Here is a 56,483-nt window from a genome sequence, read left to right on the forward strand (position 1 = left end):
CTTGCAGTTCTCGCCAGCGCTCTACTATCCGTCCACCCTCCAGCTGCTCGGGCTGGCCTTTGTCGGGGAGAAACATCCGGAGTGTCTGTGAAGTCCTCTCTCGTTGCAATTTCCGCCGCGGTCGTGGTGGCTGGTGTCATCACCGGCCTGAAAGACCGTGCGGCGCTTCAGCAGCGTTTCGGGATGGGCGAAGAGGAGAAGGCTCCGAACCTGATGCTGATGGAGCGGATCAAGGGGCCGGATGCGCCGTCCGATCCGAAGATCGACGTCCAGGCAATCACCGATCGTCTGCAGGCCGCAGCACCCGTCCTCACGGCGCAGGCGCAGGCGCCAGCCCCCGTTATCGCAACACCGCAGCCTCAGCCGCCCGCCAGCGCAGCGATGACGCCGGTTGAGACCGCCCAGCAAACGCCGCCGCAGCCCGTGCAGCAGCCGCAGACATCCGCACCGCAATCGCAGGCGCAGCCGAAGGTCGATGAGAGCGCGCTGCGCTATTTCGCCAGCCGCGGCGACAAGGTGCGTCTGCAGGCCGAAATCTCGCGTCTCCAGGCGCTCTATCCGAACTGGGTGCCACCTGCCGATCCGCTCGCCGTTCCGCAAAGCGGCGACAGGCAGCTCGAAACCATGTGGCAGCTCTATTCCGAAGGCCGCTACGCGGAGCTTCGCAAGGCGATCGCCGACCGGCAGACGGCCGAGGCAGCCTGGCAGCCGCCCGCAGACCTGCTCGACCGCCTCGACGTTGCCGAAGCGCGGGCCCGGCTGGTCAATGCCTCCGATCTCAAGCAATACGCAACCGTCATCGATATCGGCTCGGCGACCCCGAGCCTGCTGACCTGCAGCGATATCGACGTTCTCTGGCGCGTTGCCGAAGCCTTCGTCAGCAGCGACCGCCAGCAGCGCGGCGTCGATGCCTATAGCTACATCCTGAAGAACTGCACCAATGCGCAGGAGCGCCTGGCGACGATCCAGAAGGCCGCGTCCGTTCTGCCTTACCAGCCGATGCAGTCGCTGCTTGCTCTCGAGCAGCCTGCCGTCAGCGGCGCCCGCGAATTCGATGCCATCCGTGATGATCTGGCCCGCCGTTTCCTCGCCGAAGGCAATGCCGACGACAAGCTGATGGTGGCGCCCGATTATATCTCCCGGGTCGAGCGGCTTGCCGAAGCGCAGGGCCAGCCGACCGATGCGCTGTTGCTCGGCTGGTATCAGCTGCGCCGCCAGAATGCCGAGGACGCCGAGAAGTGGTTCCGCGCCGCCCGCACCAAGGAAGACAGCGCATCCGCGTCCGAAGGTCTGGCGCTGGCCCTCATCGACAGAAAGGCGCCGCAGGAAGCCGAAGACGTCATGTATAAATGGCGCACGGACTCCAAGGACGCCATGGACACCTATCTGGCCGCGACCGCGAACGTCATGGCGCTTCAGCCGCCCGCCAATCTCAGCGAGGATGTGCTGGGCCGCATGGCCGCCGAAATCATCGCCCAGAAATATGTCCCGACCGCCCAGCAGTTCGGCTGGTATGCGCGCTCGCTGAACCAGCCACAGACAGCTGCCCGCTGGTTCGAGACGGCGCTGCGCTGGAAGCCGGATGACGAGCCGTCTGCCTACGGTCTGGCGATCACCCGCGAGCAGCTGAACGACCGCAAAGGCGTTGCCGAAGTGCAGCGTCTCTGGGCCGGTCATTCCCAGCGTATCGCAACGCTCGACGATACCTCGTCGCTGACGCCGAACACATCGCAGCCGCTTCCGGGGCCCGGCGAGGCACCGCAGACCGGCGCTCCTGCCGCGGTCGCACCCGTTCAGCAACAAGCCGTACAGCCGGTGCAGCCCGTGCAGGCGCAGCCGCAACAATACCAGCAGTATCAGCCGGTCCAGCAATACCAGCAGCCCGTTCAACAGCAGCAGGCTGCACTCCGTCCGCGCCCGCGCGCCCCGGTCGCCGATTATGCCGAGCCGCCGCTGCAGACGCGCAATGTCGAACGTGGCGGTCGCCAGCCGCGCGGCTGCTCCACGACCGTTGACGCCGATATGCTGAACCCGGGCGATGCTTTGAACCGTGGCTGGTGCCTGATGGACCTGAACCGCCCGATGGAGGCGATCGGCGCCTTCGAGACAGCGCTGAAGAGCCCGGTTCGCCAGAACCGCGAAGATGCCGCCTACGGCCAGAGCCTTGCCTATCTTCGTGCCGGCCTTTCCAACAACGCCGCCGTTGCCGCGACCCGCGCACCGCAGAACCGCCAGCGCGCCGCCGAGCTCCAGGTTGCCATCCTGGCTGACCGGGCGCTTTCGGCCTATGGCGCCAAGCGCTACCGCGAGACGCTGATCTTCCTCGACCAGCGCGCCCAGCTGAAGCAGGAAACCATCGACCTGATGGTGCTGCGCGGCTACTGCTACCTGAACCTCAAGATGTATGGCGACGCCACGCGCGTCTTCGAGGCGGCTGCTGCGACCGGCAGCAAGGATGCCAACCGCGGTCTGGCCGATGTCCGCAACGCAACGCACCCCGATACCGTTTACTGACCTTGGCAATCGCGCCTGCCGCGGATAGACAGGTTCCGCAAGAGGGACTCGCGCGATGAGAACATCCAAGGTCATCCATGTCGTTACCTGCCATGCCGAAGGCGAGGTGGGGGATGTGATCGTCGGTGGCGTCGCGCCGCCGCCGGGCGAGACTGTCTGGGACCAGTCCCGCTTCATCGCCAGCGACGAGACGCTGCGCAACTTCGTGCTCAACGAGCCGCGCGGCGGCGTCTTCCGCCATGTGAATTTGCTGGTGCCGCCGAAGAACCCGAAGGCGCAGATGGGCTGGATCATCATGGAGCCGGCAGACACGCCGCCGATGTCCGGCTCGAATTCCATCTGCGTCGCGACCGTGCTGCTCGATACCGGCATCATCCCGATGCAGGAGCCGGAAACGAAAATGATCCTCGAGCCGCCGGCCGGTCTCATCGAGGTTACGGCCACGTGCAGGAACGGCAAGGCCGAGCGCATCAGCGTCAAGAACGTCGCCTCCTTCGCCGACAAGCTCGATGCCAAGCTCGAGGTCGAGGGGCTCGGCACGCTTACCGTCGATACCGCCTATGGCGGCGACAGCTTCGTCATCGTCAATGCCCACGCGCTGGGCTTCTCGATCGCCCCGCACGAGGCCCGTGATCTCGCCGAGCTCGGCATGAAGATCACCAAGGCTGCCAACGAACAGCTCGGTTTCGTCCATCCCGTCAACAGCGGCTGGGACCACATCTCCTTCTGCCAGTTTGCCGCCCCCGTTGTCGTCGAGGACGGCATCTTGAGCGGCGCCAACGCGGTCGCCATCCGCCCCGGCAAGATCGACCGCTCGCCGACCGGCACCGGCTGCTCGGCCCGCATGGCGGTTCTTCATGCCAAGGGTCAGATGAAGGTCGGAGACAAATTTACCGGCCGCTCGATCATCGGCTCCGAGTTCCATTGCTCGATCGATTCCCAAGCCGATATCGGCGGCAAGCCCGGCATCGTGCCGATCATATCCGGCCGCGCCTGGGTGACCGGAACGCAGCAGCTGATGCTCGATCCGTCCGATCCCTATCCCGCAGGATACCGCCTGTCCGATACCTGGCCAATGGAAAAGCAAAGCGGCTAACCGCGCCAAGGCCCGCCACTCATTTAGCAGACAAGGAATACGCAGTGCCCAATTCCAATATCTTCGGCAAAGACTATGACGCCTTCCTGTTCGACATGGACGGCACGCTGGTGAATTCGATCGCCGTCGTGGAGCGCGTATGGGGCGACTGGGCAAAGCGCCACGGCCTGGAGCCTGAGGTCTTCATGAAGACGGTGCATGGCGTGCGCGCCTCCGATACGGTCCGCAACCTCGGCCTGCCGGGCGTCGATCCGATCCACGAGGCCAAGCTGCTGCTGGATGCCGAGATGGAAGATGTCGAAGGCATCATCGAAATCCCCGGCGCCATCGATTTCGTGAAAAGCCTTCCCGAGGACCGCTGGGCGATCGTGACCTCCGCCCCTGCCGAGCTCGCCTTCAAGCGCCTGAAGGCGGCCGGCATTCCGCTGCCGAAGGTGATGGTCACAGGCGAAGAAGTCTCGGCCGGCAAGCCGAGCCCCGAATGCTATATCCTCGGCGCCAAGCGCCTCGGCGTCGATCCGGCCCGCTGCCTGGTGTTCGAAGATGCCGTCGCAGGAATACTCGCAGGCGAGGCGGCCGGCGCCGATGTCGTGGTCATCACCACTACCCACGCAACGCCATTCGAAACACCGCACGCCGAGACAGATAGCTACGTGGATTACCGCGCCGAAGCCAAGCCCGGCGCACTCGTCCTCTCGACGGCAAAATAAGGCCGCGGCTTTTTGCAGGTGGAGCTCCTTTTTCCACTTGCATTCAAGCCGTCGAAAAACTAAACGATGCAAGCCGTTTAGGCAGGTCGGGGCGTAGCGCAGCCCGGTAGCGCACTTGACTGGGGGTCAAGGGGTCGCAGGTTCAAGTCCTGTCGCCCCGACCATTTAAGCCCTTGAAAACCCTAGTCAAAATACGGACGAGCCCTTGAGGGGCTTGTCTGTTTTGGGGAACGGTACGTGTCCAAATTGGCACTACGTGACGCAAGGTCCGGAAAAGTCCCGAACAAAAGTTACCTCGCTTGTATGCTTTATTGTCAGCGCGGCCCGGCTGATTCCTGTTCTGATCAGGTTTTCTATTACGTAAGCAACTTCTTGCGCGAAACGCCGGCATCAAGCCGTCCCTGACTGCGGCAGTAGTTGGCCCTTGGTCCAACTATACTTCGCCTGACCACGGATCGAATATGGCCGCCTCGGCGAGGTCCCGCTCTCCAGCCTCAGCGGCACTCGCCACAATCCGGCATCGAGCGCAGTGCCGCGCATCGTCGCTGAACGGGTCTCGACCGACAAGGGGATGTCCGAAATGCCGCGGATCTACGAACTTCGCCTCGCAACGGCGGTTGCGCTCCTGCTGACCTTCAGCGGATTTCCGTTCGTCCCCGGAGAACTGCAGAGCGCATGGGCGCAGCAGACCGCGGCCGCCGACGCGCCGGCAGACACGGACGATGCCGCGGATCCGTTGACGGATGACGAGCTCGCGGTGCTGGTCGCGCGTATCGCGCTCTATCCCGACGATCTCGTTGCCTTGGTGACGTCCGCCTCGCTCTATCCGCTGCAGATCGTCGAGGCGCAGCGCTATCTCGATGATGCCAAGAAGAATCCGAAGCTGAAACCCAAGGATACCTGGGATGGTAGCGTGATCTCGCTTTTGAACTACCCCGATATCGTCAAGATGATGAGCGACGATCTCGACTGGACGCAATCGCTTGGCGAGGCCCTGGCCAACCAGCAGAAAGATGTCCTCATCGCCATCCAGCAATTGCGCGACAAGGCGGTGGCCGATGGCATCATCAAGACCGACGACAAGATCAAGGTGGTCCAGGAAAACGACAACGTCGTCATCCAGTCGGCAAGCCCCGAGAAGATCTACGTCCCGCAATATGCGCCAGAGATGCTGTACGAGCCGGATTACGCGCCGCAGCCGATCAGCTACTACCCCGACTACTATCCGAACTACACCTATCCGACCGCGCCCTTCTTCGCCGCCGCCGTAACCGGCGCGATCTGGGCGGCAGCGGTCGATTGGGACGACTGGGGTGTATGGGGCGGCCGCTGGCGCGGCGATGTCGATATCGACTGTGACCACTGCTTCAACAACATCAACGGCAAGGTCAATTTCAACGATATCGACTGGAAGAACGTCGATCGCAGCAAGATCAAGTTCGACCGCGATCAGTTCAACAAGATCGACCGCAACTCCATCAAGAACAGCATCAAGGCGAGCGACCGCAACAGCATCAAGGCCAAGGCAAATGCCATCGGAAACAGCCGCAATATGGCAATCCGCAACAAGGCCGGCAATGTCAGCGTCAAGGATATCCGCAACAGCAAGATCGATGCGGACCGGATCAATCGCGACAAGATCAACCGCGACATGGCGTCGAAGATCGGCAACAAGCCGGGTCAGGGCATTGCCGGGCGCACGCCGTCGGCCAGGCCTGCGGGCAATCTGGCGGGCAAGGCCAGTTTCGACCGCCCGGCAGGAAAGCCGAGGCCCGCGGCGCGCCTCGACAACCGCCCGAAGAAGCCATCCGCTCTCGGTCATGTCGATAATGGCAGACGGGCACAGATGCAGTCCGAACGGGGCCGGCTGGCCATGGGCGGTGGGAGCAGGCCCAGCTTGGGAGGCGGCAACCGCGGCGGCGGGCACGCGATCGGCGCCGGTGGCGGCCGGGGAGGTGGCCATGCGATCGGACGCGGTGGCGGCGGCGGGCATCGCTCCGTTCCCCATCGCGGTGGCGGACGCCGCCGGTAACCCTTCGAGCAAAGGAAGACAGTCATGATCACGACAGTCCGCACCATGATCCTGAGCTCGGTCTTTACCGTCGCTCTTGCCGGCTTTGCGGCATTTCCGGCGGCCATCAATGCCGCCGAGCCAACCGAAGGAACGGTCATCGCAGGCTTTGCATCGCAGACCGATCCGCCGGCATTCGACACGCCTGAAGCCGCCGTCGATGCCTTCAAGGCAGCGCTCGCCGCCGACGATTTCGACAAGTTGGCGAGCCTGCTCGGCCTCGATGCCGCCAAGGCCAAGGCGGGCGAGGGCGTCATGGACACATATGCCGAGATCCGTGACGGCGTGAAGAAGCAGCTTACGGTGCGCGACGTCGACGGCGCCAAAATCCTGGATATCGGCGACAAGCTCTGGCCGCTGCCGTTCCCGATCGTCAAGGGCGAAGACGGCAAATGGTCCTTCGATACCTATGCCGGCTTCGAGGAGATCATCAACCGCCGCGTCGGCGAAAACGAGCTGCAGGCGATCGCGACCATGCGCGCCTATGTCGATGCGCAGAAGGAATATGCCGCCGAAGACCATGATGGCGACGGCGTTCTCGAATATGCGCAGCGGCTGATCAGCAGCGATGGCAAGACGGATGGCCTCTACTGGTCTCCCGATCTCGGTGCGGGGGAAAGTCCTGCGGGCGCCGCCTTCGAGACCGATGCGGCTCTCAGGAAAGCGAAGGCTGGGGCGGGATATTTCGGTTACCACTACCGCATCCTGGCGGCGCAGGGGCCGAACATTGCCGGCGGCAAGTTCGACTACATCATCAACGGCAACATGATCGCCGGTTTCGGGCTGATCGCCTGGCCGATCCGCTACGACGAGACGGGTGTCCATACCTTCATGGTGAATGCCAATGGCACGGTCTACCAGGCCGACCTGGGCAAGAACACCGACGCGATCGCCGCAGGGATCAGGACCTTCAATCCAGACGACAACTGGGAAGTGACCGACGACTAGAGCCGCTCGCGCGGACGAGGGGATTTGCATGGACGATACGCATGCGGGCGCTCCCCGGTCGAAGGAGTTTCTCGCGTCCCATGGCGGACCTTTCTACGAGCTGCAGCGCCGGCTGAAGCTTTTGCACGACCATGCGCTGATGTCCGGCCGCCGCGCGGTGCTTTTCATCGGGATAGCCTGGGGCGGGCCGCTTCTTCTTGGGCTGCCGCAAAGCCTTTCCATCGACACGTCAGGCGGTCTGACCTACCTCACGGATGTCAGTGTCTGGGCGCGGTTTGTCATCGCCATCGGAGCCTTCGTACTGGCCGAGCAGCAGGTCGAGCAGCGGTTGCAGGAGGAACTCCGCCATGTGGTTTCCGCACCGGTCATCGCGCCATCGTCTTTCGCTGGTGCTGCCGATGCGGTCAATGACGCGCTGCGGCGACGGAATTCGAACGTTGCAGAGATCGTCTGCCTGCTGATCGCTATCATCGCCGCCTGCGTCGTGCTCCGGCATCAATATGTTACAGACAAGCCGTCATGGGCGGTGATGACCGAACCGGCGGGTAACGTGGTGACGCTTGCGGGATGGTGGTCGATCGCCGTCAGCATTCCATTGTTCTGGTTCCTTGTGACCCGCGGGCTGTGGCGGCATCTTGTCTGGTCTCTGCTGTTGCGCCGCCTGTCGTGGCTCGAGCTGCGGCTGGTCGCCACACATCCGGATGGCAAGGGCGGGATAGGCTTTCTGGCAGATTACCCAAGCGCCTACGTGACATCCGTTTTCGGCGTCAGTTGCGCCGTTGCCGCGACGCTGGCGCAGAACCTGCTGCAGGAGACGGCGACGCTGACGAATATCTCCATTCTGATGGTGGTCTGGCTGGTCATCATCCTCGGCCTGTTCGCCTTTCCGCTATCGGCCTTCTCCAGACCGCTGCTTGAACTCAAGAAGGTGTCGATGGCTCGCCTCAGTGCCCAGGCGACTCAGTATCACCGGATGGCCGAGCGTAAGCTCACCGGCAGCAATGCCGTTGCAGCGACCGGATCCGAACCGGAAGATGTCACCGATCCGACCAAGCAATACGAGCTGACGCGCAAGCTTTCGCCAATGCTTTTGAGCCATGCCGCACTTCTGCCTGTCTCCGCGGCGGCGCTGCTGCCTTTTGCAATTCTCGCTTCGACACGCGTGCCGTTCAAGGAAGTCCTCTCGCTCGTCAAGAAGCTTCTGCTGCTTTGACACGCCACGATCGCTCAGGGATTCGAGGTCAAGATGTTCAACTTCTTCATAGGTTGCCTGTTTGCGGCGAGCGTTCTGGTGGCAGCACCCCTGGCATATTCGCAGGCGAATTCCGGTGCGCGTGCGCCATCGATCCTTCCGAAGGCCAGCACGGATGATCTCGACGGGATGACCAAGCGGCGGCTGGTCAGGATTCTGGTGCCCTTCAGCAAGACCATCTATTTCCTCGACAAGGGGCGTCAGTTCGGCACCGCGGTCGAATTCGGCACCGCACTGGAAGAGGAACTGAACAAGGGCAAGACGAAGGAGATCGATCGCATCCGTGTTGCCTTCATCCCCACCAGCCGCGACCGCCTGATGCCTGCGTTGATCGAAGGGCAGGGCGATATCGTCATGGCCAATCTCACCATCACGCCGAAGCGGTTGGAACAGGTGGATTTCAGTGCGCCGATCTACACGAAGGCCAGCGAGGTTCTGGTGTCTGGGCCTTCCGCACCTGCCGTCGGGAGCGTCGATGATCTTGCCGGAAAGGAGATCGCCGTTCGCCAGACCAGCAGCTACTACGAGCATCTGATCGCCATGAATGACAGGTTACGCCAGGAGGGCAAACAGGAGATCGTCATCAAGCCGATCGACGAGAACCTTGAGGACGAGGACCTGATGGAGATGGTGAATGCCGGACTGCTGCCATGGACGATCGTCGATCAGTACAAGGCGGACATCTGGTCAAAGGTTTTCACGGACGTGACTGTTCATCCCGATATCGCGGTGTCGACGGACGGCCAGACCGCATGGGCGCTTCGCAAGAACAGTCCGCAGCTCAAAGCCGTGCTCGACAGGTTTGCCGAGACTCACAAGGTGGGCACGGCTTTCGGCAACATGCTGCGGACGCGCTACTTCAAGGACGACAAGATGCTGAAGAGGGCCTATTCCCCTGCCGACATCGAGCGGTTTCAGACGCTTGTCGAAGTCTTCAGGAAATACGGTGGCGAATACTCGTTCGACTATCTGATGCTGGTCGCCCAAGGCTATCAGGAATCGCAGCTTGACCAGTCCAGGCGCAGCCCGCGCGGCGCGGTCGGCATCATGCAGCTTCTTCCTGCAACCGCCGCTGCAAAGGAAGTCGGCATCAAGGACATTGCCAAGAGCGAGGACCGCAATGTCGAAGCGGGCGCAAAGTATCTGCGCCACCTTGTCGAGGTCTATATCAACGATCCCGGGATCACCGCCAAGGATCGCCAGCTCATGGCCTTTGCCGCCTATAATGCCGGACCGGGAAACCTCCGCAAGTTCCGGAAGAAGGCGTCAGAGCTGGGGCTGGATCCAAACGTCTGGTTTGGCAATGTTGAGAACGGCGCAGCCGCTATCGTCGGCCGGGAGACCGTCCAGTACGTCAGCAACATCTATAAATACTACGTCGCGTATAACCTTCTCGAGGAGCACTTGAGCCTCAATCGGGCGGCTGCGGAGGCGAGTAAAAAACCCTAAGGATTTAGGGGTGGGTCATCTTATAAAAATATATTTAAAAACAATGTATTATGTGCCTGAGCGTGGTTTTTTGGTGCCTAGTCTATTGGCCTTTGGTCCAACTAGCCGCCTACGCCTTTTTGATGAGAGACTCCCGGTAGTCAGATCGAAACCCGCTCGTGTTGCGAGCATGCGGCCTTGGCGTCGGTTGGCACCTGTTCGTGCGATTGGGTTCGAGCATTCAGAGTACCGCCTTCTCAACCTTGCAGGTGTGGAATGGGCCTACGATTTTTGCTCTCGCTTTCGGCGGCTCTCTTCATGTCCGGATGCGCTGTCACCCCGGAGCCGCTCGACCAGAATGCACTTGCCCGCATTGCGGACACCAACATGGCTCGGGTGGTTTCGGCACAGGAGCCAGTAAGCCGTCCAATCGACGTTTACGAAGCGATTGCCCGTGCGCTGAAATACAATCTCGATCAGCGGGTCGAATTGATGCAGGAGGCGGTCAACCTGCGGGAACTTACCCTTGCCGGTTATCAGGGCCTTCCGAATCTGGTTGTCAATTCAGGCTACACCGGCCGCAGCAACGTGCTGGCAAGTTCAAGTTTCTCCGTTCTGAGCGGTCAGCAGTCCCTCGAGCCATCGACGAGTTCAGACAAGAACATCCTCGATTCCGATATCACGCTGAGCTGGAACGTTCTCGACTTCGGCCTTTCCTATGTTCGCGCGAAGCAGGCTGCGGAAAAGGTTCTGATGCAGCGGGAGGCACGCCGCAAGGCGCTGAACCGGATCGTAGAGGATGTCCGGACAGCCTATTGGCGGGCTGTCGCCAGCGAGAAGCTGCTTTCACGCCTTACTTCACTTCAAAGCAAGACCCGAAAGGCGATCGCAGACTCGCGCGCGCTTGCATCCGAACGACAGACGTCGCCCGTCGTTGCCATCACCTATGAAGTGGAGCTCCTCGAGATCCGCCGCGAGGCGCAGCAGATCGAAGGCGAGCTTCGCATCGCGCGCAGCCAGCTTGCGGCTTTGATGAACGTGCCGCCGGACTCGAAATTCCGCCTCTCCGGAGAGCGGTCCGGGGCGGGCCGGCCGCCGCTGGACGTGGACTCGAGAAAGCTTATCCGGATCGCGATGATGAACCGACCGGAAGTGCGCGACGTCGCCTACCGTCTGCGCAGCAACGAGCAGGAGCGCGATGCCGCGCTGCTGGAGGTCCTGCCGGGGATAGACGTGTTCGTCGGGCCGAATGTCAGCACCAACTCGTTTCTCTATAATGACAACTGGCTTGGATGGGGCGCTCAGGCGAGCTGGAACCTGCTCAAGGTGTTCCAATACCCGCAAAGGAAGAAGCTGATCGATGCCCAGTCGGCCCTGCTCGATCAACGCTCGCTCGCCTTGACCATGGCGATCATGACCCAGGTTCACGTGAGCCGCGCCCGCTACGTACACGCCCGCCAGGAACTATCGACGGCAGGCGAGTTGAAGAGCGCACGGCATCGTCTGCTCGAACAGATCAGCGCCTCCACGACGACCGAGCAGACGAGCGAGCAGACCCTCATTCGCGAAGAGATGAATACGATCGTCGCCGACGTCCGCTACGATCTCGCCTACGCCAACCTCCAGAACGCCTATGCCAACATCTATGCGTCGATCGGCCTGGACGCCTTTCCGCCCGTCGATGTCGACAGGGCGAGCGTCTCCCAGATCAGCGCGGCGCTGCGCCAGACATGGGTCGGCCGTGGCGATCTTGGCGCCGTCATAGCCCGGGCCGATGTGGTCGCACCCATGCCCGGCGCATCAGGGCCGGCCGTTGCTGCAACGGTGCCGCCACCCGCGCGCGCGACGACGGTCTCCGCGCGCTTACCAGGGAATTGAGGCGGTGTTCCGCGCTCTTCGCCTCGTTCCATGGACGTGCCTCACGCTTCTGCCCGCCGTCGGGGTGGGGTTCGCTCAGGATTCAAAGGAGCCAGTTCGCGGTCTGGTGCGGGCGATCGACGACGCGCTGATCTCCACGGAGCTCAATGCCAGAATTCTGGAGAACACCCGGCGCGAGGGGGAGGGTTTCAGGAAAGGCGACGTGCTCATGAGGTTCGATTGCGGCAAGTATGAAACAGAGCTCAAGGCGGCCCGCGCCGAGGAGCAGTTTAATAAGATCGCCCTCGACAACAGCGTCGAACTCGACAAGCGCAAGGCTGTCGGCCGTTTTGACGTGGAGCAGAACCGCGCCAAGTACGAGAAGGCCGAAGCCGAGGCCGAAACACTCGCGGTCCAGGTCGAGGAGTGCATGATCGTGGCGCCCTTCGGTGGACGGATTGCCGAGATGCGTGCAAAGGCATTCGAGACGTCCAAGCCCGGCGAGCCCCTCATGCGGCTCGTCAACACGGACCACCTGGAAATCGAGTTGATCGTTCCCTCCGTGTGGCTCCGTTGGATCAAGCCGGGTCTCGGATTCCACGTTACCGTCGACGAGACCGAAACGACATACGGCGCGACTGTGGAACGTCTTGCTCCGACGGTGGATTCGGTCAGTCAGACCGTCAAGATCATGGCGACGTTCTCCGAGAACGCCCATGACGTCCTTCCTGGCATGAGCCTCGGCGCGGATCTGGCCGCCCGTGCCGGACCGGAAAAGGCGACGCCATGAGGATCAAGACGACATCAGGGACGGTTGTTCATGTCGGCAGGGATACTGTTGCCTCGACGCTTTCGCCTGCCGCTGTCGCACAGCCGGCGCAAGATGATGCCATTGTCGCGCTGCGTCACCTGCTGCGGGTCGAAGGCGAAATCCGGGGCTGCCGCAGTATCGACGAGCTCTCCGTCCTGCTGGTCAACGAGTTGCGTCGAATGACTGGCGGCCGCGCCGCCTACTTCCTGGATCTCCGTTCCGGAAGGCCGCGCGTGACGAAGGCATCGGGCACCGGCGAGATCGATCGCAACGCGCCGGCCATTCGCTGGCTTGAGAAGGAAGTGCGAGGGCATCCACCAACACTTGGCTGGGAACAGGTGTCACCCCTGACCATGAAGACAGGCGTGGAAGCAGAGGACGACGAAGGCCACACGTTTCCATTTCCTCAAGGATATTGGCTGCCGCTGAGCTTCAGGGACGCGAAACCGGATTGCGGTGTCCTTGTCGTCGGGGAAACGCCGTTTGCGGACGGTGCCATGGCCATCGGCGCGCGGATCGCAGACACGGCCGCACATGCTGCGGTCGTTCTCGATCAAACGCCGCCGCGACGCCGCATGCGTCTGCGCTACAGAATCTTGCTCTATTCGCTTTCGATTGCTGTGATCGCTGCGATGTTCTATCCGGTGCCGATGACGGCGCTTGCACCGATGGAGGTGGTGGCGCGCGAACCCTTCGTCATTGCCGCGCCGATCGACGGCGTGATCGACACGATCGTCATTGCTCCGAATTCCAATGTGAACGCAGGCGACGTGGTCGTCCGTTACGTGGACACGGTTCCGCGCAACCAGTTGCAGGTCGCAGAGCAGGAGGTGAGCGTGGCGGTTGCCAAGCTCCGGCAATTGCAGCAGAGCGCCTTCGTCGACGAGAGCGCAAAGCGCGAACTCGCACAGGCGCGCGCGGAGTTGAAGCTGAAAATCGCCGAGCGCGATTTTGCGCAGGACACATTCGACAAGTCACAGATCCGCGCGCCACGTGACGGCATTGCCGTTTACGCAGACCGGAAGGAATGGGTCGGCAAGCCTATTGTGACGGGCCAGCGCATCCTGGAAATTGCCGACGAGAACAAGGTCGAAATGCGAGCCGACCTTCCGGTCGCCGAGGTTTTGAATCTCAAGCCGGGCGCGAGGGTCCGCGCGTTTCTCAATGGAGACCCGCTGCACCCGGTCAATGCCAAGGTCACTTCAACCAGCCATCAGGCGCAGATGGTGGAAGGCGAGGGGCTCGTCTACCGCGTCGATGCCGAGTTCGACGATGGTCAGCCTCCGCCTCGTCCGGGCGTGCGCGGCACGGCGCAGTTGTTCAGCGACAAGGCGCCGCTGGGATATTATCTTTTCCGGCGACCGCTGACCTGGATGCGTCAGAAGGTCGGACTATGAACACACCTCCACCAGGATTGGAATCGGTCGTTGCTCCGGCATTGCGGGAGGATCTGCGCCTGCATCGGGGCGACCAGGAAAGTGCCGTGAGGCAMTGGCTGATCTACGATCCGATGGCGCACCGCTATCACGAGATAGACGACCGGGCTTACCGCATATTGCAGCATTGGCACGGCGACATGCGCCTCGACGCGCTGGTGGCCGATTTGAACGCGCAACTCGGCGACGAAATCTCGATCGAGGATCTCTACGAGCTGACGGTGATGCTCGATCAGGCAGGCTTGTTATGCGAACCGGTTTCGGGCTGGAAATCCGTCTACAGGCGGCAGCAGGATCGGCGTCGCGGCCCCGTATCATGGCTGCTGCACAACTACCTTTTCATCCGCGTGCCACTCGTCAAACCCGACACCTTCCTCAGTAGCACCTTGCCTTTCGCCCGGCTGTTTGCGTCACGTGGCGCGATTGTCATCGTCTTTCTGGTCGGTCTCGCGGGCCTGTTCATGGCGTCTCGTCAGCTCGATGCGTTCTCCCACACGTTCCTCTTCTTTTTTTCGCTGGAAGGGGCGGCCGGATATGTGCTCGCGCTGTTCTTTGTGAAGATCTTTCACGAGTTCGGCCATGCCTACATGGCAAAGCATTTCGGCTGTCGCGTGCCGACCATGGGTGTCGCGTTTCTCGTGCTTGCGCCGGTCCTCTATACCGATGTGACCGACGCCTGGCGATTGCAGTCACGCCGCCAGCGCATGCTGGTCAGCGCGGCGGGCATGATGGTCGAGATCGCGATCGCCGCGGTCGCGACTTTCCTATGGGCATTTCTGCCGGACGGGGTCGTCAGAAGCGCCTGCTTCTTCATCGCCACCGTGAGCTGGGTGCTGAGCCTTGCGATAAACCTCAGCCCGTTGATGCGGTTCGACGGTTATTATCTGCTGGGCGACTATTGGAGGATTTCAAACCTGCAGCCGAGGGGCTTTGCTCTCTTCCGCTGGTCGATCCGGGAGATCCTCTTCGACCTCCAGGCGCCATGCCCCGAGGATTGGCCCTGGCGTCGGCGCGCAACAGTCGTTCTCTATGCCATCGCGGTCTGCATCTACCGGCTTGGCCTGTTCATCGGTATAGCGCTGGTCGTCTACCATATGACGCAGGTGAAGCTGCTCGGCATTCTGCTGTTTTCCGTCGAGATCCTCTGGTTCGTCGCCAGGCCGATCGCCAGCGAGATCAAGATATGGTGGTCGATGCGCGACAGGATTCGTCAGCGACGCCGCTATCGGTTCTCCACTGCAGCCGCTGCTCTCTCCGTTGGGGCGATGATGATCCCATGGCCGCATCGCGTCGAAATGCCGGCGGTCATGGAGCCCGTGGCCGTCCAGCGGATCGCCATGCCGGTCGCTGCGCAATTGAAGCGGATCATGGTCCGGGACGGCGTCCGTGTCGAACCGGGCGATATCCTGTTCGAACTGGATTCGCCCAGGCTGCGGCTCGACATCCTGAAGACCAGCACCAACCGCGATCTTGCGTCGTTGCGCCAGGCCCGTCGCGCCGCCGATCAGCTCGACCGTAACGCTACGATGGTGATCGGACAGGAGATATCGAGCCTCGACGAGCAGATGGCGGGCCTGCGTCGTCTCGAAGGCGAACTGACGGTGAGGGCGGCCGTTGCCGGAGTCGTGGAGGACGTCCTGCCCGATCTGCATGTCGATCGCTGGATCGGCAAGGGCCATGAGCTGGCTCTCGTGGTCGCCGACAACGGACACCAGGTACGCGGATACATGCCGGAGGATCTTCTTGCCGCGGTTCAACCCAATGCGTCGGGACAGTTCATTCCGGACGAGCCGTTGACGAAGAAAACGGATGTTCGTCTCGCGTCGATCAGCGCCGGAGGAGTGGCGGTGGTGGATCTGCCCTATCTGGCATCCGTCAATGGCGGACCGGTCGCCGTCAACGAAGACAGGGACAAGGGCGCGGTCCCGGTGGAAGCGCAGTATCAGTTCATCATGGCGGCTGACACCGACCAGCCCGTCACCCTGCCTGTCTTGCGCGGGGTGGTGAGGATCGACGCCAGTCCCGAAAGCATTGTCAGCAGGACGTTCAGGCGGGCCGTTGCTGTGGTCATCCGAGAATCGGGCTTCTGAGTTGGCCCGACCTATACAGCATGTGATCAGGAGTCAGTTCGGAGAGCTGCCCCGCAGGCGTATCGAAGAAATTGCATTCTCATCGGAGTCTGCGACCCCAAAGGGTCGATGCGAGGTGTGTGATGATGTTCAGAGAGCAATCTGGCAAGACCAGCGGTTTTCCTGTCGAAGGCGGTATCAGCCGCGAAGCACTGGGGCGGCCGCATATCCGGTCGAAAAAACCACTCATCCGCACGCTTGAGCCGCGCATGGTTTTCGACGCGGCTGCAGTCGTTGCCGTCGAACATGCCGCGCAGGCACCCGCACACCACGAACCCATCGGGGATGCCGGGCATTCCCCGGTTGTCGAGCCTTCGTGCGGCCATCTCGCCGAGGCTCTGAAGGCTGCGCCAGTTACGGCGTTGGCCAAGCCGCCGGCAATGGACGTTCCCGCACCCGTCATGCCGGCGCATGTCGATGCTCCAGTGGAGGGCTCTAAAGGCGTGGATGCTCCGGTAAAAATTCAGGAGATGGACGGAACCGATCTTTCAGTCGGGCAGGCCTTGTCGCCAGCCAGCCCGCGCATCGGACCAGCAAACGCCGAACCCATAGAGCAAACGAACCAGCCACCCGCAATCGAAGTCGCGAACGACAGGCCTATGGAAACCGCCAGGCCTAATACGTCTGCGGTGACTGCGACCGACCACAATGTCTCGGTCGCGCCGGATCGGGCCGCGACCGATCCGCGTGGCGACGACGCGACGAGCGGTAACCATGCAGTTACACCCGACGCGGCCGATGCCAGCACCAAGGAAGTGGTCTTCATCTGGGACAACGTTAAGGACTGGCAGCAGATCGCCGCGAATCTCGGCGACCGTCGGATCTACGTGCTCGATTCGGCCAAGGACGGTATCGCGCAGATCGCCGCCATACTGAAAGGCGAAAGCGATATCGGTGCGATCCACCTCATTTCTCATGGTGCCGAAGGGAGCCTGAACCTCGGGACCGCAGTTCTTGATGCCGACACCATGCAAGGCCAGTACCGGGACGAGCTGACCGGGATCGGACATACTTTGTCGAAGGATGGCGACATTCTCATCTATGGGTGCGACTTCGCGGCAGGTAACGACGGTCTTCAGCCCGCTGCCGTTCTTGGCCATATCACTCAGGCGGACATCGCCGCATCGATCGATCCCACGGGCGCTGCCGCACTTGGGGGCGACTGGGATCTGGAACAACGAACCGGTACGATCGAGACTGCGGCCATAACGGACTACGCCTATGCCGCCTTGCTCGCCGCGCCGACGATCGATCTCGACGGCGCATTGGGAGCGACAGGCGATTTTGCCGCGAGCTACACCGAAAACGCGCCACCTGTTTCCATCGTGGCAGACGGTCCTGCCGGTGCGACGATCACCGACAGCGACGGGGATCTGCAAAGCATTACCATCACCGCGGACGCTGCACCGAACGGAAATGCGGAGCACCTGTCCTTCGGCGGCCTTGCCGTGGCTCTTGGAAGCGACTCCACGAATACTGTCGTCGTCGGCGCGACCACCTACAGTATCGTCTATTCGGCGGCGACACGGACCTTTACGATCACCAACAACGGTGGCGGAACGATCCCGAGTGGCGGCGACACCAATACGCTGGTGCGCTCGATCACATATGACAACGGTTCCGACAATCCCACCAATAGAGGCGCAAACACGGGCCGCGTGTTCTCGTTCACGGCCACGGACGCAACGTCGGTCACCTCGGCCACCAGCACGGCAACGGTCACCATCGCTGCCGTAAACGACGGACCTGTTGGCGTCGCAGACAGCAACGCCATCGCCGAGGATGGCGTGGCAACAGGCAACGTGATTGCCAACGACACGGACGCCGATGGAGACACGCTGTCGGTCACGCAATTCGAGATCGACGGCACGACCTATACGGCAGGCCAGACCGCGAACGTTTCAGGTGTCGGCACACTGGTGATCGGCGCTGACGGCGCCTACACCTTCACGCCTGCTGCGAACTATGACGGGCCGGTGCCGGTTGCGACCTATACCCTGTCGGATGGCGGCCTGGCCGCCACGGCCACGCTGACGCTCTCCATCACTGCGGTCAACGATCCGCCTGTCGATGGTGATGAGACCAATACCGTTGCGGAAGACACGGTGATGACGATCGGCGACGGTGCGGCGGGCGACCTCCTCGACAACGCCACCGATATCGACGGCGGTGCGCTGACCGTTGCCGGCTTCTCGGTCGCCGGCCACACGGGCCCCTTCGTGATCGGCTCCGTCTACACGATTGCAGGGATAGGGGATATCACCATCAATGCCAACGGGAGTTATTCCTTCGCGCCGGCCGCGAACTATGTCGGTGCGATCCCTGTGATCACCTATACCGTCTCGGACGGCGCGGGCGGAACTGACAGCTCGACGCTGACCTTGACGATCGTGCCAGCCAACGACGCGCCTGAAGGCACCGACGATACGGCAACGATTGCCGAGGATACCGCATTCTCCTTCACGGCCGCGTCCTTCGGCTTCACCGATCCCAACGACACGCCGGCCGATGCGATGCAGGCGGTGATCATCACCACGTTGCCGCCGGCGGCTGAAGGCACGTTGCTCCTGGGTGGCGTTGCGGTGACGGCAGGCCAGACGATTGCCTTGGCGGACATTCCCAGCCTGACGTTCCAGCCGGCCGCCGATGTCAATGGTATCGGCATCGGCTCATTCACATTCCAGGTCGTGGACAACGGCGGCACTGCAAATGGCGGGGGGATACCGACCAGAGCCCCAACACCTTTGCCTTCAATATCACGGCGGTGAACGATGCACCCGTTGCCGCCGACGACACCGTAACGACGCCCGAGGACACGGCGCTCAATGTTCCGGCTGGATCGGGCGTTCTGGCGAACGACACGGACGTTGACGGCGATACGCTGACCATCACCCAGTTCACGGTCAGCGGCATTACGGCCTCGGCCGGTCAGTCGGGCAATATTCCAGGGGTGGGCCGACTGACCGTCAATGCTGACGGCAGCTACAGCTTCATACCGGTCGCCAACTTTGCAGGGCCGGTGCCGGTCATCACCTATACCGTCTCGGACGGCCAGGGCGGCACCGATACGGCGACGCTGACGATCAATGTCATCCCGGTCAACGATCTGCCCGTGGATGGCGACGAGACGAATAGCGTGACCGAAGATACGGTGCTGACAGTTGCCGATGGCAGTGCAGGCGACCTTCTCGCCAATTCCGGTGACCTCGATGGCGACCCGCTGACGATCAGCGGCTTTACAGTTGCCGGAGAGACAGGGCCATTCGTGGTCGGAACAGGCTATCTGATTGCCGGTGTCGGCACAGTCATCATCAATGCCAATGGTAGCTATTCTTTCGCACCCGTCGCCAACTATGACGGGCCGATCCCGGTGGTCACCTATACCGTTTCCGATGGGGCAGGCGGTACCGATACCTCGACGCTGGCCTTGACGATGACACCGGTCAATGACCCGCCCGTCGCCCAGGACGACGCGGCGACCACACCGGAAAACACGCCGGTCTCCGGCAATGTGTTGAGCAACGATACCGACATCGACGATCCGACCCTTACCGTGACGTTCTTCGAGATCGGCGGACAGACATATGGTGCAGGGGCCACGGCGGCGATCGCCGGTGTCGGTACGCTGGTAATCAACACGGATGGTAGCTACGTCTTCGCGCCGGCTCCGAGTTACAACGGCCCGGTTCCAGACGTGACCTACACCGTCTCGGACGGCGAGGCGACGGATACCGCCGTGCTAAGGCTCAACGTTACCCCGCTGAACGATCCGCCCGTTGCCGATGACGAGAAGGGCACAACGCCGGAGGACACGACGCTGACGGTGCCGGCGGGGTCAGGCCTGCTGGTCGGCGATAGCGATGTCGACGGCGACACGCTCGTCATCACCACGTTCGAAGTCGGCGGCACCACTTACACCGCCGGCGACACGGCGACGATTGCCGGAGTCGGCGCGCTGACTATCGATGCTGACGGCAGCTATCAGTTTGTTCCTGACGCGAACTACAACGGAGCTGTTCCGGTGGCCACCTACACCGTTTCGGACGGAAACGGCGGCACGGATCAAGGCACGCTGACCCTTACGGTCACGCCGGTCAATGATCCGCCTGTCGCCGTTGATGACAGCAACACGACGCCGGAGGATACGCCTTTGAGTGGCAGCGTACTGGCCAACGATACGGACGTGGACGGCGATCAACTGACGATCGTCGGATTCGAGGTTGCCGGCATACCCGGCGCTTTCATCGCCGGATCGACGGCGACGATCCCCGGCGTCGGGACAGTGACCATCAATCCCGACGGCACCTACACGCTGGTGCCGGCCGCCAATTACACAGGTCCCGTTCCTGATGTGACCTACATTCTTTCTGACGGCAATGGCGGTACGGTAACGGGCACGCTGACGCTCGACGTTACGCCGGTGAATGATCCGCCTGGCGCGATCGACGACAGCGGCACGACGACGCAGGATACGGACCTCAACGGCAATGTCCTCGGCAACGATACCGATGTCGACGGCGACGCGCTGACCATTACGGGGTTTTCGATCGGCGGAACCACATACGCTCCGGGCGACACTGCAACGATCCCCGGCGTCGGCGCACTGACCCTGAGGCTGGATGGCAGCTACACCTTCGTGCCCGAGCCCGGCTATACCGGGCCGGTTCCTGATGTGACCTATACCGTTTCGGACGGCACTGCGTCCGACGACGGCACGCTGACGATCGATGTCATTCCACCGAATGCGGTGGGCGCAAACAGCGACGCTGCGACGACGCCGGAGGACACCACGCTGACCGGCAACGTGCTCGCCAATGATGTCGATCCCAATGGCGATAGCCTGTCTGTCGTGAATTTTACCGTGGCGGGCGACCCGACCGTCTATGCTGTCGGTTCTCCGGCAACGATTGCCGGCATAGGTACCCTGACGATCAACATCGATGGCAGCTACACTTTCGTGCCGGCGCTGAACTACTTTGGCCCGGTACCGGTCGCCACCTACACCGCGACAGATGGCACGCTGTCGGACACGGCGACGTTGACTATCACCGTCACGCCGGTCAACGATCTGCCGGTCGCCGTCAACGACAGCGGAACCATGCCGGAAGACACCGCCCTGACCGGCAACGTGCTGACGAACGACACGGACGTCGATGGCAATACGCTGAGCATAACCGGCTTCGTGGTGGCGGGTGTCAACCTCGCTTCGGGCCAGACGGCCATCATACCCACGGTAGGTCGCCTGACGATCAATGCGAATGGCAGCTACAGTTTCGTGCCGGTCGCCGACTATGACGGGCCAGTCCCGATTGCGACCTATACGGTGTCTGATGGAAACGGCGGCACCGCCACCGCCACGCTGACCATCGGCATCACCCCGGTCAACGACAGCCCTGTCGCGGTGGACGATACCGGAAGCACGCCGGAGGACACGACGTTGTCGGTATCTGCGCCCGGCCTGCTGTCGAACGACACGGATGTGGACGGCGATGCTCTGGCAATCTCCAGTTTTGCAGTAGCGGGCGTGCCCGGCAGCTTCACCGCTGGTTCGGCGGCGACCATCGCGGGAATTGGGGTGCTGACGATCAATGCCGACGGCAGCTACACCTTCGTGCCCGCAGCGGATTTCACTGGACCGGTTCCTGTCGTGACCTACGCCATGACGGACGGAACACTCACCGACACGGCGACGCTGTCGCTCACCGTCACTCCCGTCAACGATCCTCCGGTTGCCAGTGACGACACGGCGACGGTGGCCGAGGACACCACGCTGACGGTTCCTGCAGCCTCGGGTCTATTCGTCAACGACACGGATATCGACGGCGGCGCCTTGTCGGTGACGCAGTTCGAGGTTGCCGGTATCATTTTCGGCCCAGGCACCATCGCCACGATTCCCGGCGTCGGCAACCTGACGATCAACGCAGATGGAAGCTACGTCTTCACGCCCGTCGCCAACTACAATGGCCCGGTCCCGCCGGCGACCTATACCGTTTCCGACGGCAATGGCGGCACGGATACTGCCGTACTGAGGATCACCGTCACGCCAGTGAACGATGCGCCTGTTGCAGCGGACAATAGCGGGACGACGCCTGAGGACACGGTGCTGACGGGCGAAGTACTGAGCAACGATAGTGACATCGATGGCGATACATTGTCTGTTGCGCAGTTCACCGTTGCAGGCGACCCGACCGTCCATGCCGCCGGAACGACGGCAACGATCACCGGCATCGGCGATCTGACGATCAATGCCGACGGCAGCTACACTTTCGTTCCGGCCGCCAACTACAATGGCCCGGTTCCTATTGCCACCTACACTGCGTCAGATGGAAACGGCGGCACGGATACCGCGACCCTGACACTGAACGTCACGCCGGTGAACGATGCACCCATTCCCGTTGACGATACCGGCACGACGCCGGAAGATACGACGCTGACGGTTTCCGCCGCGTCGGGTCTGCTGTCGAACGACACGGATGCCGAAGGCGACGCCTTGACGATCCAGGGGTTCTCAGTCGCCGGAATATCCGGTGGCTTCCTTGCCGGGGCGACGGCGACGATACCCGGCATCGGCACGCTCACCATCAATGCCAACGGCAGCTACACGTTCGTGCCGGTCGCCAATTACAACGGTCCCGGTCCGGTCGCGACCTACAGGGTAACCGACGGCGTGCTGACTGCGGAGGCGGTTCTCTCTATCACCGTGACGCCAGTCAACGATCCTCCTATCGATGGAAATGAGACCAACGCCGTCACGGAGGATACGACGCTGACGGTTCCTGCCGCATCGGGGCTGCTGGTCAACACGACCGACATAGATGGTGGCGCACCCCTTGTCGTCGATTTCACAGTCGCCGGCGAAGCCGGACCGTTCGCGGTCGGCAGCGGCTACCTGATCGCGGGCGTCGGGACGATCACCATCAACGCCGATGGCAGCTATTCCTTCGCACCGGTCGCCGACTACACGGGCGCGATTCCCGGCGTGACCTATACAGTTTCGGACGGAGCAGGTGGTACGGACACCTCGACGCTGACACTGACGATGGTGCCGATCAACGATCCGCCGGTTGCCGCAGACGACACCGGCACGACACCGGAAGACACGACGCTCAATGGCAACGTGCTGACCAATGACACTGACATCGATGGTGGCTCGCTGTCGGTGACGCAGTTCACCATTGCCGGCGACGCTACCGTCCATGCAGCCGGAACCGCGGCGACGATCGTCGGCGTCGGCGCGCTGACCATCAACGCCGATGGCAACTACACGTTCGTGCCTGCCGCGAATTACAACGGCCCGGTTCCGGTGGCTACCTACACGGTATCGGACGGCGCCCTGACCGATACGGGAACGCTCACTCTCGACGTCACGCCGATCAACGATCCACCTGTCGACGGCAACGAGACAAATTCGGTCACCGAGGATACGACGCTCACGATTCCGGCAGCCGGTGGGCTGCTTGCCAATACCACCGATATCGACGGCGGCACGCCAAGCGTCAGCGGCTTCACCGTGGCCGGCCAGAGCGGACCTTTCGCCATCGGCAGCGGCTACCTGATCGCCAGGGTCGGAACAATCACGATCAATGCGGATGGAAGCTATGCGTTTACGCCGGTCGCCGATTACACTGGCGCAATCCCCGTAATCACCTACACCGTTTCCGACGGGGCAGGCGGCACCGACAGTTCGACGCTGACGCTGACCATGGTGCCGGTCAACGATCCGCCTGTGGACGGAGACGAAACCAACGCCGTCACCGAGGATACGACATTGACGGTCCCTGCGGCATCCGGGCTGCTGGCCAACACGACCGACATCGATGGCGGTGCGCCCGTCGTCATAGGCTTCACCGTGGCCGGCCAGAGCGGACCTTTCGCCATCGGCAGCGGCTACCTGATCTCCGGGGTGGGCACAATCATCGTCAATGCGGATGGAAGCTACGCGTTCACGCCCGTCGCCAATTATACGGGCGCGATCCCCGTCATCACCTACACCTTGTCCGACGGGGCAGGCGGCATCGATACCTCGACGCTGACACTGACCATGGTGCCGGTGAACGATCCGCCGGTCGCCTCCGATGACACTGCTACCACCCCGGAAGACACGACGCTGAATGGCAACGTGCTGACCAATGACACCGATATCGATGGTGGCCCGCTATCCGTGACACAGTTCAGCGTCAACGGGACGACCTATACGCCCGGTCAGACGGCTGCCATCAACGGCATCGGCGCACTCACCATCAATGCCGATGGCAGCTACACATTCGTGCCGGCGCTCAACTACAATGGTCCGGCCCCAGCCTCAACCTACACGGTCTCGGACGGCCGGGGCGGTGTTGACACCGCCGCGCTCGGGATCACGGTCACACCCGTCAACGACGCGCCGGATCCGGACGATGGCGACGGCATCGATACCGACGGCAACGGCGATGGTGATGGCGACGGCAGGGATATCCCGGACCAGACGAGCGTTGATGCCACGACAGTATCTACGGTCAGTGTCTCAGGCTATTTCTTCGACGTCGATGGCGACGTTCTGACCTATTCCGTGACTGGCCTGCCTGCCGGCCTGTCGATCGACCCTTCGACGGGTTTGATCAGCGGAACATTGCCCAACAACGCCAGCCATACGAGTCCCTACATCGTCGTGGTAACTGCCACGGATCCCTCCGGCTTGTCGACGACGCAGACCTTCACATGGACAGTGACGAATCCGGCTCCTATCGCCAACGACGATGCCGCGACCGTCGCGGAAGACACGGTGCTGACCGGAGGCGTGCTTGCCAATGACAGCGATCCGGATGGCGATACGTTCATCGTGACGCAGTTCGCGTTCGGTGGCAGGACATATCTGGCAGGCCGAACGGCGACGCTGGCCGGGGTGGGCTCCCTGGTGATCAACACCGACGGCAGCTACACGTTCACACCGGCACTGAACTTCAACGGCTCAGTTCCGGCGGCGACCTATACGCTGCGCGACAGCGACGGCGGCACGGACACCGCCACGCTCTCCATCACCGTGACCCCGGTCAATGACGCGCCCATTATTATCGACGACCAGGCGAGCGGAAACGAAGACACCACGATCACCGGTAACGTGCTGGGGAATGACAGCGATCCCGACAACGATCCGCTCACAGTCACCAGCTTCAGCGTAGACGGCGATCCGGCGAACTATCTTCCGGGCGACACGGCGTCGATTCCAGGGGTAGGCTCGATCACGATGGGTTCGAATGGAGACTTCGTCTTCGTCCCGGAGCCGAACTACGATGGCCCCGTTCCGGACGTCGTCTACAGTGCATCTGACGGACATGGCGGCACCGGTCAAGCCACGCTTGTCATTACCATAACGCCGATCGACGATTTTGTGCCCACGCCCGCCCCCAACCAACCCGAGCTGCCGGCCGGGCCGGATTACGGAATCCAGCCTTTGGAAGCGAATGGCGCAGTGCTCGACGCTGTCGACGAACTGGGAGCTCTCGACCGCATCACCGATATTGCCGGGCGGCCTGCCGATGCGCCGATGAGGCTGCCGCCGATCACCACGTTCCTCGGCGGATCGTCAACTATCCTCATCGAAACGCCCGGAGGTGACGAGAGGATAAGGCTTGAGACCGTCAAGCATACAGGTGTCATCTACCTTGAGATTCTCGAGGAGCCAAAAAATGGTGGAGAGTCTTCTGTCCTGGCTTATCGGCTGCGAGCCACGGATGGTTCCGCGGCCCCGGCCTGGCTCAGGCAAATTGGTCCATTGAGCTTCGTCGGCAACCCTGATACCCAGTCCGGCATGATCAATCTCGTCTTGTCGATCGTCCAGCGCGATGGCCGCGTCTCGGAACATCTATTGCGATTGGATACCGCCAGCGGCAACGTTTCTCAGCCACCTGAACCACAAAGGCATGGGTTCGATGAAAGGCCCGCGCCGATGTTCTCCGAACAGATGAACGAGCGGTCGCGAAGCAACGCTGCCCTGGAGAGGGCGCTGGGCTTCAGGTGATCCGAAGTTTGCAGGTAGGTGAAGCGGCCAGATTGGTTCAGGGCGCTGGCATCGTTGCTTTCGCGAATTGCCGGCCGCACAGCCAAATGCTGCCTGGGAAGGCTAGATCGGCTGGACCGATCGGACGACGCCCTTGTTGTCAACGACACAGTTGAACCGCTTGCCGTTCGCATTGAGTTCCACATTGAAGCTCTCTGCGTCGAGCGCGCGCGATCCGATCGGAAGAATCTTGCTGCTGTCGATCTTCGCTGGTCCCGCGACGGCGTTAGCGCACAGGAGTTGAAGGTCAGCAGGCGCGGTCTGCAATGTGGTGCGCGACATTTCGGTCGGCGGCGGAGCGGACTGGCAGGCCGAGAGCAAGCTGCAAGCAATCAGCGTTGCGGCCATGCCGCGGTTCTTGGTGGTGCAGCCTGGCAGCGCCGACGAATTCCCGTTCATTTTCCACTCCCTCGATTTGTTCAGATGCCCTTGTAGAGGGCGGCACCCTGCATCAGGACGATGACCTTCGCGCCGACTTTCACCTGCGAATAGAGATCGACAACGTCGTCGTTGTTCAGCCGGATACAGCCTGAAGACACATCGAGCCCGATCGTCCACGGCTCGACGGTGCCATGGATTCGATAGATGGTGTCGTTGTCGCCCTCGTAGAGGTACATCGCGCGCGGACCCAGAGGGTTGTCGGGCCCACCGGGCATGCCCGCCGCCCATTTGGCCGCATTCGCATCGCGCGCAACCATTTCGGCGGGCGGCGTCCAGGTCGGCCATTCGGCCATGCGGCCGACGCGAACCTTGCCAGCCCATCCAAAGCCGTCCCGGCCAACGCCGATGCCGTAGCGGATCGCCTGTCCGCCGGGTTGCACCAGATAAAGGAAGTGCTGGTTGCCGTCGATGATGATCGTTCCCGGCGGCTCGGCCGTGCGGAACGTCACGACCTGCCGCTTGAAGGCTTCGGGAAGCTGCTTGTTGCGCGAGTAATATTGTCTCGCCTTGGTCTTGTCGTAATCGACCCACTTCCTGGTCTTCGGATCGTAGATCTGCGTCTGGGCGACAGCCTCGGCGAGCGCAATCACAGAAAGGATGGCGGCGAGGGTGATGGAGGCGATACTGCGGGTGTAGCGTGTCATTGTCATTTCGCAGCCCACCCATCGACACGCTTGCTGTTCTTCTCGACCCAGGTCTTCGCAAAGGCTGCCGGGTCCTGACGCTCGACCTCCAGGGCGTAGCTCATCTCGGTCACTTCATCGGTCGTGAAGTCCACATTTTCAAGAAACTGCGCGACATTGGCATGTTTCGTCTTCAGCACGGCCGCGTAGGCGATCGAAAAGTGCGCTGTCGGCCACGCGACCGCTGCGCTGGACTTGCTGATCCATGTTGGATCGGATGCCGGGACGATCTTCCATTTTGCATCGTCGTGGGCAGGTTCCGAGAGCCTGGTGATCTTGTGGAGGTCGAAGACATAGTGGGGCGCGTAGCACGCGAAGACCATCGGTTGGCCGGTGGCGACGGCAGCATCGACTGCGGCCATTGCCACATCCTCTTCCGCCTCCACCAGGGAGAGGTCAGCGGCGTATCCGTAGCTGCCGGCTCTCACCCGCTCGATGCCGGTTGAGAGCCAGGCAGGTGCGCCGATCCAGATCTCTCCCTTGCCGTCGCCGTCGGTATCGAGTTCGACGGTCTTCGCCGCATACTTCAGGTCGGCGACCGATTTGAAATCCTTTGCAGCGGCAGGCGTCGCGCATAGACCCTGCCAGGCGTCTACCGCCCGATGCGCGAGGACGACGGCTTTTTTCTGAACGACATATTTTTCGATGACGCTGGCGAGGTTGGGGCTCCAGACTTCGGGGTGGATATCCACGGTACCGTCGTCGAGACCAACGAAAGCATTGAGGGCGCCCATCTCAGTGATCTCGGCATCAATCCCGAATTCCTTGGCGATGCCGATCTTGAGGATGCTGGCCGTCGCTTTGCCGGACGGCCAGTTGGGCGCGGCAATCACAAGCTCGGCGGCCCGAACAATCGATCCGCATGTCAGGAGAAGCGCGATCGACAGCGGCATTACAAGATTTGATCGTTTCACGGCCTCAGTCCCCGTTGAAGTCGGAATCCGTCCAGACGGCGCAGCCGCCCGCCAGTGATCGGTCCATACAACGTCCTGCTACGCGCCAATAGTTGGCCTTGGGTCCAATAGAAGTGCATGGTCAATCGTGGCAGACTCCCCCGCCTGCACGTGCGCAAATCTGCGGCGAATGGAGAGCTGACCCATGAACATCAGATCCGCAGACCTTGTCGAAACATCCCATCAGAACCCTCCGGCCGGAATGATCTGGGTGCCGGGCACGACCTACATGATGGGATCAGATAGTCACTATGCCGAGGAAGCGCCTGCGCACCCGGTCACTGTTGACGGCTTCTGGATCGACCAGGCACCGGTCACAAACCGGCAGTTTCTGACATTCGTCAACTCGACCGGTCACACCACATTCGCCGAAAAGAAACCGCTCGCTGAGGATTATCCTGGAGCTGCCCCCGCCAACCTCAGGGCGGGATCGCTGGTTTTTACGCCGCCTGCTCAAGCGGTGCAGAGCCGGGACCTCAGCCAATGGTGGGTTTACGCCTCACTGCAGTTATTTGCAGGTTAGACATGCTCAAAAGCTACACTAGATCGCTTTGAATTAGCTGGAACGCTCCTACGATGTACGCGGGTGTCTTCGCATAGTCTCTGTCCCGGATGTAGGCCCAATCGCTATAACTGGCGGCCGGATGCTTATAGTTAAATCGGATGTCGACGCGGTGATGCGGCAAGTCGAGGCCGAAATCTGCGCCCCTTCTTATGGTGCATAAGTTTGCAATCACCACCTAAGACTTGCAATTAGCGTCAATCGGCCTTGCCCAATCCCACCAAATTTGGCTGTATCCAATTGTGAATAGTCCTCGCCTTTTCTCCGCTGCGGGCCGTATTCTGTCCCCATGCGCTATGGCGACGCGCTGGGGACGGCCATGACCGATCGCAGATTTGATGACAGTCCGCGCGGGCAGCTTGCCGAGGCGTTTCAGGCCTTGTCCGAGGCCGCGGTGCGCGCGGGTTGGGGTAAGGGCGATGTGGCACGGGCGCTGTGCGAGCTTGCCGAGGAATATCTGATCGAGATCAGCGGCAAGGCGATCACCGATGGCGCCCTGCATCCGCGTCTGGCGGATGTGATCCCGATCCGCAAACATTAAAGCGTGATCGGCGCTATTCCAGCAGTCCTGCCGTGCGAACGGCGGTGATGAAGGACAACCGCGCCTTTCCGGCGCTGATCAGCCCATCGAGCGCGTCGAGGCAATGCTGCATGGCGATGCGGTATTCGCGGCCGCGCTTGCCCGGCCAGCGCTTCAGGAATTCGACAGCCTCCCAGGCGGTGGAAATAATAAGGTCTGCGGTCGCGGATTTGACGCGGACGGGGGAGGGGAAATTTCTCTGACTCATGACACGATCTTCGATACTGAACGGAACCTGCCAGCAAACGCCCGCCCGCTGGCTTTGTTCCCGATAAATTTCCGGCAGTTGCAAAGCGTGAGATCGGCGCGCATAGTGAGCGCGTTCCCGATCCATTCGTGCCGTTGCGGATGTCCCGCATCAGGCCTTCATGAAGTGCTGCTGCGATGCTCGCCACACCCATCCATCCGTGCGACCTGCCGTTGTTTTCGGAGGATCTTGACGTGATCTCGAATGTTCTGGATGAAGTCTGCGAAGATCGCGGCGTTGGCCGCCGGACGCAGGAAGCAGAGCGCCTTGGCGCCGTGATGATCCAGCTCTACCGTCAGGGCGTCAGGGACGGCGCAAAGCTCGCCGCCCTGACCAAGGCCTACCTCTGACGATTACTTCTGCTCGACGGAAATGCCGTTCTGGCCGATGCTGAGCTCGACGCCTTCAGGCTTGCGTTCTTCGTGGAAGATATAGGCCCCCAGGCCGACGACGACGACCAGCAGAGCGCCGATGACGAAATAAAGTCCATTGCTACGATTCAAGATGTTTCCCTCAACGCGTTGATTGCGCGGCGGAAAACGCATGAGAACTGGTTTGGTTCCGTCTCAGTCGTCGTTGGTGGCGTTAAGCTCTTCTGGCCTCAGCCCGTCATCGCCGTTCGGGCGGGCTTTCAGCCGCACGCCGGGGCCGCCTTCGTCGTGATTGCCGCTGGCGATGAAGACGATGCCGGCAGCCTCGAGCGCATGCTTGGCGGCGAGAAACGCCTGCGGCTCTCCTGTGCCGGTGCCATGTTCGAGGGCGGAGACCGTCTGTGTCGAGAGCCCGGCGGCATCGGCCAGTTCCTCGATACTCATGCCGGTCATGGCGCGCGCGCCGCGTATCTGTGTTCCTGTGATCATCAGAGGAACTGTAGCGCGGATGGCGCGCTTCTCAAGTGGCGCGGGCCACGGTATCGCCAGACAATTCACGCTGGTAGCGGTGCTCCAGAGCTGAACATCCCCAGACGATCCCGAACAGCAGATAGACGTGGCGCCAGTGGTCGATGTCGATGACGTTGCCGATCGTTGCGTGGCCGATGACGCAGATCCAGGCGATCATCAGGAAGGGCTGCCAGGGGCGGTCCTTCAACAGATTCTTGAAGCCGAGATAGATGGTCCAGATCAGCATCGACACATAGGTGACGAAGCCGAGCCAGCCGTATGTTGTCAGGCATTTCAGCCAGATATTGTGCTCGTCTTCTGGAAAGATCGTGCCGAACACCATCGGGCCGATGCCGAAGGGTCGTTCCATCATCATCTGGAAGCCGATGCGGTGGCGGTCGAAGCGGCCGAGATATTCGCCGTCATATTGCTGGACGAGCTGCGCGCGGGTGCTGAAGAGATCGGCGACCTGCGGGATCTGCAGGGCGATCACCAAGGCGGCGACCATCAGGATGACGGCGGTCATCGACATCAGCAGGATCTTCAGCCGGAAGGCGCCGGTGCGCTCCTTCAGCAGCATCACGAAGATCAGGATGACGATCGTTAAGAGGAACAGGCCCCAGGCGGCGCGCGAGAACGACAAGAAGACGCCGAGCGCCAGGATCAGCAGCGCGAAGGCGCGGATCGGTGAGCTCAACAGGCTGCGCGTCAGCATCCCGTGCACAAGGTAGAGCGATGGGGCGACGAGGAACGGGCCGAAGACGTTCGGATCCTGAAAAGCGCCCTTGGCACGGTCGTAGAGCGTGAACACTTCGGAGCCGGGAAAGGCGTGGAAATAGCCGAGAATGCCGAGCGCCGAGGTGATGACGGCGGCAAAGACCCAGGCGTTGAAGATCAGCACAAGGCGCTTGGCATTGTCCTCGATGATCGCCGCATAGAAGACCGAGGTCAGCGCCAGAAAGGTGGAGACCGCCACATACATCGGGCCGCCGGTCATGTCCTTCATCTGCGTAAGCGACAGCATGCCGCCGACATTGAAGGTGAGGAGCAGGGCGAGCAGGATGCCGCTGTAGCGCGAAATGCGAAGGCCGAGGATGAACCAGATGCCGGTCAGCCCGGCCATCCAGAGTTCATAGGGCGCCGGCTCGTCGATGACGAAGCCCGAGAGGAACACGCCGAAGGCAACCATCGCCGAGCCGATCAGCCGCAGCGTCACGCGCTGCGGGTCAGAGACCCGCGCGTATGTCGCCTCGATCGCGCTCAATAGGCGTTTTCCGTGTTCAGCAGCCGGATCGGCGTCAGGAACAGGATCTTCAGGTCGAACCACAGCGACCAGTTCTCGATATAATAGAGATCGTAAGCCGTGCGGAACTTGATCTTGTCGTCGTTATCGACTTCGCCGCGCCAGCCGTTGATCTGCGCCCAGCCGGTGACGCCGGGCTTGACGCGGTGGCGCGCGAAATACCCTTCGACGACATCGCCGAAGGCGCGGTCGCGGGCCTGGGCGAGAACGGCGTGGGGGCGGGGGCCGACCAGCGACAGCTCGCCGCGAAGCACGTTGAACAGCTGCGGCAGTTCGTCGATCGACGATTTGCGGATGAAGCGGCCGACAGGGGTGACGCGCGGGTCGCCCTTGGTGACGGCGGCCTTCGCCGTCGGATCGCTCAGATGCGTGTACATCGAACGGAACTTGAAGACGTTGATGATCTCGTTGTTGAAGCCGTGGCGCTTCTGCATGAAGAACACGGGGCCCTTCGAGGTCAGCTTGATGGCGATCGCCGTGGCGACCATCACCGGCCAGAGCAGCAACAGCGCCAGCGACGCAAAAAACAGGTCGAAGCCGCGCTTGGCGACCGAATCCCAGTCCTGGATCGGCTTCTTGAAGATATCGAGCATCGGTACGGTGCCGACATGCGAATAGGCGCGCGGGCGGAAGCGCAGGCGGTTGGCATGGGCGGCAAGGCGGATATCGACGGGGAGCACCCAGAGTTTCTTCAAGAGCTGCAGAATGCGCGCTTCGGCGCTGAGCGGCAGTGCGATGATCAGCATGTCGATGCGCGTCAGGCGGACGAATTCGACGAGCTCTGCGACGGTGCCGAGCTTCGGATAACCGGCGACCATGATCGGCGAGCGCTTTTCGCCGCGGTCGTCGAAGATGCCGCAGATGCGGATATCGTTGTCGGGTTGCAGCTCGAGTAGACGGATCAAGTCTTTTGCCGGATCGCCGCCCCCGACGATCACGGCGCGGCGTTCCATGACGCCGTTGCGCGCCCAATTGCGGATGCCGTAGGCCACAAGGAAACGGGTACCGATGAGGAAGAGACCGGCAAGCGAGAACCAGGCCAGATGGATCTGGATCTGCGTCAGCGATACATCGCGCACCAGCGCGAAGATCAGCGCCGTGACCATGAAGGCTGCTCCCCACGACAGGAAGATCCGCGGCAACAGCCGGACGCGCGAGCGTAGCGCCGGGATCGAATAGGTATCGCTGATCTGCAGGCTAATGACCGCAAGAGCCGCTGCCACAAAGGACATGGCTAGGCGTGCGCCAAAACTTTCGCTGCCGTCGCCCGGCCAGATCAGGAATGCCAGCAGGCCGATCAGGAATTGCGAGGCGAATTCGAACAGGCGGAACTGGCCGATGATGATCGAAGGCGAATGTGTGCCTTCGCGGAACTGCTCGGCGATCTGCAGCGCATAGGCGTTGATGGTCGCGGCCTCGTCCGGCTTTTCATCGCCGTCGCCACGCACATTGATGTCCGAAACCCGCTTTCGCAGCGTATCGACGTCGAACTGATCGTTCTTTTCTGCCTTGTTCATGAGGCTACCGCCGCTCGTTGATACGAACGGCTTAACACCAAGCCCCTAAGAAAGATTTACGAGATCTTATATATTTGCCGCTTGCGGCGTCATACCCACGAGCTCGTAGTATAGTTTCAGAACATCCTTGGCCATCACAGGTGCGGAGAAAACCGCCTTCACGGCGTCCGCCGACGGCATGGTTTGCCGTCCCCATCCGGGCTTGGCGATTGCTTCCGCCATCACCCGCGCCAGATCACCGGCGTCGCCTGGCGCCACCAGCGCGCTGCTGTCCTTGCCGAGCACCTCCGGGATGCCGCCGACACGGCTGGCGATGACGGTCTTGCCGGCGCCGAGTGCCTCGAGAACGATATAGGGCATGGCTTCGGCGCGCGAGGGGACGACGACATTGTCGGACATGGTGAAGGCGTCCTGCACCCGCATCGCAGGCAGCATGCTGATGCGTTTTCCGAGCCCGCGCTCGACCATCATGTCGCGGTATTTGTCGCGGTCAGGGCCATCGCCGATCATCAGCGCCGAGAGCGGCCGCCCGGCCAGACGCTCCGTCCTGGCAAAGGCATCCACAAAAAGATCGGGACCCTTAAGGTCCCTGAGCATGCCGATGTAGATGAACTGGACGGCGTCGGATCGGGTCGGGATCACCTGGAAGTCGCGCTCCCCGATGCCGTTATAGATCAGCCGTGTCTTGGTCTTCGGCTTGCCGACCTTCTTCATGTAGGTGTCGCGCTCGTATTCGCAGATGAAGACGAGCGCGTCGGTCAGATATTCCTGTAGCCGCTCCATCTTGAGCACGAATTGCCCGAGGAGCGAGGTGCGGGAATAATGCAGGCTTCCGCCATGGGCGGTATAGAGGCGGGCTACGCGATACCTGTTCACCCGCAGGGCTGAGCCAACGAGCCGCGCGAGCACACCGCCTTTGGCGCCGTGTCCGTGCAGCACATCAGGCCGCAAACTTTTGATCGTCTTGTATGTATCCCAGATAACAGGGATATCCGAGATGCCGGGGGCGCGGCGGATCGGCACGCGCGTCAGCCCCAGCGAAAGATAGGGACGGATGTCGTCGAACAGCCGGTCCTCGTGCTCGCCGCCGGTCGAGCTGTCGCAGAGAATGCCGACCTCGTGACCGGCCTTGCTGTGCTCCTCGACGAGATCGCGGACATGGCGAAAAATGCCACCGACCGGTGACCTGAAGCAGTGAATGATGCGGAGAGGCCGTTGTTCGTCTGTCATATGCAATCAGAACAGCCGTTCGCGGACGTAGATGGTGTCGCCGGCAATGATGGCGGACGAGATGTTGACGCGGCCGGTGATGACCTGGCCGTTGATCTTGCGTGTCACGTCGACGCTGGCTTGATTGGCGCGGGAAGAGAAGCCGCCGGCCACCGCAATGGCGTTCTGCACGGTCAGGCCTGGAACATAGGCATACTGTCCGGGCTGGCCGACTTCACCCATGACGTAGATGGAACGGTAGCGATCGACATCGATGGTGACGTCAGGATCGCGCAGATAACCCTGCTTGAGCTTGGCGGCAAGCTGGCCGGACAGCTGCTGCAGCGTGCGGCCGCGGGCAGGAACCTGACCGACGAGCGGGAAGGCGACATAGCCTGCCTGGTCGACGGTGTAGCTGTTGGTCATGCTCGGCTGGTCGAAGACGGTGATCCGCAGCCGGTCGCCGCTATCAAGCGTATAGGGCTGAATCGTCGCCTGCTGGAAAGCCTTCGGCGCCGGCTTATAGGTGTTGCAGCCGCTCAGTACCGCGGTCATCGCGGCAAGGCTCAGGGCCAGAAACATCTTGGGCTTTGCGAAAGGCATTCGACTGTGCTCACAGGAAACGAACTTGGTCCCTGCCGTTATCAATCCGTTAGGGTTAATGCCCGGTAAAAATTTGCAGGATTTTTTGGAAGACGGCAGGTTTGGGCGCCTTACTTGCCCAGCCGGTAATTAACGCTTGGGTTACTATAGTCGTTTACCCTTCGCCACACCTTTGTTCTTGGAGTGCGAGTATGTCCGGCGTAACGGGTAATCAGGATGTCGATATCGATCTTGGCCAGCTTGTCCGTGCGGTATGGGAACGGCGGCTCAAGGTCGTCGCGATCACGCTGGTCGGGGCGGGGGTCGCTTTTGCCGGCGCCAAGATGATTGCTCCGAAATACCGCGGCGAAACGCGGTTGCTGATCGAACAGCGCGCACCGGCCTTCGCCAACACCCAGTCTGCCGATGCCAACGCCGGGCCGCTGCTGGACGAACTGAACATCGCCAGCCAGGTGCAGCTGCTGCAATCGGCCGATCTGATAAAGAAGGTCATTAACAGCGAGAAGCTTTACGAGCTTCCCGAATTCGACGAGGCCGCCAACGGTTCGGCGCTGACCGATATCCTGATTGCGTTGCATCTGAAGAAGAACCCGGCCGAGAACCCGCCGGAAGAGCGCGTCATCGATGCGTTCACGGAGCGCCTGCAGGTCTTTCAGGTGCCGGGCTCGCGCGTCATCGGCATCAACTTCACCTCCAAGGATCCGAAGCTCGCCGCCCGCATCCCGAATGCGATGGCCTCCGTCTATCTCGCCACCCAGAGCGGCGCGAAGCTCGATTCCAACTCCGAAGCGACCCGCTGGCTGGAGCCCGAGATCGAAAGCCTGCGTCAGAAGGTCAGCGATGCCGAGCAGAAGGTTGCCGAATACCGCTCGGTATATGGCTTGCTGCCCACCAATGGCGGCAGCAATTTCCCGACCCAGCAGCTGAACGATATTTCAGCCGAGCTGACGCGCGTCCGTGGCGAGAAGGCCAATGCTGAGGCCCGCGCACAGGCCGTTCGCAATGCCCTGTCGTCGGGCGCACCGTCCGATACGCTGCCGGATATCATGGCATCGCAGTCGATGCAGCGGCTGAAGGGCACCGAGTCCGGCCTGCAGTCGCAGATTTCCGATCTCAGCACGTCGCTGCTCAACAACCACCCGCGGCTTCGCAGCCTGCGGGCACAGCTGGCCGACATCAAGACGCAGATCCGCCAGGAGACGCAGAAGATCCTGACCAGCATCGAGAACGAATCGAAGGTCGCCGATCTTCGTGCCGCCGAGCTCGAGCGCCAGTCCACTACGCTTCAGCAGAATAGCGCCAAGGCCGGTGAAGACGAAGTCGGCCTCAATGCCCTGCAGCGCGAAGCCAATGCCCAGCGCCAGCTGCTCGAAACCTATCTCGTCCGTTACCGCGAAGCCGCCTCGCGCGCCGACAGCAATTCAAGCCCGGCCGATGCCCGCGTCGTTTCCAAGGCTGTCCAGCCGGTCGATCCCTATTTCCCGAAGGTCGTGCCGATCGTCATTGTCGCGACCTTCGCAACGCTGATCCTCACCTCGATCTTCATCATGCTGGCAGAGCTTTTCAGCGGCCGCGCACTGCGTCCCGTCCGTGTATCCGCCGTCCCGGCGGCCCGGACCGAAGACGAACTGCTCGCCGCTGCCGCGCCGGTCAAGTCCAAACGCGCCGCAGCGCCGAGCATGCTGTCTGCACACGAGGAAGAAGTGGCCGTCGAAGAGCCGGCAGAAACCGTAGAGCCTGCTGACGACAACGAATTCTCGATCGCCTCCGTTGCCGAATACCTGACCAGCAGCCGCGCGCCGCTGGCAATCGCCATATCACCCGTTGGTGACGACGGATCGGCGGCAACCGTCGCACTGGCCCGCAAGCTCTCGGCATTCGGCCAGCGCACCATTCTGGTTGATATGACCGGCTCTGGTTATCCGACGGTTCTGATGGCCGAAGATCTGGAAGCGCCGGGAGTGACCGATCTGCTTTGCGGCGTTGCCGCTTTCGGCGACACGATCCACGGCGACCGCGCCTCGGACGCCCATCTCATTCCGCAGGGGACCAGCGACGTGCGTCAGGCCATGCGCGGGGCCGATCGGCTCTCGCTGCTACTGGATGCGCTGATGTCGGCTTATGATATCGTCGTCGTCGAATGCGGCGCGGCCGATGTGGCCGGCGTCTCGCGCCTGACCCGCAGCAAGGATGTCGAAATCATCCTGTCGATGCCCGAAGTGTTGGAGGACGAGTTCGTCCATGCCATGACGGAGTTCGAAAAGGCCGGCTATCAGCGCGTCGTGCTGATGTCGGGCGGGGAAGCTGCCGAGCCTGATGTTGCCCGCCACGCGGCGTGACGATCAGATGCCGATCTTGGCGCGAACGCGCTGGGCGGCACGATAGAAGCCCGGCCGGGCCTTGATGAAGGCCTTGCTTCTGGTGATGGCGCGGTGCGCCGTGCCGGCGATCGATCCCTTCAGCGACAGCGGCAGAACCGCATCATAATGGCTGGTTTCGACAGGCGCCCAGGAACGCTTGTAGGTCTGGTCGCCAAGGCCGAAGTCGAAGAGCGATACGCCCTTGCCCTGCAGCCCCGATATCATCTGCCAATAGAGAAATTCACCCGGGCTCGAATCCGGCACCAGGCTCTCATCGATCGCGCCGAACTGGCAGATAATGTGATCACCCTTGCGCGAGATGCCTGAGACCGCGGCAATCTTGCCCGCAAGCTCGCCTTTCAGCCGCAGCGCATGCATTTCCAGGCCGTAGTCGCCGCCGTCGCGAATATCGATAAGGCCGTGCAGGAAGGCTTTCGTCTCAGCATCGGCAAAAACGTCCGGCAGACCGAGAGTGCGGAAGCGCTCCGCCTTCTGCTTGAAGAACAGGTCGAGAAGCGCGTGCTGTTCGCCAGGCGCGCCCCCATCCACATAGTCGAACCCGCCGACAGCCTCCAGCCGCTTCGACTGGACGCGGAACTTTTTGCGGCGGCTCTTGGCATTCACCTGCTTCAGCGTTGCCTCGAAATTGTCGAGCAGCGGCAGCTGATAGGCATGGTTCTGGTTTTGCACCATCGGCAGCAGGCCGAGCGGGTTTCGCCGCCCGCGCCATTCGAGCGGAATGTTCTGCAGCAGCAGAAGATCGGCTTTGCCCTGCAGCGCCTGTTTCAGGATTTCGGCAAAGCGCGGAGGATCAAGGTCTTCAAAGGCTTCCAGGAAATGTTCGGAAAACAGGCCGGTGTTGATATTGCTGTGATCGGCGCCGATGAAGCGGGCGATCCGGACGCCGTGGCTGCTATCGATCTCGACCGGCAAGATGAAGGCAACCTTGCCATGCGTGCTGCCCTTGAGGATTGCCAGCGGCCGTTTGTAGGCACGCACCCAGGAGCGGCACCATTCATAGCCCTGATGCAGAGAGGTGAGGTGGTCCTTCTCCAGCGTCCGCCAATCGCGCTCCAGCGGCTCCATCGCATCGTGGACGCTTACATCCAGTTCGGCGATCGCCAGCTTGGCGCTGAACGACCTCAGCCGCGAAATGCCGGCATCGGCCTTGCCTGCGTCGTCGAGCGGCTGCTGGTCGGCATCGAGCTTCTGGGTCCGCACGGGAGTTCTCCGGTCAAGATTGTTTGCCAGAGGATATAGCGCTGCGGAGCCTATCGAGGATTTAAACGCCGGCCGTGGCGCGCGCTTTTCCGCCGATCACGGTTATCTGCGCGTTAATGCGCTATTGCTGCTTCGGCCCGGCCATCCACTTGATGATCAGCATGGCGGGAAGCACCCAGAGCATGCCGGTCAGCGCGAAATAGAGCAGATGGCCCCACCAGGGAGCCTCGCCGAGCGTGGCGACGGCGATCGTATTCGCGATCAGCGCATAGGCGAGCACGAGGACGATGATCAGGATCGTGCCGATGAATTTGCGCAGGCGAACGGGCATATCAGTTCAATCTTCCGGGTTGCTTGGACAGCGCGACGGCATGCCGCAAAGGTTCGGGGCTTGTTTTGCATGAGCCGCTGGGGCAAATCAACTGCCGTAACGAAGGAGTAATCATGGCCGTCGCGAATATGACCACCGAGCAGGCAATCCGGGGCGAAGTCCGCAAGCAGGATCGCAACCGCCGCGCATTGCGCATCTGGCTGGGTTTCGTGCTGCTGGCGCTCTTCTGTCTGGTGCTGGTCGGCGGCGCCACGCGGCTGACCAATTCCGGCCTGTCGATCACTGAATGGAAGCCGATCCACGGCGTCATTCCGCCGCTGAATGCCACGGAATGGGACGAGGAATTCAAGCTCTACCAGCGTATTCCCGAATTCCAGCAGCTGAACAGCGACATGACAGTCGAAGAGTTCAAGGGCATCTTTTGGTGGGAGTGGGCACACCGGCTGATTGCCCGCGGCATCGGCGTCATCTTCGGCCTGCCGCTTCTCTATTTCTGGATCACCGGCAAGGTGGAGCGCCGCCTGCGCTGGCCGCTTGCCGGTATTCTGGCGCTCGGCGGTCTGCAGGGCTTCATCGGCTGGTGGATGGTGTCCTCCGGTCTCTCCGTGCGCACCGATGTCAGCCAATATCGACTTGCGACCCATCTGGTCATGGCCTGTCTGATCTTTGCCTCCTGCATGTGGATCATGCGGGGGCTCTCGCCGCATTCCGATGATGCAGCGCCGACGCAGAGCTCCAGACGCTGGGCGGCCGTGATCGCCATTTTCGCGCTGTTCCAGATCTATCTCGGCGCGCTCGTTGCCGGTCTGGATGCAGGTTTCACCTACAATACCTGGCCGCTGATGGACGGTTCCGTCGTTCCGGGCGATCTGCTGATCCAGCAGCCTGCCTGGATCAACTTTTTCGAAAACCCGAAGACCGTTCAGTTCATCCACCGTGTCGGCGCCTACACGCTGTTTGCGCTGACGCTGATCAACATGGTGATCGCCCTGCGCGCCGCACCGGCAACGACGCATGCGCGCCGCGCCGTCGTGCTCTTTGCGCTGGTGACCATCCAGGCGGCGATCGGCATCACCACGCTGCTGCTGCACGTGCCGCTGCATTGGGGCCTGCTGCATCAGGGCGGCGCGCTCGTCGTCTTCGGCTTCGCGATCGCCAACTGGCGCGGCTATTACGGCGAGTTCTCGCGGCAGACCACGATCGCCGAACGCGACTGACGCCTATTCGTGTCCGCATGTTTCAAGCCGCGGTGCAGATGCTCCGCGGCTTTTTCGATTTTGCCCGAAAATTCGCATGCGTAATTGTCGGCAACCCTCGCCACCATCCGTCCTTGTGGCATAGTTCACACGGCTGCGGCCGCAAAAGAGGGTAGGACAATGGGTAAGACAATCGCAATTCTCGTGGCACGGCTGATTTTCGGCGGCCTGTTCGTCATGGCGGCAAGCTTCAAGTTCATGGATATGGGAGCGACCGCCGGTTATATCGCCGCCGCGGGTTTTCCGCTGCCGCTGCTGCTGTCCTGGATCGCCGCCTTCTTCGAAGTCGGGCTTGCTGTCGCGCTGCTGAGCGGCGCCTTCTTCAGCGAGGCGGCGCTTGCTGCCGGCGTCTATGTGATCTTCCTTGCTTTCGCGTTCCACGGTCCGAACCGCTGGGAAGGCAACCAGGCCGAATTCGGATTCTTCGTCGATCACTTCACATTTCTTGCTGGGCTGCTGTTTGCCTTTGCGCACGGCCCGGGCGAAAAGCTGAGCGTCAACCTTGGCCTGTTGCGCAGGCCTGCCTGACGTTAGCGCAGGATGCCGTCGAGAGCAGGCATGCCGAAGATCGCCGACGCGGCGATCAGCAGATAGCAGGTCAGGCGGAAGGTGCTTTCTTTCGCCAGGCCGAACAGCTTCGAGCCGCCGTAGAGGCCAGCCGCATAGGCAGGAAGAATGACGATCGTCAGCGCAAATACCGCCTGCACGAACAGGCCACCTACGTAGTAACTGATCGTCGTGAAGATGCTTGAGATCGAGAAGTAGAAGATGACGTTGGCGCGGACGCGCTGAAAGTTGCTCTTGCCTCCGAGCCAATAGGCGACGACGGGCGGCCCGCCGAGCTGGGCCGCACCGCTGAAGAGCCCGGCAAGCAGGCCGACGCCGGAACTCAGCGGTGCCGACGGCTCGCCGTGATAGCGCCAGCCGGAGATCAGAAGTGCGAGCAGGCAGATTGCCGTGCCGCAGATGATCCAGCGCAGCACCAGCGGATCCATCAGCGTCAGCACGACCGTTCCCGCCGGAACGCCAAGTACCGCACCCGCCGCCATGACGAAGACCTCGCGCCGGTTCGAATTGCGCCAGGCATCCGGGATCATGCCGAGGGTCGCCAGACCGTCGATCACGAGAAGCACCGGCGAGATCAGCTTCGGCCCGACGATCGCGCCGCCAAGCGGAATGAAGATCAGCGCCGCCCCGAAACCGGAAAAGCCGCGCGCCAGTCCCGCAATGAAGGCGAACGCTATCAGCGCGTGAACGCCATGGTCCGGCAGCGCGGATGAAAGCCAGGAGGAGAGAGCGTCGAAGGAGAGGGGCATGGTGGCCTGGACATATGCGGAGGGAGGCGGCCGCGCCAGGCGCGGCCACCCGCCAAATCACGCGCCGATCATCAGGTCCATGTTCTGCACGGCAGCACCCGAGGCACCCTTGCCGAGATTGTCATAGACGGCGACCAGCAGCGCCTGTGCATTCGCATCATTGGCGAACACATGAAGGCGCATACGGTTGGTGTCGTTGTAGATCTCGGGGTTGAGATCAGGCGTGCGCTCGGTCGTTTCGAACGGCGCGACTTCGACGACGCCCTCGATACCGGCAAAATAGTCGGCGATCGCCGCATGGATTTCCGCGCCCGTCGGCACCTTCGGCAGGTGCGACAGCTGCAGCGGCACGGTGACGACCATGCCCTGCGCGAAATTGCCGACGACCGGCTGGAAGAACGGCACGCGGCCGAGCTTGGCATAGCGCTGCAGCTCCGGCAGGTGCTTGTGCTTGAAGCTCAGGCCGTAGGGCATGTATTCAGGCGCGTCTTCACCCTTGGCGACATAATCCTCGATCATCGTCCGGCCGCCGCCGCTGTAACCCGAGATGCCGTTGACGGTGACGGGGTAATCGGCGGGCACGAGACCGCCTTCGACGAGCGGGCGCAGCATGGCGATCGGGCCCTGCGGCCAGCAGCCGGGATTGGCGACGCGCTTGGCCGAGGCGATGACACCGGCCTGATCCTTGCTGAGTTCCGCAAAGCCATAGGCCCAGCCTTCGGCAACGCGATGCGCCGTCGAGGCGTCGATCACCTTGGTCGTGTCATTCTCGATCAGGCTGACGCTTTCCTTCGCGGCATCGTCAGGCAGGCAAAGGATAGCGACATCAGCCTTGTTCAGAAGCGCGGCGCGAACCGCCTTGTCCTTGCGGCTTTCGGTCGGGATCGACAGCAGCTCGATATCGCGGCGGCCAGCCAGGCGCTCGCGGATCTGCAGACCCGTCGTACCAGCTTCGCCATCGATGAATATCTTCGCTGCCATGATAATCCTGCGCTTTCAATAAGTTCCGGACTGTTCCGGAATCAGTTTGCCATGAAGTTGAATCAGTTTGATAACAGCCGTCATTTGGCGGCTGCGCGCCTCTCGGCGTGAAGGCCCAGCATATACATCGCGACCGTCGCCCCCGCAATGGCGGTGACATCGGCATGATCGTAGGGTGGAGAGACCTCGACGACATCGGCGCCGCGAATATCGAGCTGATGCAGCCGCTGCAGGACCGAGAGGATCTTGGCGCTCGACGGGCCGCCCGCAACCGGCGTGCCGGTGCCGGGTGCGAAAGCCGGATCGAGGCAATCGATATCGAAGGTCAGATAGGCGGGAGCGCCCTTGGTGTGCGAAATGATCGTCGAGGCGATCTCCGAGGCGCTCATGTCCTCGACCTGATGGCCGTAGAGGATGGCGATGCCGCAGTCATCGGGCGCATGGGTGCGGATGCCGATCTGGATCGAACGGTCGGGATCGATGATGCCGTCGCGCACCGCGCGGGCGACGAAGGAGCCGTGGTCGATGCGCCCGGCATCGTCGAGCCAGGTGTCCTGATGCGCGTCGAACTGGACCAGCGCCAGCGGGCCGTGCTTGGCCGCATGCGCCTTGAGGATCGGCCAGGTCACGTAATGATCGCCGCCGAGCGTCAGCATGAAGGCGCCGCTGTCGAGGATCGCGGTCGCCTGCCGCTCGATCGCCGCCGGCGTCTCTTGGTGATTGCCGTAGTCGAGCAGGCAGTCGCCGTAATCGATGACCGCCATATCGGCGAAGAGGTCGCGGTTGAACGGATATTGCGGATCGTTGTCGAAGATGGCCGACGCCCGGCGGATCGCCTGCGGCCCGAAGCGTGTGCCCGGGCGGTTGGAGACGGCGGCATCGAAGGGAACACCCCAGACGGCGACATCGACGCCCTTCAGATCCTTGGTGAAGCGGCGGCGCATGAAGGAGAGGGCGCCCGCAAAGGTCGGATCGCTCGCTGCCGATGTCAGGCTGGTCGCGGTAAAGGCGTGGTCGATGGTCTTATTGGCCATTGGGGCTCCCTTCCTCCGGGGCGGTGAATTCATAGGCGCGTTCGACGCGCGCGATGCGAACCTTGTATTGCCTGTACCAGCGATCACGGCCGATACGCTGGGCGGCGAGGTGGCTCGCGACCTGCTTCCAAGCCTTCAGGCTTTCCTCGTCGGCCCAATAGGAGTTGGTGATCCCGAAACCGTCGGCGTCGCGAGCGCTCTCGGCGCCCAGACAGCCCGGCTGCTGCAGCGCGAGCTCGGCCATGCGGTCGGCCATCGCCCCATATCCGTGATCGCCCGCAGTGCGGATCGAGGAAAACGTGACGACGTAATAGGGCGGTTGCGGTGTCTCGGCAAAGGGTGAGGGCGGGGTCGGCATGGCAATTCCTCTTCGGGAAAAGGCCTAGGCGAGGATTCAGCCGATTGCAAGTGAGAGGCGGCGGCCCTGCCGCCGCCTCCATGGTTGCGACGCTCGGTCTGCGTTGACTTCATCCATCGCTTCAAAGAAGCTTGGTTCAACCGAAGAGGAGAGACCGATGGGCATGTTCGATCACGTATCGATCGGAGTGAAGGATCTCGAGAGATCGCGCCAGTTCTACGATGCGTTGCTGGCGCCGCTCGGCTATGAGCGGCTGTCGAATTTCGATGGCACGGTGGGCTACGGTGCCGACAAGCCTGCTTTCTGGGTCAGTCAGGTAGGCCGCCCGGTCCCCGCCGATCGCGGCTCGGGCCTGCATTTCTGCTTCACCGCGCCCAATGAGGAAGCCGTGAATGCGTTTTATGCCGCTGGCATGGCGAACGGCGGCGAAGATAACGGCACACCGGGGATTCGCCCGGACTACGGCCAGTTCTACTACGCGGCCTTCATCATCGATCCGGATGGCTACCGGCTCGAGGCGTTCTTCTTCAAACCGGAGTGAACCGCGATTTCACGCGGCATCCTTGCCAGGTGAGATCGAGATTTTCAGGCCAAGGGCTTTGATGACGCCGAAGAATGTCGAAAGGCGCGGGTCGCCTGTTTCGCTGAGGGATTTGTACAGCGCCTCGCGGGTGACACCGGCCTCCTTCGCGACCGAGGTCATGCCGACGGCGCGCGCGACGTCACCGAGCGCGTGGGCGATAAGCGCGGGATCACCATCCTCAAAGGCTGCTTCGAGGTAGACGATCTGCTCTTCCGGTGTCTTCAGGTGGTCCTGGATATCGAAGCGGGTGGTTTCGAGGGGCATCTCAAATCTCCTTTGCCAGCTGTTTCGCCAGAGCGATGTCGCGGCTTTGCGAGGATTTGTCCCCGCCGCATAAAAGGATGACGATCGTGTCACCCGTTCTGGTGAAGTAGACGCGATAGCCGGGACCACAGGCTATGTGCATTTCGCTCACGCCGTCTCCGACAGGTTTCACGTCGCCGGGGTTACCAAGCTCCATGCGGCGGATGCGCGTGACGACGCGAAGGCGGGCATTCGCATCCCGCAGTTCGACAAGCCATTTGGCGAATATGGCACTCTGGCGAACCTCGATCATCTGTGAATTATAATTCACGATACCGATAAGTCAAAAGGTTCGCAGAAAACAAAAAGGCCGGGCAAAAGCCCGGCCTTTCCGCAAAGCAATGTCCAGAAAGCGATTAACGCTTCGAGAACTGGAAGGAACGGCGAGCCTTGGCCTTACCGTACTTCTTACGCTCGACGACGCGGCTGTCGCGGGTCAGGAAGCCACCCTTCTTCAGGACCGGACGCAGGCCCGGCTCGAAGTAGGTGAGGGCCTTGGAGAGACCGTGACGAACGGCACCGGCCTGGCCGGAAAGACCGCCGCCTGCAACCGTCGCGATGATGTCGAACTGGCCGTCGCGGGCAGCAGCGAAGATCGGCTGACGCAGGATCATCTGCAGGACCGGACGTGCAAAGTATTCAGTGAATTCCTTGCCGTTGACGATGATCTTGCCGGAGCCGGCCTTGAGCCATACGCGGGCGACAGCGTTCTTGCGCTTGCCGGTCGCGTAGGAACGGCCAAGCGAGTCGACCTTACGGACGTGAACCGGAGCAGCTGCTTCGGAAGACGTGCCGAGATCCTTCAGGGAGGAGAGGTCAGCCATTCTTAGGCGCTCCTTACATTCTTTTTGTTCAGCTTGGCGACGTCGAGAACGACGGGCTGCTGTGCTTCGTGAGGATGATTGGAACCAGCGTAAACGCGCAGGTTCTTCATCTGGCGGCGACCGAGCGGGCCGCGCGGAACCATGCGCTCAACAGCCTTTTCGAGAACGCGCTCCGGGAAGCGGCCTTCGATGATCTGGCGAGCAGTACGTTCCTTGATGCCGCCGGCATAGCCGGTGTGCCAGTAGTAAACCTTGTCGGAATACTTCTTGCCGGTGAAGACGACCTTGTCTGCATTGATGACGATGACGTTGTCGCCGTCGTCAACGTGAGGCGTGAAGGTTGCCTTGTGCTTGCCGCGCAGACGCATAGCGATTACGGAAGCGAGACGGCCAACGACAAGCCCTTCGGCGTCGATGATGACCCACTTCTTCTCCACCTCTGCAGGCTTCTGGGAGAAAGTTGCCATAGTAGTTACTCTCTTTTGGATCCCTTATGCCCGAAGGCGAAGGGCGTTTCTTGTTGCTTGGTTTGGTGTCCGGAGACGGCCAAAAAGAAAGCAGCCCGGAAAGGCTGCGTTCTGGCGGTGTGTATAAAGGCAACCCTTTCCCGGGTCAACATCGCGCAATCGGCTATCTGAAAAAATAGACAAGCAATATCAATACGATAGGTATATGGTATTATGATACCTCATATTTCCCGGGGTGGAATCGAGTAAGTGGCGGTGGCGTGAGCGATCAATTCGCTCTCATCGCGCTGAAATATCGATGCCTCGATCACTGCCAGACGCCTGCCGAGCTTGAGAATCCGGCAGGTGCAGAAGGTCGGTTCCGGCTTCGGCAATCTGAGAAAATTGATGTTGAGATTCGTGGTGACGGCAAGCGCCACAGGGCCGATATGCGAGAGCACTGCGACATAGGCGGTGACATCCGCCAGGGTGAAGAGCGCCGGTCCTGAAATCGTCCCGCCGGGCCGCAGATGCCGTTCTGCCGGGTCGAGCCGCATCGAAGCCTTGCCGGGCGCGATGTCGATCACCTTGAGCACTCGCCCGTCCGTATGGATCTGCGGAAAGTCCGTCTCCAGAAAACGGTGGACCTCGTCGATCGTCATGATCGGTTGCATCTGTTCACCTCGAAATTGCCGGCACGCTGTGGCAGAACATCTAGCACGAAAGATGATTGCAGGGAGTTAGACCAATGGCCGAAGTCGTTTCCTTCCGGAAAGATCCAGACAAGGCGGGCGGGGGTGCACTGGTGCTGCGCCAGCTGAATGACGGGGTTCTCAGGCTCACCCTGAACAATCCGCCGGCCAATGCGCTGTCGATCGCCGTCCTGGAAACGCTGATGGGCGAGTTGCAGGCCGCCGGCGAAGATTCGTCGGTGCGTGTCGTCATTATCGCCTCGACCGGCAACGTCTTCTCTGCCGGGCACGACCTGAAGGAGCTGACGGCGCATCGCGCCGATGCCGATGATGGCGTTGCCTTCTTCGAGGAGAGCTTTGCGCTGGCCGCCGATCTGATGCTCGAAATCACCCGCCTGCCGAAACCGGTGATCGCCGAGATCGACGGTCTGGCGACCGCCGCCGGCTGCCAGCTGGTCGCGTCCTGCGATCTGGCGATCTGCACCGACACCGCGACCTTCTGCACGCCGGGCGTCAATATCGGCCTGTTCTGCTCGACGCCGATGGTTGCGATATCCCGGGCCGCGCATCGCAAGCAGGCGATGGAAATGCTGCTGACCGGCGAGACCATCGACGCCTCGACCGCCAAGGACTTCGGCCTCGTCAACCGCATCGTGCCGAAACAGTACCTGACGCAGGTGGTGACGAAATACGCCTCCGTCATCGCTTCGAAGTCACCGGAAGCGATCCGCATCGGCAAGGAAGCCTTCTATCGCCAGCTCGAAATGCCGGTCGAGGAAGCCTACACTTTCGCCGCCGAAGTCATGGTCGACAGCATGCTGACGGCCGACGCGGAAGAAGGAATCGACGCCTTTCTTGGCAAGCGCATGCCTGTGTGGACGCAGGAGTAGCGCTCGACATACGACGCGCCGCGTAGTACGCTGCGCGGATGATCCGGAGCACTGCGACACGCGCGACAGAGCAGTTCCTGAGGACCGGGAAATCGAAGTTCTCAGGACTCGATGTCGGCAAGGCCAAGCAGCGCGTGGTCATGCTTCACAACGCCAAATCGCTCGATGACCTGAGCCCGCTCAAGTCCGTCGGACTGCACAAGCTGGCTGGCGACCGGAAAGGTCAATGGGCGATGATCATCAACGGACCCTGGCGGCTGTGTTTCCGGTTTGAAGATGGCCACGCCTGGGATGTGGAAATTGTCGATTATCATTGAGGACGATCATGTTTGAAGTTCACCCCGGAAGCATCCTTAGGGACGAGCTCGAAGCTCGGAGCATGAGCGGCAACGCGCTTGCCTTGGCGCTGCGCATAAATTCCGGCCGGATATCCGAGATCTTGAACGAGCGGCGCGCGATCAGCCCCGATACGGCCCTTCGGCTGGGGCGCTATTTCGGCAATGATCCGCAGTTCTGGCTGAGCCTTCAGTCTGCCTTCGACCTGGCTGTCGCCGAACGGGAGAATGGCGAAAAAATCGTGCGCGAGGTCATTCCGGCGCAAACGGCCGCCTGAGATCACCCGAGCTTCAGGATCAGCCCGCCCATGGCAATGATGACGCCAGCGAGGTAGCGCCAGGGGCTGGCGCGCTCTTTCAGCACGACGACCGAGATCACCAGTGCGAAGAGGATCGAGGTTTCGCGCAGCGCGGCGACGGTCGCGACCGGGGCTTTGGTCATAGCCCAGAGTGCCAGTCCATAGGACGCGATCGAGCCCGAGCCGCCGATCAGGCCGCGCCACCAGTGAACGCGCACGTGGATGGCGACCACGCGGGCGCCGCGCCGCGAGATCGCCCAGGCAAACAAGAGCACCGGCGGCAGCAGCGACATCCACAGCGTATAGGAGATCGCATTGCCGGATATCCGTGCGCCGATGCCATCGACATAGGTGTAGGTGGCGATCACGCAGGCATTGATCAGGGCCAGCATGATGGCGTGGCGGCTGCCGTGTCTGGCTTCGAAGGCGAGCGTCAGGATGCCGGCGCAGATCGTCATCGTTCCCATCAGTGCACCGCCTGACAGCGTTTCGCCGAGCACGAAGCTGCTTGTGGCGGCGATCAGCAGAGGTGCGCAACCGCGCATCAGCGGATAGACGAGCCCGATGTCACCCGCCCGGTAGGCACCGGCAACCAGCTGGAAATAGGCAAATTGCAGGATGGCGGAGACGCCGATGAACGGCCAGGCCGCGGCATTCGGCAGCGGCAGAAATGCCAGGAAGGGAAGTGCAGCGACAGCGCCGCCTGCAGAGATCAATGCAGCGTCGAGCGACTTGTCGGTGCCAGCCTTGATGATGGCGTTCCATGTCGCGTGGAGAAGGGCGCCGAAGAGAACCAGAAGAATGACGTCGAGGGGCAAGATCGCAAACCGGAGCGGGGAGGCGGGAGAACATCAGCGGTATGAGCTTCGCCACGCCGAAAATCAATGCACCCGGATTATTTTGCAACCTGACGCTATGATTATCGCCGGGAACGGTGCCGCAGACGAGGAGATTGCGTCTTGAATGGACCCGCCCTGCGTGCACTCCCGATGCGTTTATTTTGATTCCCGCCACTCAACTGTGAGGTGTCTCTAATATATGCGGGAACGAAGCTGGCTTAAAGAAAAAACAAAAAGTGAACATCGCCTTGCGGACTATTTCACCATTTAGTTATCTTGCTGAAATATAGAGATTATTCTATTACTTTGGTATGCCGTAGATTGTGCGCCCATAGGGTGCATTTCGGCGTAATCGATGCTGAAAGGCGCGAGTAGGCATGCGCCTTTCAGCACTGTGAGAACGGTTTCCAACACGCATCGATACGTTACAATGAGTGGTTCGGAACAAGAAATGTCCCGTCCAGGTTGTCGATGTTCTGGCAGTTGAGGACCGGGCAGGACCGGTCGTCACGCGTCGGGATGTTTTTCCATTCGGCATACTCATTGGCGTCGCAGAAGCGGCTGTTGCGCACGAACCGGTCATAGAGCGGCAGTCCGCGCGGTGAGGTCCAGCGGAAGATCACGGCGCCCTGATTGTGGATGGCGGCGCGTGCGCTCTGGCAGGTCATCGATAGCGGATTGAGCCGCGAGATCGCGAAGGACGGCGAGGCCGCCAGCACGATCGCAATTGTCAGCACAAGTTTTTTCATGGGCCATTCCTCCTTGGAACCCGTATGGCTATATATACGCCTGAAAGAACTGCAGGTTTCAACCGGGTGAAAAAATGGCTGCGGGGGATGGGCCGATGGATCATGATCATTACAGCGATGCCTATATCGCCGAAATTCTGAATTCCGTGAAGACGATTGCGCTGACCGGCGCTTCGCCGAATCCGGCGCGCCCGAGCAACGGCGTGATGGGTTATCTCCTGTCTCGCGGCTACGAGGTAATCCCGGTCAATCCGGGGCAGGCGGGCAAGACGATCCATGGGCAGATGGTCTACGGCAGGCTTGAGGATATTCCTGTTCCCGTCGATATGGTCGATGTGTTCCGCGCCTCCGAATATCTGCAGGAGGTGGTGACCGAAACTCTGGCGCTGGCCGTCCGCCCGTGGGTGATCTGGGCTCAGCTCGGCGTGCGCGACGACGATGCAGCCCGCCGCGCCGAGGCCGGCGGCATCAAGGTGGTGATGGACCGCTGCCCGGCAATCGAAATTCCGCGGCTTGCCGGATAGCGAACGGATTTTCCACATTTCTCCCGACGGTTGAAACGTCAGGCGATTAACATTTGCTCCGCCTTGGCTATGCTGCCGCCATTCAACGCAATGGGAGGACGGCATGGCAACGAACAATCCAGGCTTCAACACACTGGCAATCCACGCGGGCGCGCAGCCCGATCCAACGACCGGCGCCCGCGCCACGCCGATCTACCAGACCACGGCTTACGTCTTCAACGACGCCGATCACGCCGCCTCGCTCTTCGGCCTGCAGGCATTCGGCAACATCTACACCCGCATCATGAACCCGACTCAGGCGGTGCTCGAAGAGCGTGTCGCAGCACTTGAGGGCGGCACCGCCGCGCTCGCTGTCGCATCGGGTCATGCGGCTCAGATGATCGTTTTCCACACGATCATGCGCCCGGGGGACAATTTCGTCGCCGCCAAGCGCCTCTATGGCGGCTCGATCAACCAGTTCGGCCATGCCTTCGATAATTTCGGCTGGCAAGTCCGCTGGGGCGATGTCGAGGATCCGGCGAGCTTCGAGAAGCATATCGACGGCAAGACCCGCGCGATCTTCATCGAGAGCCTTGCCAATCCGGGCGGTACCTTCGTCGATATCGCAGCGATTGCAGAAGTGGCGCACAAGCACGGCCTGCCGCTGATCGTCGACAACACGATGGCATCACCTTATCTGATCCGCCCGATCGAACACGGCGCCGATATCGTCATTCATTCGCTCACCAAGTTCCTCGGCGGCCATGGCAATTCGATGGGCGGCATCATCGTCGATGGCGGCACGTTCGACTGGTCGAAATCCGGCAATTATCCGATGCTGTCGAGCCCGCGCCCGGAATATAACGGCGTCGTGCTGCACTCGACCTTCGGCAATTTCGCCTTCGCAATCGCCTGCCGCGTACTCGGCCTGCGCGACCTTGGCCCGGCAATTGCGCCCTTCAACGCATTCCTGATCCTGACCGGCATCGAAACGCTGCCGCTGCGTATGCAGCGCCACAGCGACAATGCCATCGCGGTCGCCAAATGGCTGAAGGCGCACAGCAAGGTGGCCTGGGTCAATTATGCCGGTCTCGATGATGATCCGAACCACGCATTGCAGCAGCGCTATTCGCCAAAGGGCGCCGGATCGGTCTTCACCTTTGGCATCAAGGGCGGCTACGAGGCCGGCAAGACCTTCGTCGAAGGGCTGGAGCTGTTCTCGCATCTCGCCAATATCGGCGACACCCGCTCGCTGGTGATCCACCCGGCCTCGACGACGCACCGCCAGCTTACCGACGAACAGCGGATCGCCGCCGGTGCTGGTCCTGATGTCGTGCGTCTCTCCGTCGGTATCGAGGACGTCAAGGACATCATCGCCGATCTCGAACAGTCGCTCGCCAAGATCTGACGACGCGCTGCCGCGGCGCTATCGCGACTGGCAGATGCCGGTGAGCGAGATTGCGTCGCGGCTGTCGATGACCATGTGCAGCGTGCGCATCATGTCGGCTGCCATCAGCAGTGCTCTCGCCAGGTCGCTGGGTGGCTGCTGGCCGGCCGAGGTAGCGATCTTCAGGAGATCGAACACGGTGTCGTAGCTTCCGTTGCTCGGAATCCCGACAAGCTGGCGCATTTCGCGTATTGTGCTTACGGATCGAAGGATGAAGCGCCGCGCATCATCCGGCCCAAGTGTCTGGACCTCGCTGGCAGCCCTCGTCACCTCCGCGATGAACTCGTTCGTCCCGGACATGCATGCCTCGTGATTTTTCTGCTGTTCCAGCGCACGAACGCGAAAGGGGCCCGCCACGCCCTACCACGGCGGACCCCTTTTCGCATCGAGCGGCCCCCAGCCCCTCAAAATGAGCTAATCATAAATTAGCTCTGCCGTCGCGTGACACCGGCGTGACGCCCGTTTATCGGCGCGGGAGCCCATCTCAGCGTCTCATGATCACCACTTCCAGATACTCGCTCGGAACCACCATGGTACCGTCCTCGGCCCGGTTGAAACGGGCAGCAAGCTCCATGAGCTCGGCCGCCAGCACCTTTTGCCCGGTGGCATCGAGCGTGCCGAAGGCCTTGAGAACCGGCCCGTAGAACGTCCGGAAGACATCCAGCCAATGCGCTGAGGACTTGTAGCGAAATACGAACTGGCGCGGCGTCGCGACGACCGATGCCTTGCTTGATGGAAACAGCTCCTCAAGCCGGGCACGCGTGCCCCAAAGCGCAGGCGAGCGGGCGCCTGTTGGTGGCGGCACGTGGCGTCCGATGGTCTTGAACAGCTGTCCGATGAAGCCGTCGGGCGTCCAGTTCGCAAGGCCGATCGATCCGCCGCTCTTGCAAACCCGCAGCAGTTCGGCGGCCGCGCGCTCCTGAGCGGGGGTGAACATCACCCCGAAGATCGACATCGCATAGTCGAAGCTCTGGTCCGCGAAGGGCAGGTTCTCGGCATCCGCCTCCTGAAACTCCATCATCAGGCGATCGGCCTTTGCCCGTTCCTTCGCCTTTTCCAGGAGAGCCGGGACATAGTCGGTTGCCGTCACCGCACACCAGCGGCGCGCGGCGGCCAGCGAGCCGTTGCCGTTGCCGGCAGCGACGTCGAGAACCGTGGACCCGGCGCGCAGATCCAGCGCCTCGCACAGGCTTTCGCCGACGATCTGCAGGGTGGTGCCGACGACGGCATAATCGCCCGAAGACCAGGCGCCGTGCTGGCGGGCCTTCAGAGCTGCGAGATCGGCCATCGGTTGAGCGGGTGTGCCGGCAAGAGCCGCGGAAGTGGACATTCTTCTCTCCCTAGATCAGATTGTTGAAGTGTGAATACCGCCGCCGTGCATCGAGCCGCCGGACGCTTCCGGTATAGGCGGTGACCATGGGGGACGCCGTGTCATCAGGCGTGGGAACAACCGTGGAAATATCCGGGCGGCACGAACGCCCGCCGCTGGAAATCTGCCTTCTCGGGCCGATGACGGTCCGCCGCGACGGTGCCGAGGTGAAGCTGCCGGGGTCGCGCAAAGTCCGCGCCTTGCTCGCATATCTGATCCTCTCGCCCTATGCGCAGGGCAGGGCACAGCTCTGCGACCTCTTCTGGGATGTGGCTGACGATCCGCGCGGCGAGTTGCGGTGGTGCCTGAGCCGCATCCGCGCCCTGGTTGGCGAGCGCGTGATCGTGCAGGGCGATACGGTTGACCTCGATCTCACGGACTGCGCCATCGATGCCATCGAGGTCGCCCTGGCAGGACGCGCCGGGTTCGACGGCGTGCCGGTCGCAATGCTGGCGTCACTTGCCGATCGCGCCTCGGGCGAGTTCCTGGATGGCCTCGCGATCGACAGACTTCCGGCCTTGGAAACATGGCTGATTTCCCAGCGCCGCCGCTTCCGCGACATGCAGGCGGATATCCTCGCCCATATCGTCGAGGTTTTGGCCGGTGCCGAACGACTGCCTTATCTCGATCGCTGGATCGAGTTGGCACCCTTCGATCTCCAACCTCACGAATTATTGTTGTCAACGCTCGCCGCCGAAGGACGGCTTCGCGATGCAGGCGAACATTTTGAGGCCACGTTGCGGTCTTTTGCCACCGAGGGCATCGAGACCGCGTCCCTGCGCGCTCGCTGGGAAGACCTTCGCAGAAAGCCTGCCAAACCTGCCGCCGTGGTATCCACGGCACCTGAAACACCGCCATCGGAAACGCCTGCCGATAGCCGCCGCCGCGCTTCGATCGCCGTCATGCCCTTCAACGACATGTCGGCGCTTGCCATGCCCGGCGGCACGTCGGATGCGCTTGTCTATGATATCATTTCCCGGCTTGCGAAGCTCCGCACGCTGAAGGTCATTGCCCAGGGAACGATGTTCGCGCTGCGGGAGCGGATGCGCTCGCCCGAAGACATCGCGGCCGCCCTCAACGTCGATTATGTGGTCAACGGCATCTTCGAGCGCACCGGAACCCGCATCATCATCCGGCTGGAACTGATCGAGGCGCGGTCCAACACGATCGTATGGTCCGACGCGTTCGACCAGAATGCCGGAGAGACCCTTCTGCTGCTGGAGGAGATCGGTAGCCGCGTGGTCGCCTCGATCGAGCGGGAGATCGAAACGCAGGAACGCAACCGCGCCTTTCTCAAACCGCCGAATTCGCTGGATGCCTGGGAGGCGCATCACCGCGGTCTCTGGCACATGTTCCGTTTCACCAAGGCCGACAACGATCAGGCGCAACAGTTTTTCGAACGGGCGATCAGCCTCGATCCCACCTTCGCGCGCGCCCATGCCGGGCTTTCGTTCACCCATTTCCAGAATGCCTTCCAGCATTGGGCCGACCGCGACGAACAGGCGGAACTGGCCTACCGGACGGCCAGCCAGGCACTGCTTGCCGACGACCGCGATCCGGCCGCCCACCTGTCGATCGGCCGGGCGCTATGGCTGCGCAAGCTGCATGACCAGTCGATCGAGGAGCTGCGCCAGTCCGTCGATCTCAGCCCCAGCTTTGCCTTCGCGCATTATTCACTGGCCTTCGTGCACTGCCAGTCCGGGGATCCGCAGGCCGCGATCCTTTCTGCAGACCAGTCGCAGTCCCTCAGCCCCTACGATCCGATGCTGTTTGGAATGCTGGCAAGCCGGGCGATCGCCCTGGTGCGCCTTGGCCGATACGAGGAGGCTGCCGATTGGGCCGCAAAGGCCGCGATGCGCCCCAACGCGCATGTGCATATCATGGCCATCGCCGCGCTCTGCCTTGCCGTTGGCGGGCGGCTCGACGAGGGGCGGGCGCATGTCGCGGCGATCCGACAGCGGTATTCCGGCTATCATCTGGCCGATTTTTTCGCCGCTTTTCATCTCGTGCCGGTTGACCAGGCCTTGTTCCGGGAAGCCGCGACGCGCATCGGGCTGACGTGATTCCGTCCCACTTGGCCAAGCCATCCAAAGCCTCTAAGGTTCTGGTCTGAAACCATTTCCGCGAGTCTCATCAAGCCATGTTCCTTCTCTCCGTTGCGGCAATCTGGGCGGTCGCCGCCATCACGCCGGGGCCGAATTTCTTCATCGTCGTGCGCACGGCGCTGGAGGGCTCGACGCGTGCCGCGGTCGCGGTCATCGCCGGAGTCATCCTGGGCACGGTCTGCTGGGGACTGGCCGGCTGGCTCGGCATCAGCGCCCTGTTCGCAGCCGCACCCTTTGCCTACCTGTTCCTGAAGATCGCCGGTGGCGCCTATCTTCTCTGGCTCGGCGCCAAGCTTTTGTGGAAGACCTACAGCAAGTCCGCAACGCGGGGCGAACCTGCGGTCCGCCCCGCTATGAGCGGCCGGCAGGCCTTCTATTCCGGCCTGATAACCAATCTCGCCAACCCGAAATCGGCCGTCTTCGTCGCCAGTCTCTTTGCCGCCACCCTGCCTGCCGACCATTCCTGGGTGCATGGCGCTCTGGCCGTGGTGACGATGGTTCTGGTGTCCTCGCTTTGGTACACCTTCGTTCTGACGGTCTTGCGAAACCCCACCGTATCAGGCGCCTATGCGCGGGGACGCCGGCGCATCGACGCAATGGCCGGCCTCATTTTCATGGGCTTCGGCGTCAAACTTCTGACATCTGCCCGATAGGAGACCGCATGCCGCATCAACTCGTATTCGACCCGGCGTCCGTCGAGCCCGAAGTGGGCGCGCCCGCCGCCGACCGCATCGTTTCCGGCAATCCGCAATTCCGCACCTGGAACCTGGAGGAAGCCGAAGGCGGCCTCTACGCCGGCATTTGGGAAGCGACACCCGGCAAATGGCGGATCTCCTACGATGAGTGGGAATATTTCAACGTGCTGTCGGGGTATTCGATCGTCACCGAAGACGGCGGTGAACCGGTGCATCTCAAGGCCGGCGACCGCATGATCCTCAGACCCGGCTTCAACGGAACCTGGGAAGTCGTTGAAAC

At 61.9% G+C, this 56,483-nt stretch carries 54 protein-coding genes, 1 tRNA gene and 1 pseudogene (2 of these 56 only partly in view); 31 read left to right on the forward strand and 25 right to left on the reverse strand.

The window, feature by feature from the left end; genetic code table 11:
• The 15 genes from AC1DNK_RS15580 to AC1DNK_RS15650 all read left to right on the forward strand — a co-directional run.
• Nucleotides 1-91, forward strand: the end of a protein-coding gene (locus AC1DNK_RS15580) for a glycosyl hydrolase family 8 (RefSeq protein ID WP_112517006.1). Its footprint begins 956 nt before the window's first position; only the last 91 of its 1,047 coding nucleotides appear in the window; its start codon lies off the left edge, out of view; the stop codon is at nt 89-91.
• Complete coding sequence (locus AC1DNK_RS15585) at nt 88-2,514, forward strand: cellulose synthase (protein WP_477942189.1); 2,427 nt, start codon at nt 88-90, stop codon at nt 2,512-2,514. The genes AC1DNK_RS15580 and AC1DNK_RS15585 overlap by 4 nt, the downstream gene beginning before the upstream one ends.
• A gap of 55 nt (nt 2,515-2,569) precedes the next feature.
• The gene (locus AC1DNK_RS15590) at nt 2,570-3,610 is read left to right on the forward strand and encodes a trans-3-hydroxy-L-proline dehydratase (protein ID WP_477942013.1); all 1,041 of its coding nucleotides are present in this window, start codon (nt 2,570-2,572) and stop codon (nt 3,608-3,610) included.
• Nucleotides 3,611-3,705: 95 nt separating this feature from the next.
• Nucleotides 3,706-4,320, forward strand: coding sequence for an HAD family hydrolase (locus AC1DNK_RS15595; RefSeq protein WP_477942191.1), 615 nt, complete (start codon nt 3,706-3,708; stop codon nt 4,318-4,320).
• 87 nt (nt 4,321-4,407) lie between these two features.
• A tRNA-Pro gene (locus AC1DNK_RS15600) sits at nt 4,408-4,484 on the forward strand.
• A 416-nt stretch (nt 4,485-4,900) separates the two neighbouring features.
• Nucleotides 4,901-6,352, forward strand: coding sequence for a DUF3300 domain-containing protein (locus tag AC1DNK_RS15605; protein ID WP_477942192.1), 1,452 nt, complete (start codon nt 4,901-4,903; stop codon nt 6,350-6,352).
• A 24-nt stretch (nt 6,353-6,376) separates the two neighbouring features.
• Nucleotides 6,377-7,339 carry a DUF2950 domain-containing protein gene (locus AC1DNK_RS15610; RefSeq protein WP_477942015.1) on the forward strand — a complete coding sequence of 321 codons (963 nt, stop codon included), beginning with the start codon at nt 6,377-6,379 and terminating at the stop codon, nt 7,337-7,339.
• A gap of 28 nt (nt 7,340-7,367) precedes the next feature.
• Complete coding sequence (locus AC1DNK_RS15615) at nt 7,368-8,552, forward strand: hypothetical protein (RefSeq protein ID WP_477942017.1); 1,185 nt, start codon at nt 7,368-7,370, stop codon at nt 8,550-8,552.
• Nucleotides 8,553-8,585: 33 nt separating this feature from the next.
• Nucleotides 8,586-10,040 carry an MltF family protein gene (locus tag AC1DNK_RS15620; protein ID WP_477942019.1) on the forward strand — a complete coding sequence of 485 codons (1,455 nt, stop codon included), beginning with the start codon at nt 8,586-8,588 and terminating at the stop codon, nt 10,038-10,040.
• Nucleotides 10,041-10,295: 255 nt separating this feature from the next.
• A complete protein-coding gene (locus AC1DNK_RS15625; protein ID WP_477942021.1) occupies nt 10,296-11,897 on the forward strand; it encodes a TolC family protein in 1,602 nt (533 codons plus the stop codon).
• Nucleotides 11,794-12,666 carry an efflux RND transporter periplasmic adaptor subunit gene (locus AC1DNK_RS15630; RefSeq protein ID WP_477942023.1) on the forward strand — a complete coding sequence of 291 codons (873 nt, stop codon included), beginning with the start codon at nt 11,794-11,796 and terminating at the stop codon, nt 12,664-12,666. The genes AC1DNK_RS15625 and AC1DNK_RS15630 overlap by 104 nt, the downstream gene beginning before the upstream one ends.
• The gene (locus AC1DNK_RS15635) at nt 12,663-14,084 is read left to right on the forward strand and encodes an efflux RND transporter periplasmic adaptor subunit (protein ID WP_477942025.1); all 1,422 of its coding nucleotides are present in this window, start codon (nt 12,663-12,665) and stop codon (nt 14,082-14,084) included. Before AC1DNK_RS15630 ends, AC1DNK_RS15635 begins: the two co-directional genes overlap by 4 nt.
• Before the next feature lie 86 nt (nt 14,085-14,170).
• Nucleotides 14,171-16,213, forward strand: a complete 2,043-nt coding sequence (locus AC1DNK_RS15640; protein ID WP_477942026.1) for a site-2 protease family protein — start codon at nt 14,171-14,173, stop codon at nt 16,211-16,213.
• Nucleotides 16,214-16,335: 122 nt separating this feature from the next.
• The gene (locus AC1DNK_RS15645; protein WP_477942028.1) at nt 16,336-19,020 is read left to right on the forward strand and encodes a DUF4347 domain-containing protein; all 2,685 of its coding nucleotides are present in this window, start codon (nt 16,336-16,338) and stop codon (nt 19,018-19,020) included.
• Nucleotides 19,017-26,249, forward strand: a complete 7,233-nt coding sequence (locus tag AC1DNK_RS15650) for an Ig-like domain-containing protein (protein WP_477942030.1) — start codon at nt 19,017-19,019, stop codon at nt 26,247-26,249. The genes AC1DNK_RS15645 and AC1DNK_RS15650 overlap by 4 nt, the downstream gene beginning before the upstream one ends.
• A 102-nt stretch (nt 26,250-26,351) precedes the next feature.
• On the opposite strand, the gene AC1DNK_RS15655 is transcribed toward AC1DNK_RS15650, so the two are convergent.
• From AC1DNK_RS15655 to AC1DNK_RS15665, 3 genes are read right to left on the reverse strand one after another with little or no spacing between them, the layout of a single operon-like run.
• Nucleotides 26,352-26,687, reverse strand: a complete 336-nt coding sequence (locus tag AC1DNK_RS15655; RefSeq protein ID WP_477942032.1) for a hypothetical protein — start codon at nt 26,685-26,687, stop codon at nt 26,352-26,354.
• 20 nt (nt 26,688-26,707) lie between these two features.
• Nucleotides 26,708-27,373, reverse strand: coding sequence for a L,D-transpeptidase (locus AC1DNK_RS15660; protein ID WP_477942034.1), 666 nt, complete (start codon nt 27,371-27,373; stop codon nt 26,708-26,710).
• Nucleotides 27,374-27,375: 2 nt separating this feature from the next.
• A complete protein-coding gene (locus AC1DNK_RS15665; RefSeq protein ID WP_477942193.1) occupies nt 27,376-28,305 on the reverse strand; it encodes an ABC transporter substrate-binding protein in 930 nt (309 codons plus the stop codon).
• Between the two features lie 205 nt (nt 28,306-28,510).
• On the opposite strand from AC1DNK_RS15665, the pseudogene AC1DNK_RS15670 reads away from it, so the two are divergent.
• Together AC1DNK_RS15670 and AC1DNK_RS15675 are read left to right on the forward strand one after the other, a co-directional pair.
• Nucleotides 28,511-28,861 (forward strand): annotated as a pseudogene (locus AC1DNK_RS15670) (formylglycine-generating enzyme family protein); the annotation flags it as partial.
• Nucleotides 28,862-29,246: 385 nt separating this feature from the next.
• On the forward strand, nt 29,247-29,468 hold the full coding sequence (locus AC1DNK_RS15675) for a hypothetical protein (protein WP_477942036.1): 222 nt from the start codon (nt 29,247-29,249) through the stop codon (nt 29,466-29,468).
• A 13-nt stretch (nt 29,469-29,481) separates the two neighbouring features.
• On the opposite strand, the gene AC1DNK_RS15680 is transcribed toward AC1DNK_RS15675, so the two are convergent.
• Nucleotides 29,482-29,715 carry a DUF982 domain-containing protein gene (locus AC1DNK_RS15680; protein WP_112517002.1) on the reverse strand — a complete coding sequence of 78 codons (234 nt, stop codon included), beginning with the start codon at nt 29,713-29,715 and terminating at the stop codon, nt 29,482-29,484.
• 176 nt (nt 29,716-29,891) lie between these two features.
• Between AC1DNK_RS15680 and AC1DNK_RS15685 the strand changes: the two genes are divergently transcribed.
• Nucleotides 29,892-30,104, forward strand: a complete 213-nt coding sequence (locus AC1DNK_RS15685) for a hypothetical protein (protein ID WP_112517001.1) — start codon at nt 29,892-29,894, stop codon at nt 30,102-30,104.
• A 3-nt stretch (nt 30,105-30,107) separates the two neighbouring features.
• Here AC1DNK_RS15685 and AC1DNK_RS15690 read toward each other — a convergent pair whose 3' ends face one another.
• From AC1DNK_RS15690 to AC1DNK_RS15715, 6 genes are all read right to left on the reverse strand, one after another.
• Complete coding sequence (locus AC1DNK_RS15690; protein ID WP_310298328.1) at nt 30,108-30,257, reverse strand: hypothetical protein; 150 nt, start codon at nt 30,255-30,257, stop codon at nt 30,108-30,110.
• A 63-nt stretch (nt 30,258-30,320) separates the two neighbouring features.
• Nucleotides 30,321-30,614: a helix-turn-helix transcriptional regulator gene (locus tag AC1DNK_RS15695; protein ID WP_310298331.1), complete on the reverse strand. Its 294-nt coding sequence runs from the start codon at nt 30,612-30,614 to the stop codon at nt 30,321-30,323.
• 31 nt (nt 30,615-30,645) lie between these two features.
• Nucleotides 30,646-31,899, reverse strand: a complete 1,254-nt coding sequence (locus AC1DNK_RS15700; RefSeq protein WP_112516998.1) for an O-antigen ligase family protein — start codon at nt 31,897-31,899, stop codon at nt 30,646-30,648.
• Nucleotides 31,896-33,455, reverse strand: coding sequence for an undecaprenyl-phosphate glucose phosphotransferase (locus tag AC1DNK_RS15705; protein ID WP_477942039.1), 1,560 nt, complete (start codon nt 33,453-33,455; stop codon nt 31,896-31,898). The genes AC1DNK_RS15700 and AC1DNK_RS15705 overlap by 4 nt, the downstream gene beginning before the upstream one ends.
• Nucleotides 33,456-33,521: 66 nt before the next feature.
• Nucleotides 33,522-34,685: a glycosyltransferase family 4 protein gene (locus tag AC1DNK_RS15710; RefSeq protein WP_477942041.1), complete on the reverse strand. Its 1,164-nt coding sequence runs from the start codon at nt 34,683-34,685 to the stop codon at nt 33,522-33,524.
• Nucleotides 34,686-34,691: 6 nt separating this feature from the next.
• Nucleotides 34,692-35,267 carry a polysaccharide biosynthesis/export family protein gene (locus AC1DNK_RS15715; RefSeq protein WP_112389630.1) on the reverse strand — a complete coding sequence of 192 codons (576 nt, stop codon included), beginning with the start codon at nt 35,265-35,267 and terminating at the stop codon, nt 34,692-34,694.
• 191 nt (nt 35,268-35,458) lie between these two features.
• Here AC1DNK_RS15715 and AC1DNK_RS15720 point away from each other — a divergent pair, with 191 nt between their 5' ends.
• Nucleotides 35,459-37,606 carry a GumC family protein gene (locus AC1DNK_RS15720; RefSeq protein WP_477942043.1) on the forward strand — a complete coding sequence of 716 codons (2,148 nt, stop codon included), beginning with the start codon at nt 35,459-35,461 and terminating at the stop codon, nt 37,604-37,606.
• 3 nt (nt 37,607-37,609) lie between these two features.
• Here AC1DNK_RS15720 and AC1DNK_RS15725 read toward each other — a convergent pair whose 3' ends face one another.
• Together AC1DNK_RS15725 and AC1DNK_RS15730 are read right to left on the reverse strand one after the other, a co-directional pair.
• Nucleotides 37,610-38,848, reverse strand: a complete 1,239-nt coding sequence (locus AC1DNK_RS15725; RefSeq protein ID WP_477942045.1) for a GNAT family N-acetyltransferase — start codon at nt 38,846-38,848, stop codon at nt 37,610-37,612.
• A 121-nt stretch (nt 38,849-38,969) separates the two neighbouring features.
• Nucleotides 38,970-39,179 (reverse strand): DUF2842 domain-containing protein, encoded by a 210-nt coding sequence (locus AC1DNK_RS15730; protein ID WP_112516994.1) that lies wholly within the window; start codon nt 39,177-39,179, stop codon nt 38,970-38,972.
• A gap of 113 nt (nt 39,180-39,292) precedes the next feature.
• Between AC1DNK_RS15730 and AC1DNK_RS15735 the strand changes: the two genes are divergently transcribed.
• Entirely contained in the window at nt 39,293-40,396 is a 1,104-nt protein-coding gene (locus AC1DNK_RS15735; RefSeq protein ID WP_477942046.1) for a COX15/CtaA family protein, read from the forward strand.
• 159 nt (nt 40,397-40,555) lie between these two features.
• Nucleotides 40,556-40,963 (forward strand): DoxX family protein, encoded by a 408-nt coding sequence (locus AC1DNK_RS15740; protein ID WP_112389635.1) that lies wholly within the window; start codon nt 40,556-40,558, stop codon nt 40,961-40,963.
• A 2-nt stretch (nt 40,964-40,965) separates the two neighbouring features.
• On the opposite strand, the gene AC1DNK_RS15745 is transcribed toward AC1DNK_RS15740, so the two are convergent.
• The 4 genes from AC1DNK_RS15745 to AC1DNK_RS15760 form a co-directional block, all read right to left on the reverse strand.
• A complete protein-coding gene (locus tag AC1DNK_RS15745) occupies nt 40,966-41,751 on the reverse strand; it encodes a sulfite exporter TauE/SafE family protein (RefSeq protein ID WP_477942047.1) in 786 nt (261 codons plus the stop codon).
• Between the two features lie 57 nt (nt 41,752-41,808).
• On the reverse strand, nt 41,809-42,732 hold the full coding sequence (argC, locus tag AC1DNK_RS15750) for an N-acetyl-gamma-glutamyl-phosphate reductase (protein ID WP_477942049.1): 924 nt from the start codon (nt 42,730-42,732) through the stop codon (nt 41,809-41,811).
• A gap of 80 nt (nt 42,733-42,812) precedes the next feature.
• Entirely contained in the window at nt 42,813-43,766 is a 954-nt protein-coding gene (speB, locus tag AC1DNK_RS15755) for an agmatinase (RefSeq protein ID WP_477942050.1), read from the reverse strand.
• Complete coding sequence (locus AC1DNK_RS15760; protein ID WP_112516988.1) at nt 43,756-44,124, reverse strand: antibiotic biosynthesis monooxygenase family protein; 369 nt, start codon at nt 44,122-44,124, stop codon at nt 43,756-43,758. Before AC1DNK_RS15760 ends, speB begins: the two co-directional genes overlap by 11 nt.
• A gap of 163 nt (nt 44,125-44,287) precedes the next feature.
• Here AC1DNK_RS15760 and AC1DNK_RS15765 point away from each other — a divergent pair, with 163 nt between their 5' ends.
• On the forward strand, nt 44,288-44,665 hold the full coding sequence (locus tag AC1DNK_RS15765; RefSeq protein WP_477942195.1) for a VOC family protein: 378 nt from the start codon (nt 44,288-44,290) through the stop codon (nt 44,663-44,665).
• Between the two features lie 9 nt (nt 44,666-44,674).
• Here the strand turns inward: AC1DNK_RS15765 and AC1DNK_RS15770 are convergent, their stop codons facing one another.
• From AC1DNK_RS15770 to rplM, 4 genes are all read right to left on the reverse strand, one after another.
• Nucleotides 44,675-44,971 carry an addiction module antidote protein gene (locus AC1DNK_RS15770; protein WP_112516987.1) on the reverse strand — a complete coding sequence of 99 codons (297 nt, stop codon included), beginning with the start codon at nt 44,969-44,971 and terminating at the stop codon, nt 44,675-44,677.
• Nucleotide 44,972: 1 nt separating this feature from the next.
• Nucleotides 44,973-45,263: a type II toxin-antitoxin system RelE/ParE family toxin gene (locus tag AC1DNK_RS15775; protein ID WP_477942196.1), complete on the reverse strand. Its 291-nt coding sequence runs from the start codon at nt 45,261-45,263 to the stop codon at nt 44,973-44,975.
• A 103-nt stretch (nt 45,264-45,366) separates the two neighbouring features.
• Nucleotides 45,367-45,834, reverse strand: coding sequence for a 30S ribosomal protein S9 (gene rpsI, locus AC1DNK_RS15780; RefSeq protein ID WP_112389640.1), 468 nt, complete (start codon nt 45,832-45,834; stop codon nt 45,367-45,369).
• 2 nt (nt 45,835-45,836) lie between these two features.
• Nucleotides 45,837-46,301 carry a 50S ribosomal protein L13 gene (gene rplM, locus AC1DNK_RS15785; protein WP_112389641.1) on the reverse strand — a complete coding sequence of 155 codons (465 nt, stop codon included), beginning with the start codon at nt 46,299-46,301 and terminating at the stop codon, nt 45,837-45,839.
• Nucleotides 46,302-46,327: 26 nt separating this feature from the next.
• Here rplM and AC1DNK_RS15790 point away from each other — a divergent pair, with 26 nt between their 5' ends.
• Nucleotides 46,328-46,480 (forward strand): hypothetical protein, encoded by a 153-nt coding sequence (locus AC1DNK_RS15790; RefSeq protein ID WP_162702697.1) that lies wholly within the window; start codon nt 46,328-46,330, stop codon nt 46,478-46,480.
• Nucleotides 46,481-46,522: 42 nt separating this feature from the next.
• Here AC1DNK_RS15790 and AC1DNK_RS15795 read toward each other — a convergent pair whose 3' ends face one another.
• Nucleotides 46,523-46,954 carry a PaaI family thioesterase gene (locus AC1DNK_RS15795; RefSeq protein ID WP_112516985.1) on the reverse strand — a complete coding sequence of 144 codons (432 nt, stop codon included), beginning with the start codon at nt 46,952-46,954 and terminating at the stop codon, nt 46,523-46,525.
• 74 nt (nt 46,955-47,028) lie between these two features.
• On the opposite strand from AC1DNK_RS15795, the gene AC1DNK_RS15800 reads away from it, so the two are divergent.
• From AC1DNK_RS15800 to AC1DNK_RS15810, 3 genes are read left to right on the forward strand one after another with little or no spacing between them, the layout of a single operon-like run.
• Complete coding sequence (locus AC1DNK_RS15800) at nt 47,029-47,862, forward strand: enoyl-CoA hydratase (protein WP_477942053.1); 834 nt, start codon at nt 47,029-47,031, stop codon at nt 47,860-47,862.
• Nucleotides 47,863-47,900: 38 nt separating this feature from the next.
• Nucleotides 47,901-48,179 carry a type II toxin-antitoxin system RelE/ParE family toxin gene (locus tag AC1DNK_RS15805; protein ID WP_477942054.1) on the forward strand — a complete coding sequence of 93 codons (279 nt, stop codon included), beginning with the start codon at nt 47,901-47,903 and terminating at the stop codon, nt 48,177-48,179.
• Between the two features lie 8 nt (nt 48,180-48,187).
• Nucleotides 48,188-48,475, forward strand: a complete 288-nt coding sequence (locus AC1DNK_RS15810; RefSeq protein WP_477942056.1) for a HigA family addiction module antitoxin — start codon at nt 48,188-48,190, stop codon at nt 48,473-48,475.
• A 2-nt stretch (nt 48,476-48,477) separates the two neighbouring features.
• Here the strand turns inward: AC1DNK_RS15810 and AC1DNK_RS15815 are convergent, their stop codons facing one another.
• Together AC1DNK_RS15815 and AC1DNK_RS15820 are read right to left on the reverse strand one after the other, a co-directional pair.
• The gene (locus AC1DNK_RS15815) at nt 48,478-49,314 is read right to left on the reverse strand and encodes an EamA family transporter (protein WP_477942057.1); all 837 of its coding nucleotides are present in this window, start codon (nt 49,312-49,314) and stop codon (nt 48,478-48,480) included.
• Nucleotides 49,315-49,760: 446 nt separating this feature from the next.
• Nucleotides 49,761-50,084 (reverse strand): hypothetical protein, encoded by a 324-nt coding sequence (locus tag AC1DNK_RS15820; protein ID WP_112389645.1) that lies wholly within the window; start codon nt 50,082-50,084, stop codon nt 49,761-49,763.
• A 95-nt stretch (nt 50,085-50,179) separates the two neighbouring features.
• Between AC1DNK_RS15820 and AC1DNK_RS15825 the strand changes: the two genes are divergently transcribed.
• Together AC1DNK_RS15825 and AC1DNK_RS15830 are read left to right on the forward strand one after the other, a co-directional pair.
• A complete protein-coding gene (locus AC1DNK_RS15825; protein WP_477942059.1) occupies nt 50,180-50,608 on the forward strand; it encodes a CoA-binding protein in 429 nt (142 codons plus the stop codon).
• A gap of 103 nt (nt 50,609-50,711) precedes the next feature.
• The gene (locus tag AC1DNK_RS15830) at nt 50,712-51,995 is read left to right on the forward strand and encodes an O-acetylhomoserine aminocarboxypropyltransferase (RefSeq protein ID WP_477942060.1); all 1,284 of its coding nucleotides are present in this window, start codon (nt 50,712-50,714) and stop codon (nt 51,993-51,995) included.
• An 18-nt stretch (nt 51,996-52,013) separates the two neighbouring features.
• Here the strand turns inward: AC1DNK_RS15830 and AC1DNK_RS15835 are convergent, their stop codons facing one another.
• Both AC1DNK_RS15835 and AC1DNK_RS15840 read right to left on the reverse strand, forming a co-directional pair.
• A complete protein-coding gene (locus tag AC1DNK_RS15835) occupies nt 52,014-52,334 on the reverse strand; it encodes a hypothetical protein (RefSeq protein ID WP_112389648.1) in 321 nt (106 codons plus the stop codon).
• Nucleotides 52,335-52,518: 184 nt separating this feature from the next.
• Entirely contained in the window at nt 52,519-53,364 is an 846-nt protein-coding gene (locus AC1DNK_RS15840; RefSeq protein WP_477942061.1) for a class I SAM-dependent methyltransferase, read from the reverse strand.
• A gap of 86 nt (nt 53,365-53,450) precedes the next feature.
• Here AC1DNK_RS15840 and AC1DNK_RS15845 point away from each other — a divergent pair, with 86 nt between their 5' ends.
• The 3 genes from AC1DNK_RS15845 to AC1DNK_RS15855 form a co-directional block, all read left to right on the forward strand.
• Entirely contained in the window at nt 53,451-55,466 is a 2,016-nt protein-coding gene (locus tag AC1DNK_RS15845) for a transcriptional regulator (RefSeq protein ID WP_477942063.1), read from the forward strand.
• 77 nt (nt 55,467-55,543) lie between these two features.
• Nucleotides 55,544-56,161 (forward strand): LysE family transporter, encoded by a 618-nt coding sequence (locus AC1DNK_RS15850; RefSeq protein ID WP_477942065.1) that lies wholly within the window; start codon nt 55,544-55,546, stop codon nt 56,159-56,161.
• 8 nt (nt 56,162-56,169) lie between these two features.
• Nucleotides 56,170-56,483, forward strand: the 5' portion of a protein-coding gene (locus AC1DNK_RS15855) for a cupin domain-containing protein (protein ID WP_310298397.1). 31 nt of this gene lie beyond the right edge of the window; the window shows 314 of its 345 coding nt (coding positions 1-314); the start codon lies at nt 56,170-56,172; its stop codon lies beyond the right edge, outside the window.

The organism is Rhizobium sp. 01N424 (genome assembly GCF_056399485.1).

Coding starts and splice junctions, on each gene's coding strand:
- AC1DNK_RS15590 (WP_477942013.1), top strand. CDS start 2,570: ATGAGAACATCCAAGGTCATCCATGTCGTTACCTGCCATGCCGAAGGC.
- AC1DNK_RS15595 (WP_477942191.1), top strand. CDS start 3,706: ATGGACGGCACGCTGGTGAATTCGATCGCCGTCGTGGAGCGCGTATGG.
- AC1DNK_RS15605 (WP_477942192.1), top strand. CDS start 4,901: ATGCCGCGGATCTACGAACTTCGCCTCGCAACGGCGGTTGCGCTCCTG.
- AC1DNK_RS15610 (WP_477942015.1), top strand. CDS start 6,377: ATGATCACGACAGTCCGCACCATGATCCTGAGCTCGGTCTTTACCGTC.
- AC1DNK_RS15615 (WP_477942017.1), top strand. CDS start 7,368: ATGGACGATACGCATGCGGGCGCTCCCCGGTCGAAGGAGTTTCTCGCG.
- AC1DNK_RS15620 (WP_477942019.1), top strand. CDS start 8,586: ATGTTCAACTTCTTCATAGGTTGCCTGTTTGCGGCGAGCGTTCTGGTG.
- AC1DNK_RS15625 (WP_477942021.1), top strand. CDS start 10,296: ATGGGCCTACGATTTTTGCTCTCGCTTTCGGCGGCTCTCTTCATGTCC.
- AC1DNK_RS15630 (WP_477942023.1), top strand. CDS start 11,794: ATGTGGTCGCACCCATGCCCGGCGCATCAGGGCCGGCCGTTGCTGCAA.
- AC1DNK_RS15635 (WP_477942025.1), top strand. CDS start 12,663: ATGAGGATCAAGACGACATCAGGGACGGTTGTTCATGTCGGCAGGGAT.
- AC1DNK_RS15645 (WP_477942028.1), top strand. CDS start 16,336: ATGATGTTCAGAGAGCAATCTGGCAAGACCAGCGGTTTTCCTGTCGAA.
- AC1DNK_RS15655 (WP_477942032.1), bottom strand. CDS start 26,687: ATGAACGGGAATTCGTCGGCGCTGCCAGGCTGCACCACCAAGAACCGC.
- AC1DNK_RS15660 (WP_477942034.1), bottom strand. CDS start 27,373: ATGACACGCTACACCCGCAGTATCGCCTCCATCACCCTCGCCGCCATC.
- AC1DNK_RS15665 (WP_477942193.1), bottom strand. CDS start 28,305: ATGCCGCTGTCGATCGCGCTTCTCCTGACATGCGGATCGATTGTTCGG.
- AC1DNK_RS15675 (WP_477942036.1), top strand. CDS start 29,247: ATGACCGATCGCAGATTTGATGACAGTCCGCGCGGGCAGCTTGCCGAG.
- AC1DNK_RS15680 (WP_112517002.1), bottom strand. CDS start 29,715: ATGAGTCAGAGAAATTTCCCCTCCCCCGTCCGCGTCAAATCCGCGACC.
- AC1DNK_RS15685 (WP_112517001.1), top strand. CDS start 29,892: ATGCTCGCCACACCCATCCATCCGTGCGACCTGCCGTTGTTTTCGGAG.
- AC1DNK_RS15695 (WP_310298331.1), bottom strand. CDS start 30,614: ATGATCACAGGAACACAGATACGCGGCGCGCGCGCCATGACCGGCATG.
- AC1DNK_RS15705 (WP_477942039.1), bottom strand. CDS start 33,455: ATGAACAAGGCAGAAAAGAACGATCAGTTCGACGTCGATACGCTGCGA.
- AC1DNK_RS15710 (WP_477942041.1), bottom strand. CDS start 34,685: ATGACAGACGAACAACGGCCTCTCCGCATCATTCACTGCTTCAGGTCA.
- AC1DNK_RS15715 (WP_112389630.1), bottom strand. CDS start 35,267: ATGCCTTTCGCAAAGCCCAAGATGTTTCTGGCCCTGAGCCTTGCCGCG.
- AC1DNK_RS15720 (WP_477942043.1), top strand. CDS start 35,459: ATGTCCGGCGTAACGGGTAATCAGGATGTCGATATCGATCTTGGCCAG.
- AC1DNK_RS15730 (WP_112516994.1), bottom strand. CDS start 39,179: ATGCCCGTTCGCCTGCGCAAATTCATCGGCACGATCCTGATCATCGTC.
- AC1DNK_RS15735 (WP_477942046.1), top strand. CDS start 39,293: ATGGCCGTCGCGAATATGACCACCGAGCAGGCAATCCGGGGCGAAGTC.
- AC1DNK_RS15740 (WP_112389635.1), top strand. CDS start 40,556: ATGGGTAAGACAATCGCAATTCTCGTGGCACGGCTGATTTTCGGCGGC.
- AC1DNK_RS15745 (WP_477942047.1), bottom strand. CDS start 41,751: ATGCCCCTCTCCTTCGACGCTCTCTCCTCCTGGCTTTCATCCGCGCTG.
- argC (WP_477942049.1), bottom strand. CDS start 42,732: ATGGCAGCGAAGATATTCATCGATGGCGAAGCTGGTACGACGGGTCTG.
- speB (WP_477942050.1), bottom strand. CDS start 43,766: ATGGCCAATAAGACCATCGACCACGCCTTTACCGCGACCAGCCTGACA.
- AC1DNK_RS15760 (WP_112516988.1), bottom strand. CDS start 44,124: ATGCCGACCCCGCCCTCACCCTTTGCCGAGACACCGCAACCGCCCTAT.
- AC1DNK_RS15765 (WP_477942195.1), top strand. CDS start 44,288: ATGTTCGATCACGTATCGATCGGAGTGAAGGATCTCGAGAGATCGCGC.
- AC1DNK_RS15770 (WP_112516987.1), bottom strand. CDS start 44,971: ATGCCCCTCGAAACCACCCGCTTCGATATCCAGGACCACCTGAAGACA.
- AC1DNK_RS15775 (WP_477942196.1), bottom strand. CDS start 45,263: ATGATCGAGGTTCGCCAGAGTGCCATATTCGCCAAATGGCTTGTCGAA.
- rpsI (WP_112389640.1), bottom strand. CDS start 45,834: ATGGCTGACCTCTCCTCCCTGAAGGATCTCGGCACGTCTTCCGAAGCA.
- rplM (WP_112389641.1), bottom strand. CDS start 46,301: ATGGCAACTTTCTCCCAGAAGCCTGCAGAGGTGGAGAAGAAGTGGGTC.
- AC1DNK_RS15790 (WP_162702697.1), top strand. CDS start 46,328: ATGCCCGAAGGCGAAGGGCGTTTCTTGTTGCTTGGTTTGGTGTCCGGA.
- AC1DNK_RS15795 (WP_112516985.1), bottom strand. CDS start 46,954: ATGCAACCGATCATGACGATCGACGAGGTCCACCGTTTTCTGGAGACG.
- AC1DNK_RS15800 (WP_477942053.1), top strand. CDS start 47,029: ATGGCCGAAGTCGTTTCCTTCCGGAAAGATCCAGACAAGGCGGGCGGG.
- AC1DNK_RS15805 (WP_477942054.1), top strand. CDS start 47,901: ATGATCCGGAGCACTGCGACACGCGCGACAGAGCAGTTCCTGAGGACC.
- AC1DNK_RS15810 (WP_477942056.1), top strand. CDS start 48,188: ATGTTTGAAGTTCACCCCGGAAGCATCCTTAGGGACGAGCTCGAAGCT.
- AC1DNK_RS15820 (WP_112389645.1), bottom strand. CDS start 50,084: ATGAAAAAACTTGTGCTGACAATTGCGATCGTGCTGGCGGCCTCGCCG.
- AC1DNK_RS15825 (WP_477942059.1), top strand. CDS start 50,180: ATGGATCATGATCATTACAGCGATGCCTATATCGCCGAAATTCTGAAT.
- AC1DNK_RS15830 (WP_477942060.1), top strand. CDS start 50,712: ATGGCAACGAACAATCCAGGCTTCAACACACTGGCAATCCACGCGGGC.
- AC1DNK_RS15835 (WP_112389648.1), bottom strand. CDS start 52,334: ATGTCCGGGACGAACGAGTTCATCGCGGAGGTGACGAGGGCTGCCAGC.
- AC1DNK_RS15840 (WP_477942061.1), bottom strand. CDS start 53,364: ATGTCCACTTCCGCGGCTCTTGCCGGCACACCCGCTCAACCGATGGCC.
- AC1DNK_RS15845 (WP_477942063.1), top strand. CDS start 53,451: ATGGGGGACGCCGTGTCATCAGGCGTGGGAACAACCGTGGAAATATCC.
- AC1DNK_RS15850 (WP_477942065.1), top strand. CDS start 55,544: ATGTTCCTTCTCTCCGTTGCGGCAATCTGGGCGGTCGCCGCCATCACG.